This is a genomic window from Kitasatospora sp. NPDC005748 (assembly GCF_040630735.1).
Taxonomy (GTDB): domain Bacteria; phylum Actinomycetota; class Actinomycetes; order Streptomycetales; family Streptomycetaceae; genus Kitasatospora.
Map to the genome: position 1 here is coordinate 1 of NZ_JBEXYD010000058.1, position 48,552 is coordinate 48,552.

The 48,552-nt window shown below is 73.5% G+C and carries 45 protein-coding genes and 2 pseudogenes; 20 read left to right on the forward strand and 27 right to left on the reverse strand.

The window, feature by feature from the left end; genetic code table 11:
* From ABZ495_RS29770 to ABZ495_RS29785, 4 genes are all read left to right on the forward strand, one after another.
* Positions 1-209, forward strand: a 209-nt coding sequence (locus ABZ495_RS29770; protein WP_359838975.1) for a pyridoxamine 5'-phosphate oxidase family protein, incomplete at its 5' end; no start/stop codon positions are given.
* Positions 210-288: 79 nt separating this feature from the next.
* Positions 289-978, forward strand: a complete 690-nt coding sequence (locus ABZ495_RS29775) for an SUMF1/EgtB/PvdO family nonheme iron enzyme (protein ID WP_359838977.1) — start codon at positions 289-291, stop codon at positions 976-978.
* Between the two features lie 139 nt (positions 979-1,117).
* On the forward strand, positions 1,118-2,527 hold the full coding sequence (locus ABZ495_RS29780) for a solute carrier family 23 protein (protein WP_359808795.1): 1,410 nt from the start codon (positions 1,118-1,120) through the stop codon (positions 2,525-2,527).
* Positions 2,528-2,735: 208 nt separating this feature from the next.
* Positions 2,736-3,467 carry a heparin lyase I family protein gene (locus ABZ495_RS29785; protein WP_359838979.1) on the forward strand — a complete coding sequence of 244 codons (732 nt, stop codon included), beginning with the start codon at positions 2,736-2,738 and terminating at the stop codon, positions 3,465-3,467.
* 55 nt (positions 3,468-3,522) lie between these two features.
* Here ABZ495_RS29785 and ABZ495_RS29790 read toward each other — a convergent pair whose 3' ends face one another.
* The 3 genes from ABZ495_RS29790 to ABZ495_RS29800 form a co-directional block, all read right to left on the reverse strand.
* Positions 3,523-4,905, reverse strand: a complete 1,383-nt coding sequence (locus ABZ495_RS29790; protein ID WP_359808799.1) for an MFS transporter — start codon at positions 4,903-4,905, stop codon at positions 3,523-3,525.
* Entirely contained in the window at positions 4,902-5,705 is an 804-nt protein-coding gene (locus ABZ495_RS29795) for a glycerophosphodiester phosphodiesterase (RefSeq protein WP_359838981.1), read from the reverse strand. The genes ABZ495_RS29790 and ABZ495_RS29795 overlap by 4 nt, the downstream gene beginning before the upstream one ends.
* A gap of 132 nt (positions 5,706-5,837) precedes the next feature.
* Complete coding sequence (locus ABZ495_RS29800; protein ID WP_359838983.1) at positions 5,838-6,749, reverse strand: squalene/phytoene synthase family protein; 912 nt, start codon at positions 6,747-6,749, stop codon at positions 5,838-5,840.
* Between the two features lie 359 nt (positions 6,750-7,108).
* Here ABZ495_RS29800 and ABZ495_RS29805 point away from each other — a divergent pair, with 359 nt between their 5' ends.
* The 3 genes and pseudogenes from ABZ495_RS29805 to ABZ495_RS29815 all read left to right on the forward strand — a co-directional run.
* Positions 7,109-7,645 carry a GNAT family N-acetyltransferase gene (locus ABZ495_RS29805; protein WP_359838985.1) on the forward strand — a complete coding sequence of 179 codons (537 nt, stop codon included), beginning with the start codon at positions 7,109-7,111 and terminating at the stop codon, positions 7,643-7,645.
* Between the two features lie 69 nt (positions 7,646-7,714).
* Entirely contained in the window at positions 7,715-8,281 is a 567-nt protein-coding gene (locus ABZ495_RS29810; protein WP_359808803.1) for a GNAT family protein, read from the forward strand.
* A 256-nt stretch (positions 8,282-8,537) separates the two neighbouring features.
* Positions 8,538-8,666: pseudogene (locus ABZ495_RS29815) on the forward strand (histidine phosphatase family protein); the annotation flags it as partial.
* A gap of 37 nt (positions 8,667-8,703) precedes the next feature.
* On the opposite strand, the gene ABZ495_RS29820 reads toward ABZ495_RS29815, so the two are convergent.
* Both ABZ495_RS29820 and ABZ495_RS29825 read right to left on the reverse strand, forming a co-directional pair.
* Positions 8,704-9,432: a hypothetical protein gene (locus ABZ495_RS29820; protein ID WP_359838987.1), complete on the reverse strand. Its 729-nt coding sequence runs from the start codon at positions 9,430-9,432 to the stop codon at positions 8,704-8,706.
* Positions 9,433-9,779: 347 nt separating this feature from the next.
* Positions 9,780-10,253 (reverse strand): Lrp/AsnC family transcriptional regulator, encoded by a 474-nt coding sequence (locus tag ABZ495_RS29825; protein WP_329485529.1) that lies wholly within the window; start codon positions 10,251-10,253, stop codon positions 9,780-9,782.
* A 94-nt stretch (positions 10,254-10,347) separates the two neighbouring features.
* Between ABZ495_RS29825 and ABZ495_RS29830 the strand changes: the two genes are divergently transcribed.
* The 3 genes from ABZ495_RS29830 (at position 10,348) to ABZ495_RS29840 (ending at position 13,359) form a co-directional block, all read left to right on the forward strand.
* Complete coding sequence (locus ABZ495_RS29830) at positions 10,348-11,211, forward strand: LLM class flavin-dependent oxidoreductase (protein WP_359838989.1); 864 nt, start codon at positions 10,348-10,350, stop codon at positions 11,209-11,211.
* On the forward strand, positions 11,208-11,636 hold the full coding sequence (locus ABZ495_RS29835) for a nucleoside deaminase (protein ID WP_329485527.1): 429 nt from the start codon (positions 11,208-11,210) through the stop codon (positions 11,634-11,636). The genes ABZ495_RS29830 and ABZ495_RS29835 overlap by 4 nt, the downstream gene beginning before the upstream one ends.
* 247 nt (positions 11,637-11,883) lie before the next feature.
* On the forward strand, positions 11,884-13,359 hold the full coding sequence (locus ABZ495_RS29840; RefSeq protein ID WP_359838991.1) for a hypothetical protein: 1,476 nt from the start codon (positions 11,884-11,886) through the stop codon (positions 13,357-13,359).
* A 93-nt stretch (positions 13,360-13,452) separates the two neighbouring features.
* On the opposite strand, the gene ABZ495_RS29845 is transcribed toward ABZ495_RS29840, so the two are convergent.
* The 6 genes from ABZ495_RS29845 to ABZ495_RS29870 all read right to left on the reverse strand — a co-directional run bounded on the left by ABZ495_RS29845 (position 13,453) and on the right by ABZ495_RS29870 (position 21,796).
* Entirely contained in the window at positions 13,453-14,298 is an 846-nt protein-coding gene (locus ABZ495_RS29845) for a DeoR/GlpR family DNA-binding transcription regulator (RefSeq protein WP_359838993.1), read from the reverse strand.
* 126 nt (positions 14,299-14,424) lie between these two features.
* Positions 14,425-16,650: an RICIN domain-containing protein gene (locus tag ABZ495_RS29850; protein ID WP_359838994.1), complete on the reverse strand. Its 2,226-nt coding sequence runs from the start codon at positions 16,648-16,650 to the stop codon at positions 14,425-14,427.
* A gap of 126 nt (positions 16,651-16,776) precedes the next feature.
* Positions 16,777-18,666, reverse strand: coding sequence for a DUF5107 domain-containing protein (locus ABZ495_RS29855; RefSeq protein WP_359838996.1), 1,890 nt, complete (start codon positions 18,664-18,666; stop codon positions 16,777-16,779).
* Positions 18,663-19,475: a carbohydrate ABC transporter permease gene (locus ABZ495_RS29860; RefSeq protein ID WP_329485521.1), complete on the reverse strand. Its 813-nt coding sequence runs from the start codon at positions 19,473-19,475 to the stop codon at positions 18,663-18,665. Before ABZ495_RS29860 ends, ABZ495_RS29855 begins: the two co-directional genes overlap by 4 nt.
* Positions 19,476-19,530: 55 nt before the next feature.
* Positions 19,531-20,490, reverse strand: coding sequence for a sugar ABC transporter permease (locus ABZ495_RS29865; protein ID WP_359808817.1), 960 nt, complete (start codon positions 20,488-20,490; stop codon positions 19,531-19,533).
* 7 nt (positions 20,491-20,497) lie between these two features.
* On the reverse strand, positions 20,498-21,796 hold the full coding sequence (locus ABZ495_RS29870) for an extracellular solute-binding protein (RefSeq protein ID WP_359838999.1): 1,299 nt from the start codon (positions 21,794-21,796) through the stop codon (positions 20,498-20,500).
* Positions 21,797-21,988: 192 nt separating this feature from the next.
* Between ABZ495_RS29870 and ABZ495_RS29875 the strand changes: the two genes are divergently transcribed.
* Positions 21,989-23,263, forward strand: coding sequence for an ROK family transcriptional regulator (locus ABZ495_RS29875; RefSeq protein WP_359839001.1), 1,275 nt, complete (start codon positions 21,989-21,991; stop codon positions 23,261-23,263).
* A gap of 129 nt (positions 23,264-23,392) precedes the next feature.
* Here the strand turns inward: ABZ495_RS29875 and ABZ495_RS29880 are convergent, their stop codons facing one another.
* The 7 genes from ABZ495_RS29880 to ABZ495_RS29910 form a co-directional block, all read right to left on the reverse strand.
* A complete protein-coding gene (locus ABZ495_RS29880) occupies positions 23,393-24,277 on the reverse strand; it encodes a class II fructose-bisphosphate aldolase (protein ID WP_352286524.1) in 885 nt (294 codons plus the stop codon).
* Between the two features lie 31 nt (positions 24,278-24,308).
* The gene (locus tag ABZ495_RS29885; protein ID WP_359839003.1) at positions 24,309-25,226 is read right to left on the reverse strand and encodes a 1-phosphofructokinase family hexose kinase; all 918 of its coding nucleotides are present in this window, start codon (positions 25,224-25,226) and stop codon (positions 24,309-24,311) included.
* A 58-nt stretch (positions 25,227-25,284) separates the two neighbouring features.
* Entirely contained in the window at positions 25,285-26,169 is an 885-nt protein-coding gene (locus tag ABZ495_RS29890; RefSeq protein ID WP_352286528.1) for an SIS domain-containing protein, read from the reverse strand.
* 414 nt (positions 26,170-26,583) lie between these two features.
* Positions 26,584-27,549 (reverse strand): ROK family protein, encoded by a 966-nt coding sequence (locus ABZ495_RS29895; protein ID WP_359808825.1) that lies wholly within the window; start codon positions 27,547-27,549, stop codon positions 26,584-26,586.
* Positions 27,550-27,687: 138 nt separating this feature from the next.
* Complete coding sequence (locus ABZ495_RS29900) at positions 27,688-28,587, reverse strand: carbohydrate ABC transporter permease (protein WP_359808827.1); 900 nt, start codon at positions 28,585-28,587, stop codon at positions 27,688-27,690.
* On the reverse strand, positions 28,584-29,522 hold the full coding sequence (locus ABZ495_RS29905) for a sugar ABC transporter permease (RefSeq protein WP_359808829.1): 939 nt from the start codon (positions 29,520-29,522) through the stop codon (positions 28,584-28,586). Before ABZ495_RS29905 ends, ABZ495_RS29900 begins: the two co-directional genes overlap by 4 nt.
* Before the next feature lie 121 nt (positions 29,523-29,643).
* Complete coding sequence (locus ABZ495_RS29910) at positions 29,644-30,918, reverse strand: extracellular solute-binding protein (protein ID WP_359808831.1); 1,275 nt, start codon at positions 30,916-30,918, stop codon at positions 29,644-29,646.
* A 532-nt stretch (positions 30,919-31,450) separates the two neighbouring features.
* On the opposite strand from ABZ495_RS29910, the gene ABZ495_RS29915 reads away from it, so the two are divergent.
* The 3 genes from ABZ495_RS29915 (at position 31,451) to ABZ495_RS29925 (ending at position 33,218) form a co-directional block, all read left to right on the forward strand.
* Positions 31,451-32,338, forward strand: coding sequence for a LysR family transcriptional regulator (locus tag ABZ495_RS29915; protein WP_359839005.1), 888 nt, complete (start codon positions 31,451-31,453; stop codon positions 32,336-32,338).
* Between the two features lie 266 nt (positions 32,339-32,604).
* On the forward strand, positions 32,605-33,021 hold the full coding sequence (locus ABZ495_RS29920; protein ID WP_329485508.1) for a VOC family protein: 417 nt from the start codon (positions 32,605-32,607) through the stop codon (positions 33,019-33,021).
* Positions 33,018-33,218, forward strand: coding sequence for a hypothetical protein (locus tag ABZ495_RS29925; protein WP_359839007.1), 201 nt, complete (start codon positions 33,018-33,020; stop codon positions 33,216-33,218). The genes ABZ495_RS29920 and ABZ495_RS29925 overlap by 4 nt, the downstream gene beginning before the upstream one ends.
* Before the next feature lie 111 nt (positions 33,219-33,329).
* On the opposite strand, the pseudogene ABZ495_RS29930 reads toward ABZ495_RS29925, so the two are convergent.
* A pseudogene (locus ABZ495_RS29930) lies at positions 33,330-33,509 on the reverse strand (ATP-binding protein); the annotation flags it as partial.
* A gap of 509 nt (positions 33,510-34,018) precedes the next feature.
* Between ABZ495_RS29930 and nagA the strand changes: the two are divergent.
* Positions 34,019-35,191 carry an N-acetylglucosamine-6-phosphate deacetylase gene (gene nagA / locus ABZ495_RS29935; protein WP_359839009.1) on the forward strand — a complete coding sequence of 391 codons (1,173 nt, stop codon included), beginning with the start codon at positions 34,019-34,021 and terminating at the stop codon, positions 35,189-35,191.
* A gap of 65 nt (positions 35,192-35,256) precedes the next feature.
* On the opposite strand, the gene ABZ495_RS29940 is transcribed toward nagA, so the two are convergent.
* A complete protein-coding gene (locus ABZ495_RS29940; protein WP_352286541.1) occupies positions 35,257-36,042 on the reverse strand; it encodes a DeoR/GlpR family DNA-binding transcription regulator in 786 nt (261 codons plus the stop codon).
* Between the two features lie 128 nt (positions 36,043-36,170).
* Here ABZ495_RS29940 and ABZ495_RS29945 point away from each other — a divergent pair, with 128 nt between their 5' ends.
* Together ABZ495_RS29945 and ABZ495_RS29950 are read left to right on the forward strand one after the other, a co-directional pair.
* The gene (locus ABZ495_RS29945) at positions 36,171-37,151 is read left to right on the forward strand and encodes an ROK family protein (protein WP_359839011.1); all 981 of its coding nucleotides are present in this window, start codon (positions 36,171-36,173) and stop codon (positions 37,149-37,151) included.
* A 203-nt stretch (positions 37,152-37,354) separates the two neighbouring features.
* Positions 37,355-38,029: an RDD family protein gene (locus ABZ495_RS29950; RefSeq protein ID WP_359839013.1), complete on the forward strand. Its 675-nt coding sequence runs from the start codon at positions 37,355-37,357 to the stop codon at positions 38,027-38,029.
* A gap of 120 nt (positions 38,030-38,149) precedes the next feature.
* On the opposite strand, the gene glsA is transcribed toward ABZ495_RS29950, so the two are convergent.
* Positions 38,150-39,523, reverse strand: a complete 1,374-nt coding sequence (gene glsA / locus ABZ495_RS29955; protein WP_359839015.1) for a glutaminase A — start codon at positions 39,521-39,523, stop codon at positions 38,150-38,152.
* Between the two features lie 447 nt (positions 39,524-39,970).
* Between glsA and ABZ495_RS29960 the strand changes: the two genes are divergently transcribed.
* The gene (locus ABZ495_RS29960) at positions 39,971-41,272 is read left to right on the forward strand and encodes a hypothetical protein (protein ID WP_359839017.1); all 1,302 of its coding nucleotides are present in this window, start codon (positions 39,971-39,973) and stop codon (positions 41,270-41,272) included.
* A 90-nt stretch (positions 41,273-41,362) separates the two neighbouring features.
* On the opposite strand, the gene ABZ495_RS29965 is transcribed toward ABZ495_RS29960, so the two are convergent.
* From ABZ495_RS29965 to ABZ495_RS29975, 3 genes are all read right to left on the reverse strand, one after another.
* Positions 41,363-42,259: a class I SAM-dependent methyltransferase gene (locus ABZ495_RS29965; protein WP_359839019.1), complete on the reverse strand. Its 897-nt coding sequence runs from the start codon at positions 42,257-42,259 to the stop codon at positions 41,363-41,365.
* A 23-nt stretch (positions 42,260-42,282) separates the two neighbouring features.
* The gene (locus ABZ495_RS29970) at positions 42,283-43,755 is read right to left on the reverse strand and encodes an FAD-dependent oxidoreductase (RefSeq protein WP_359839021.1); all 1,473 of its coding nucleotides are present in this window, start codon (positions 43,753-43,755) and stop codon (positions 42,283-42,285) included.
* Positions 43,756-43,971: 216 nt separating this feature from the next.
* On the reverse strand, positions 43,972-44,190 hold the full coding sequence (locus tag ABZ495_RS29975) for a hypothetical protein (protein ID WP_359839023.1): 219 nt from the start codon (positions 44,188-44,190) through the stop codon (positions 43,972-43,974).
* 301 nt (positions 44,191-44,491) lie between these two features.
* Between ABZ495_RS29975 and ABZ495_RS29980 the strand changes: the two genes are divergently transcribed.
* Positions 44,492-45,235: a class I SAM-dependent methyltransferase gene (locus tag ABZ495_RS29980; protein WP_329485498.1), complete on the forward strand. Its 744-nt coding sequence runs from the start codon at positions 44,492-44,494 to the stop codon at positions 45,233-45,235.
* Positions 45,236-45,321: 86 nt separating this feature from the next.
* On the opposite strand, the gene ABZ495_RS29985 is transcribed toward ABZ495_RS29980, so the two are convergent.
* Together ABZ495_RS29985 and ABZ495_RS29990 are read right to left on the reverse strand one after the other, a co-directional pair.
* Positions 45,322-46,119: a hypothetical protein gene (locus ABZ495_RS29985; protein WP_359839024.1), complete on the reverse strand. Its 798-nt coding sequence runs from the start codon at positions 46,117-46,119 to the stop codon at positions 45,322-45,324.
* A 78-nt stretch (positions 46,120-46,197) separates the two neighbouring features.
* Positions 46,198-46,758: a TetR/AcrR family transcriptional regulator gene (locus ABZ495_RS29990; RefSeq protein ID WP_359839026.1), complete on the reverse strand. Its 561-nt coding sequence runs from the start codon at positions 46,756-46,758 to the stop codon at positions 46,198-46,200.
* Positions 46,759-46,843: 85 nt separating this feature from the next.
* Here ABZ495_RS29990 and ABZ495_RS29995 point away from each other — a divergent pair, with 85 nt between their 5' ends.
* Positions 46,844-47,692 carry a patatin-like phospholipase family protein gene (locus ABZ495_RS29995; RefSeq protein WP_359839028.1) on the forward strand — a complete coding sequence of 283 codons (849 nt, stop codon included), beginning with the start codon at positions 46,844-46,846 and terminating at the stop codon, positions 47,690-47,692.
* Positions 47,693-47,921: 229 nt separating this feature from the next.
* Here ABZ495_RS29995 and ABZ495_RS30000 read toward each other — a convergent pair whose 3' ends face one another.
* The gene (locus ABZ495_RS30000; protein WP_359808856.1) at positions 47,922-48,308 is read right to left on the reverse strand and encodes a hypothetical protein; all 387 of its coding nucleotides are present in this window, start codon (positions 48,306-48,308) and stop codon (positions 47,922-47,924) included.
* Positions 48,309-48,552 lie beyond the last annotated feature (244 nt).

The window sequence follows — 48,552 nt, forward strand, 5'->3', positions numbered from 1 at the left end:
TCTCGTTCCAGGTGGACCACATCGACGAGAGCCTCAGCCGGGGCTGGAGCGTGCTGATCCTCGGCCGGGCCCAGTACGTCGAGGACCCCGACGAGATCGCCCGGCTCAAGGAGCTGCCGGGGAGCACCCCCTGGGCCGGCGGCGGCCGCGACCTGTGGGTGCGCGTCCGCCCGGACGAGACCAACGGCCGCCGGATCACCTCCGGATAGGGCCGCCACGCCGCTGCCACCGACCGGGAGGCGATCCGGTCGTGCCCGGTCCGGGCGGCTGCGGTAGCGTCCTCGGCCCATGGGAACCCGTACAGAGCCCGAGATGATCGCCGTCCCCCCGGGCCGGGCCGTCCTGTCGGACCGGCGGACACGGCGTAGCTGGGAGGTCGGGCTCGCGCCCTACCTGCTCACGCCCCACCCGGTCACCCAGGCGCTCTACACCGAGGTCACCGGGCTGCGTCCGAGCGCCGCCCAGGGGGCCGGGTTACCCGTCGAGAGCGTCTCCTGGGGGGACGCCGTCCGGTTCTGCAACGCGCTGTCGCGGCGCGACGGGTACGCCCCGGTCTACCGGTTGCGGGCCGACGGCTTCCGGGCCGACGGCGAGGACGTCGAGTGGGACGCCGCCGCAAACGGGTACCGGCTGCCGACCGAGGCCGAGTGGGAATACGCCTGCCGCGCCGGCACCACCGGGCCGCGGTACGGCCCGCTCGACGAAGTCGCCTGGTACCGGGGGAACTCGGACGAGCGGATCCGGGAGGTGGGCGGCAGGCGGCCCAATCCGTGGGGCTTCCACGACATGCTCGGCAACGTCTGGGAGTGGTGCTGGGACGTCTACGACGCCGAGGTCTACGGCACCTACCGGGTGCTGCGCGGCGGCGGCTGGTTCGACGAGCACTGGAGCTGCCGGGCCTCCGTGCGACGCCGCAGCCACCCGACCTTCCGGGTCGACGACATAGGGTTCCGGATCGCGCGCTCGGTGCTGCGCTGACCGCCCGGTGACGCCGCCGGGGGCCGGCCGCGGGGCCGGGGACGCAGGTCGGGGGAGGGGCGGTGACGGCCGGGGCGGGCGGTGGCCGGGACAATGGGGGCGACAATCCCCCGGAAGTACAGAGAAAGCGAACCCCCACATGGATCTCGGCGTGCGCTGGAAGCTGCACGGTGACGGGCGTACGCCCGCACCGGGAGCGGTCGTCGCTCCGGACGAACGGCTCTCCTGGCCCCGGACGGCGGGGCTCGGCGCCCAGCACGTGGTGGCCATGTTCGGCGCGAGCTTCGTGGCCCCCGTGCTGATGGGGCTCGACCCCAATCTGGCGATCATGATGTCCGGCGTCTCGACCGTCATCTTCCTGCTGGCGACCCGCGGTCGGGTGCCCAGCTACCTCGGCTGCTCGCTGTCCTTCGTCGGCGTGGCCGCGGTGATCAGGGCGCAGGGCGGTACCAGCGCGACGGTCACCGGCGCGGTGTTCGTGGTGGGCGGGGCGCTGTTCCTGGTGGGCCTCGCCGTCCAGCGGTTCGGGGCGCGGATCATCCACGCCGCGATGCCGCCGATCGTCACCGGCGCCGTCGTCATGCTGATCGGCTTCAACCTCGCGCCCGTCACCGCCTCGACGTACTGGCCCCAGGACCAGTGGACGGCGCTGCTGGTGATGCTGTTCACCGGGCTGGCCGTGGTCTGCCTGCGCGGGTTCTGGTCGCGCGTGGCGATCTTCCTCGGGCTGGTCTTCGGGTACGGGATCTCCTGGCTGTTCGACCGGGTCTTCGGGCGGATCCACTCGGCGGACGCGAGCGGGCACCTGACGGACCACTGGCGCCTGGACCTCTCTGGCGTCGGCCGGGCGGACTGGGTCGGCCTGCCCGACTTCCACGGCCCGACCTTCCAGTGGTCGGCGATCCTGGTGGCGCTGCCCGTGGTGATCGCGCTGGTCGCGGAGAACGCGGGGCACGTCAAGGCGGTGGGCGAGATGACCGGCCGGAACCTGGACGACAAGCTGGGTACCGCGATCTCCGCGGACGGCGTCGGCTCGATGCTCTCCACCGTGCTCGGCGGCCCGCCGAACACCACGTACTCGGAGAACATCGGCGTCATGGCCGCCACCCGCGTCTACTCCACCGCCGCCTACTGGGCCGCGGCCGGCTTCGCGCTGCTGTTCGGCATCTGCCCGAAGTTCGGCGCCGTGGTGGCCGCGATCCCCGGTGGGGTGCTCGGCGGCATCACCGTCATCCTGTACGGCATGATCGGGCTGCTCGGCGCGCAGATCTGGACCAACGCGGGGGTGGACCTGCGCAATCCGCTGAACCTGGTGCCGGCCGCCGCGGGCATCATCATCGGCATCGGCAACGTCACCATGAAGTTCACCGACACCTTCAGCCTGAGCGGCATCGCGCTGGGCACCCTGGTCGTCATCACCGGCTACCACGTGCTGCGGGCGCTGGCCCCCGCACACCTGAAGACCCAGGAGCCGCTGCTGGACGAGGGCACCTCGTCCTACGACGCGGGCGCCGGGGATGGGGGCGGGGCTCTGCCGCACACCCGGTAGCGGGCCGGCCACTGCGGCGCGCCCGCGCGGACGGGCGCGCCGCAGTGGCCCCGGCAGGCGGCGGACCTGCCCGAAAGGGCCACGACCGGCCGGACCGCTTGGACAACGCTCCGTCAGGTGGTCAGATGGTCGGATCGCTCCATGCGTCCGGGCCGCCCCCACGGCCGGACGGCCTCCGTTCTCCGCCACTCATCCACCCGGGAGAGGCATGTCCCTTCTGTCCCAGCACCGCAAGACCGCCGTCGGCGCCGCGGCCCTCACCGTGCTCGCGCTCTCCTGCGGCTCGGCCGCCGCCAGCAGCCCGGCCGCCGCGGCGGGCAAGGTCCTCTGGACCCCGAGCACCGCCAAGGGCCCGTCCTCGTTCACCGGAGTCCAGTGCGCGGCGGGCAACTTCGGCGTCGTCAAGGACGCGGCGAAGGGCAGTGTGTGGCGGGCCTTCCAGGCCGCGGGCGAGGAGCGCTGCGAGACGCTCGGCCCCGACCTGAAGGAAAGGGACACCTTCTACCTCGGCTGGTCGTCCAAGGTGGACATCAAGGACGCGAACAGCCGGTACGTCTTCCAGCTGAAGTGCTCGCCGAGCACCGGCACCGCGAACCACCCGATCGAGATCGACGCGACGACCGGACGGATCCGCCTCCAGGAGTGGGACACCGAGCACGTCGCGCACCAGCTGTGGACCGCGCCGACCACCAACGACCAGTGGCACTCCTACGCGCTGAAGATCCGTCTCGGCCGCACCGACGGCACCATCGACTTCTGGTTCGACGGCGTGAAGCAGACGTTCACCACCGGCTCGGGCACCTTCAAGGGCACCACCTGGGACGGCACCCGCAACTACCTGAAGTGGGGCTCCTACCACCCGTCCTCGGGGGACGCCACGAACACCTTCACCAGCCCGGTCATGGCGACCACGCTGGAGGCGGCCACCGCGGGTTCGTGAGGACCCGGTGGTCCGGGCCCGGGCGGCAGCAGGCCTGCCGCCCGGGCCCGGACCGTCACAGCCGCTCGGGGACGGGGTTGCCGACCGCCTCGATGGCGCGGCGGAGCGGGACCTTCGTCAGCAGGGCGAAGCCGATCACGAAGAACACCAGCAGCGAGATGATCGCCGAGCGGTAGCTGCCGGTGATCTGGTAGGCGAGGCCGAAGACCAGCGGGCCCATCCAGCTGGTGCCGCGGTCGCTGACCTTGTAGAGGCTGAAGTACTCCGCCTCCCGGCCCGCCGGTATGAGGTGGGAGAACAGCGAGCGGGAGAGTGCCTGGCTGCCGCCGAGCACCAGGCCGATCATGCACGCCAGGACGAAGAACCAGGCGGGCTGGTGGGCGGGCATGACGTATCCGAGGGCGAGGGTGACCACCCAGCCGACCAGCGAGCCGAGGACGGTCCGCTTGGCACCGTACCGGCGGGCGATCCGGCCGAGCAGCAGCGCGCCGCCGATCGCGACGATCTGGACCAGGAGCACGGCGGCGACCAATGAGGTCTGGTCCATGCCGAGCTCCTCGCTGCCGTAGAGCGAGGCCTGGGAGACGACGGTCTGGATGCCGTCGTTGTAGCAGAGGAAGGCGCCCAGGTAGAGCAGGGTGAGCGGGTGCTCGCGCATGCCGCGCAGCGTGCGGGCGAGTTCGCGCAGGCTCCCGGCGGTGGGCCGGTCGTCGGGTGCGGCCGCGGCGCGCTCGGGCGCCGCGCCGGCCCGGGACGGCAGCCGCAGCATCGGGACGATGGTGAACAGCGCCCACCACAGGCCGGCCGAGGCCAGGCAGATCCGCACGGCGGTGCCGGAGGACAGGCCGAGCGCGTCGTGGCCCTCGAACAGCGCGAGGTTGGCGACCAGCAGCAGGCCGCCGCCGGCGTACCCGTACGCCCAGCCCTTGGAGGAGACGGTGTCGCGTTCGTCGGGGGTGGCCAGGGCCGGCAGGTAGGCGTAGGAGAGCGCGACCGACACCGCGTACGCGATGTTGGCGACCACCAGCAGCGCGCCGCCGAGCAGGTAGCGGTCGCCGTCGAGGAAGAACATCCCCATCGTGGCGACCGCGCCGACGTAGGCGGCGCCGCACATCAGCTCCTTGTGCCGCCCGGTGCGGTCCGCGACCGTCCCGGTCAGCAGCATCGCCGCCACCGAGATCAGCACGGAGAAGGAGACCGTGTAGGGGAAGAACGATCCGGCGCGGATCGAGAGGCCGAGCGGGTGCACGTCGCCGGCCGCGTCGGCGGCGTTCTTGGCCACCGAGGTCAGGTACGGCCCGAGGAACACCGTCAGGACGGTGGCCGAGAAGGCGGCGTTCGCCCAGTCGTTGATGTACCAGCCGAACTGCATCCGGCGCAGGGCCCGGTCGTCGGTGGTGACCGCCTGGCGGTCCGGAAGGTGGGCCGTGGTGCTCATGAGGCTCCTGTCACCGTGCTGGAGCCGGTGCTGCCGTCGGTCCAGCAGCCGCGCTCGCCGAGGACGTCCCGCAGGACGTCGATGCGATCGGCCATGATGCCATCCACCCCGAGGTCGAGGAGAGCCCCGATCCGTGTGGGGTCGTCCACCGTCCAGACGTGCACCGGCAGGCCGAGCCGGTGGGCGGCGCGGACGAAGGCGCGGTCGACGACCAGCACGCCCCGGTGCCGCTCCGGCACCTGCGCGCACACCCCGGCGAACGGCGCCCCGGGGCCCCGCAGCAGCGGCCCGGCCAGCGAGCGCAGCCGCAGCCGGGCCACCTCGCGGGGGCCGAGCGAGGTGGCCAGCCGGGGACCGGCGGCGGCGCGGACGGCCGAGAGGCGGCTGTCGGAGAAGCCGCCGACGCAGACCCGGTCCCAGGAGTTCGTCCGGCGGACCGCCCCGACCAGCGGTCCGACGGCCGCCATCGCCTTGACGTCGACGTTGAAGCGGGCCTCCGGGAACGCGCCGAGCAGGTCCTCCAGCAGCGGTACCGGTTCGGTGCCGCCGATCCGGGCCTGCCTGACGGTCTCCCAGGGCAGGTCGGCCACCGCGCCGGTGCGGTCGGTGACGCGGTCCAGGCGGGAGTCGTGGAAGGCCACCAGGACGCCGTCGGCGGTGGCGTGCACATCCGTTTCGAGGTAGCGGTACCCGAGGGCCACGGCGGCCTCGAAGGCCGCGAGCGAGTTCTCCGGACGGCCGAGGTCACCGCCCCGGTGTGCGAAGGCCAGCGGCCCCGGCTGGTCGAGGAAGGGGTGCATGTCGTGCTCCGAGCTCGCTGGGAGGGGCCCGTCGGTCCGGCGCCGCCGGCGCTCGGGCCCGTGCGCGTTACAGTATTACGCACCCTGTCAAGCAGTAATGCCCGCTGGCGTGGTGGGCGGGCCGGGTACCGCTCAGCCGCGCACCCGGCGGGCCCGGAGGTACTCGCGGCCGAGCAGGCGGAGGGCGGCGGGCCTGGGCGGTGCGGCCGAACGGCGCAGCAGGGCCGGGACGTCGGCGCGGGCGGCGGCGCTGGTCAGTTCGTCCAGGCCGATCATGCAGCGGACCATCGGCCGGTGGGCGGGCGGGACGAGGGCGATCAGGGCGGGGCCCTCGGCGAGGGTGCGGTCGACCAGATCGAGCTGTTCGGTGACCAGCGCCCGGACGGCCGGGAGGTTCTCGCCCCGCTCCAGATCGGCGCGGGTCACCCCGTGCCGGGCCAGGGTCAGCTCGGGGATCGTCAGACGGCCGTCGGCGAGGTCCTCGGCGAGGTCGCTGACGAAGTCCAGCCGCTGGCCGGCGTCGATGAAGGTGCGGCAGGCGCTGCGGTAGGCGGTCTGGTCACCGTCCGGGCCGAGCAGGGTGGCGACGACCATGAACGCGGGCAACGAGTAGGCGTCCAGGTAGCGCTGGTAGTCGGCCTCGGTGGCGAAGCCGGTGAAGTCGAGGTCGGCGACGGCTCCGGCGAGGTGCTCCAGCGCGCGGTCGCGCAGGGCGGGGTGCGCGGCGACGGTGTTCAGCAGCGGCCGCAGCTCGGGGTCGTCGGTCCGGCCGGCGGCGAGGCTGTCGGCGACCTCCCGTTCCCAGCGCGCGTACGCCGCCTTCCGGCCGTCCAGCGGGCCGCTGTCGAGCAGGGTGTCGGTGCGGTGCATGTAGGCGGTGGCCGCGATGACGTGCGGCACGAGCCGGGCGGGCAGCAGGAGCCGGGCGGCCAGGACGGCCTCCGGCTTGTACCGCGTCACCTGCCGGCGCTGCCGGCCGTAGTCCTCGCGCAGCCCGGGGTCGGTCACCCCGGCCGCGTCCAGTGCCCTGTCCCAGCCGCCCACGTGTCGCCCTCTTCCTTGATCGCCGACCCGCCGAGCCTAGAGGGTTCCGGCACCCGGGGCCCGCGGCAGGGAGCGGCTCGCTACGGCGCGGAAGCCGGGGTGCGCCGAAGCCGCCGGCTTCGAGGCCGGACGGGGACGCAAGATCCTGGTGAGCCCATCACGCCGAATGCCGGCCCCGTTCTGACCGCCTGGAAGCCCCGGAGGCCCCGGAGGGCCCGTCAGACCGCGTGGTCCACGGCGGTGGGGCCGCCCCGGGGGAAGGCAGGGTCAGCACGGCCTACGCCCGACCCGCCGACCGGTTCACCTGCCCGGGAAAGTGGTTTGTCGGGTGCGGCGTCCGGTGGGTAGCGTCGCCGTCCATGAGGCAGACCCCGATCCTGCGCACCGAGCGGCTGCTCCTCGACCGCTACGTCCCCGAGGACGAGGAGGCCTTCGTGGCCCTGTTCCAGGACGTGCGGGTGTCGCGGTGGATGGGCGACGGCCCCGCCTCCGAGGAGGAGGAGGACCGGGCCCTGTTCGGGCGGATCTTCACCAAGGTCTACGCGCAGGACCTCTTCGACGTCTGGGCCGTCCGCCGGGACGGCGCGTTGATCGGGCACGCCGAGATCAAGCCGACCGACGCGGTCGGGGGCCACGAGATCGTCTACGCGCTGGCTCCGGCGGCGTGGGGGTCCGGCCTGGGCACGGAGTTGGCCCGGGCCCTCGTGGGCCACGGCTTCGGCACCCTCGGGCTGCCCGAGGTGCACGCCACGGTGGCCGCGCCGAACAGCGCCTCGCTGACCCTGCTGACCAGGATCGGCTTCGCACACGTCCGGGACATCCAGGAGGACGACGGCAGCACCACCCGCGTGCTGACCGCCCGCCCGGCTGTCGGACCGGAGTCCGGCCGCCGGTGAGGCCGGACGGGCCGCTGTCCCGTCGAAAACGCCTGGGAGCCCGGCGCCTCCCGCGCGTAGGGTGCCCCGGTGGAGATCACCTACCGACGTTCCCTGCCCGACCGGCCCGCCGAGACGGACGCGCTGGTCGCCTTCCTCGGCGGCCACGAGTGGCCGTTCCACAGCACCGCCCGGGTCCACGCCGACCAGGCTCGCCGGTGGGTGGCGGACGGCCTGTTCGACGGTCCGCGGACCCGGACGTTCTGGATCACCGCCGACGGCCGGGACGTCGGCCTGATCCGCCTGGAGGACCTGGGCGACGAGACCCCGGTGTTCGACCTGAGGCTCGCCGCACCGCACCGCGGCCAGGGTCTCGGCAGCCGGGCACTGGACTGGCTGACGCGCTATCTGTTCGACGAGTTCCCGCAGGTGAACCGTGTCGAGGGAACCACCCGCCGGGACAACCTGGCCATGCGTCGCACGTTCCTGCGCTGCGGCTACGTCAAGGAGGCGCACTACCGGGAGGCCTGGCCCGCGGGCGACGGCCCGGCTCACGACAGCGTCGGGTACGCCGTCCTGCGCCGTGACTGGCTCGCGGGCACCGCCACACCGGTGCGGTGGGACGACGAACCGGACCTCACCCGCCCGCGGTCATGACCGGCCCCCCGGCTGAAGCCGTCGGAGCGTCAACTCAGTGGTGCGGTGGGCGCTTTGCCATCGAATGCGAACGCGAGGGCGGCTCGGTGGAGCACGGACGACGGGGGCGGGTCCGACTCGCCGGGGCCCGCACGTACTCCAGGCTCCGGATTCACAGTGGCGCGACCGTGCCGGCTTCTCACCGGTCTTCCACACACCGTCGTCTTCAGTTGTCGCAGGGACGGCACCGTGTCGCGGGAGCGCCGCCAAGGGCGTTGCGGGGGTGCACGCGCTCGGCCTGCCCCCGGCGGTCTTCTGGCGGCTCGACGTCCGTCCGCTGTCGGTCACCGAACTGTCCGGGCGCGCGGGGCGGTGGAACCTGCGCTGCGGCCGGGACCGCGGGTAGGGCCGGGCGCCGACGGCGGGCCGGCCCGGGGCGCCGCTCACATGTGGGCGCTGATCCGGCCGCCGGTGCTGAGCACGATGTACACGCCGTTGGCGACGGCGCCGTCGTCCTGCTGGTTGGCCTCCAGGGTGCCGACCTCCTCGTTCCCCATGCCGAGGATCTGCGCGCGGTAGTGCAGCTCGCCGACCTTGGTGACCTTCGCCGTCCAGCCGCCCGCGAGCTTGAAGGTGCCCGGCCCCTGCTGCGCGCCGCCCATCCAGGAGTGGACCTGGCCGTCCATCGAGAGCACGACGAACATGTCGTTGGCGTCCAGCCCGGTGTCGCTGTTGTTCGTCTCCAGCGTGGCCAGGACCGAGCCGCGGCTGACGATCTTGGCGCGGTAGTTCTGGTTGCCGAGGTCCTGGATCTCGGCGGTGCTGCCGTCCACCAGGGTCTGGGTGTGGCCGGGCGACGTCGCCTTGGGCGGTACGGCCGGCGGGGTGGTCGGGCGCGCGGTGGGCGTGGCGGTCGGCTTCGCGGTGCCGGGCGCGGTGCTCGGTGCGGTGCTCGGCGCGGCGGTGCCGGTCGAGCCGGGGGTACCGGTCGGTGCGGGCGTCCCGGTCGCGCCGGGCGCCCCCGTCGCGGCGGTGGTCGGCGCGGCGGTGCCGGCGGCGGTGCCGGGGGAGGAGGAGCAGGCCGTCGCGGCGGATACCAGCAGGGCGGTGGTCAGGACCGTGCCGGCCAGCGAGCGGACGGCGGACGCGCGGCGGGTCGTCTTGAGGGACATGCGGGTTCTCCCGTGCAAGTAAGGGTGAGGACGGGCACGTTGTCCGCCCCCTCCCTGGTGGGGACCGGGCTGCGGCGGTGCTGTGCATGATCGAAGGTAGTACGAACAGTCGACGGAATGGATCATTCCGTGTCACCGGACTGCTACGGGCGCCGCCCGCCCGGTGGGGCTCGGCGAGGTCGCCCTCACCGCCTACGGCAGCTACGCCTCCTCGCCCGCCGTCCGGCAGAACGACAGCCCCCGCTACGACAGCGGGCGCTACGAGCCCTGACCCGTGCCACCCGAGCCCCGCGGGCGCGGTGGACGGTGCCCGGCGCCGCCCACCGCGTCCCCTCGGCCGTGACCACTCAGAGCGGCCCGCCGTCCGCGCGCGGTACGCGCGGGCCGCGAAACGGCAGCGTCCGGCTCAGGACGAGGTTGGTGGTCGTGCTTCCCAGCTGGGCCAGCGCGTCCACGACCTCTTCCAGATGGCCCATCGACGTGGTCGCCACCTTCAGGACGTAGCAGTCGTCCCCGGTGGTGCGCAGGCACTCCAGGATCTCCGGACGCTCGCCGACCAGCCGGCGCAGCGGCTCGTGCCGCGTCCCCGGCCCCGGGTACTTCAGCCGGACGACCGCCAGCACCGGATGCCCCGTCCGCTCCAGGTCCACCTCGGCGCGGTAGCCGGTGATCACCCCGGCCGTCTCCAGTCGCCGGACCCGTTCCGTCGTCGCCGACGCGCTCAGGTTCACCCGGCGGGCCAGCTCCGTGAAGGGCAGCCGGCCGTCCTGCTGGAGCTCGGTCAGGATGGCCCAGTCCGTCGCGTCGAGAGTCTCGGTCATCCGCTCAGATTACCGGTGAATCCACGGCCGGAGCTCCCCTGAACAGGCAGGAATCCCTTCTGACGGCCGGTCCGGCCTGGCTAGCCTGTGCGGTGTGAAGATCGGAATCAACGTCCCCAACTTCGGCCCGGGCACCGACCCGGGAGTCCTGCGCGACTGGGCCCGGACGGTGGAAGACCTGGGCTTCGACCTGCTGATGGTCTCGGACCACGTGGCCATCACGCCCGATGTCGCCGAGCGCTACCCCGCCCCCTTCTACGAGCCGTTCACCACGCTGTCCTGGCTGGCCGGTGTCACCGGCCGGGTCCGGCTCGGCACGACCGTCCTCATCGCCCCGTACCGGCACCCGCTGCTCGTCGCCCGGATGGCGGCCAACCTGAACGAGCTGAGCGGCGGCCGGCTGGTCCTCGGCGTGGGGGTGGGCTGGGCCCGGCAGGAGTTCGCCGCCCTCGGGGTCCCGTTCGAGCGGCGGGGGCGGCTGACCGACGCCCACCTGGCGGACCTCAGGGCGGCCTGGGCGGACACCGCCTCCTACGGGACCGCGCGCATCCCGCTCTGGGTCGGCGGCAACAGCGAGGCGGGCCTGCGCCGCGCGGTGCGGTTCGCGGACGCCTGGCACCCGCTGCGCTGCACCCTGCCGATGCTGCGCGGATCCGTGGCCCGGCTGGGGGAGCTCGCCGCCGAAGAGCGGCGCCCCGTCCCCGCCTTCGCCCCCCGGATCGCGCTCCGGCTCACCGCGGAGCCGGTCACCGCACCGGAGCGGCTCGCCGGCGAGGGCACGATCGAGCAGGTCATGGCCGACCTCGACCGGCTCCGGCTGCTGGGCGCCGACACCGTCGTCCTCGACCCCTACCACGGCGACCCGCGCGAGACCCGCCGTCCGCAGGCGGCCTGGCAGGCACTCGCCACCGTGGCCGCGCACATCCAGCCCCCTCTCACCCCTACGGAGCAGTCATGACCGTCCCCGACGACCACACCCTCCTCCGGCGGGCGATCGCGCTCGCGGCCGAGGCCCGCGCGAGCGGCAACCCGCCGTTCGGATCGCTGCTGGCCGGCCCGGACGGCGCGGTGCTCGCGGAGGAGCGGAACACGACCCGCACCGAGCGGGACATCACCGCGCACCCCGAACTGAAGCTGGCGCGCTGGGCCGCACGGGAGTTGGACGCGGCCACGGCGGCGGCGACCACGATGTACACCAGCTGCCAGCCGTGTTCCATGTGCGAGGCGGCCGTCCAGCAGGCGGGGCTGCGGCGGGTCGTGTTCGCCCTGTCGAACGATCAGCTCCTGGGCATCCGGCCGGGCAGCGGCCGGCCGCCCGTCCCGCAGGAGGGCCCGGCCCTGTACGACGAGGTGCGGGCGGTGGTCGCGGGCTACTACCACTGACCGTCAGGACCGCGGCCCGGCGGCCCTGGTGGGCCCGGGCCGGTGTCCCAAGGCGGTGCGGGCCCGGGTGGTGCACTGGTCCCGGGACACAGGCAGGACCACGGCCTCATGCCCTCGCCCCGGCGGATTCCTACCGTGGGAGCACGCGGTGGGGCGCTCGGCCCGGGAGACCGGAGAGCGCCCCGCGCGGAGCGGGCCGGGAGCCTTCCGGTCCGTCGCTTCTCCAGCGGACTACGGGAGGTCCCAGATGAGTTGGAACCAATTCACGCTCTCCTCGGCCGGCAGCGCGTCGGTGTCGAGCAGGGTCGCCGCGGTCTCCCGGATCCCCGGGAGCATGGAGCTCTGGTGGGTCGCCCAGGACGGCTCGGTCCAGGGCGCGTACTGGTACGACGGGTCGCCGTGGCGGCGCTACGAGCTGGCGCCGGCCGGCAGCGCCTCCGTCAACGGCGGCATCGCGGCCGTCTCCCGGATCCCCGGGAGCATGGAGGTCTTCTTCGTCGGCGCCAACGGGTCGGTGCAGGACCGGTACTGGTACGAGGGCGCGGCCTGGCAGGGCTTCGAGCTGTCGGGCCCCGGCAGCGCCGCCCCCACCGGCGGGATCGCGGCGGTGTCGCGGATCCCGGGCAGCATGGAGGTCTTCTTCGTCGGCGCCAACGGCTCCGTCCAGGACCGGTACTGGTACGAGGGCGCGGCCTGGCAGGGCTTCGAGCTGTCGGGCCCCGGCAGCGCCGCCCCCACCGGCGGGATCGCGGCGGTGTCGCGGATCCCGGGCAGCATGGAGGTCTTCTTCGTCGGCGCCAACGGGTCGGTGCAGGACCGGTACTGGTACGAGGGCGCCGCTTGGCAGGGCTTCGAGCTGTCGGGCCCCGGCAGCGCCGCCCCCACCGGCGGCGTCGCGGCGGTGTCGCGGATCCCCGGGAGCATGGAGGTCTTCTTCGTCGGCGCCAACGGGTCGGTGCAGGACCGGTACTGGTACGAGGGCGCCGCCTGGCAGGGCTTCGAGCTCTCGGGCCCCGGCAGCGCCTCCACCCACACCGGCATCGCGGCGGTCTCGCGGATCCCCGGGAGCATGGAGGTGTGGTTCGTCGGCGCCAACAACTCGGTGCAGGACCGGTACTGGTACGAGGGAGCCACCTGGCAGGGCTTCGAGCCGGCCCCGGCCGGCAGCGCCTCGATCACCAGCGGGGTCGCGGCCGTCTCGCGGATCCCCGGGAGCATGGAGCTGTGGTTCGTCGGCGGCGACGCCTCCGTCCGGGACCACTTCTGGTACGACACGTCGAGCAAGAACTTCGACCAGGACGTCACGACCGACATCGCCGTCGGAGGCTCGGCGCACGTCGTGATGCGGCAGGACGGGTTCTACTCGTTCACCACGCACGCCCACGACAGCGGCTTCGACAACATCGACTACACCATCTCGGCCGCCGTCATGACGCCGGACGGCACGGTGTTCACCTTCCAGCACTCCGGCCACACCGAGGGGACCGTCGCCGGACTGCCCTTCGGCACCCCGGACCGCAACGACGACTTCACCTTCGTCGGCAACAACCCGCAGATCACCGCCAAGTGGGACGGCATCCTCAGCGGCACCTTCAAGGCCACCCTGGACGGCACCGACACCCTCGCGGCCGGCGTCACGGGAGCCCTGGGCGACCTGGTGAAGGCGATCGTCTCCGCGGCGGGCAAGGCCGCGGCCGAGGCGGTGATCAAGCTCGTCGCCTGAGTGTCCCGACCGCCCCGACCGGGCGGCGCCGGCCCGGCTCCCGAGGGGGGAGCCGGGCCCGTGCCCCGCGTTCCGCGCCCCGGTGCCTTCCGCTCAGCGCCGGACGGCGGACGCCCCTCCGGCGGCGTCGACCACGAGCAGCGTGCCCACCCGTCTGGCGGCGGCCGCCCGCTGGGCGGCGGGCAGGTCGGTGCCGGTGACCAGGACGTCGACCTGGTCCAGGGTGCCGAAGACGGCCAGCCCGCCGCCGCTCCACCTGGAGCGGTCGGCGACGAGCACCACCCGGCGGGCGGCGTGCAGGAAGGCCCGCTGGGTGGCCGCCTCGGTGAGGTCGGCGAGGGTCAGGTCGCCCCGGCGGGTGATCCCGCGGCAGTCGAGGAGGAGCAGGTCCAGCCGGGTCGAGCGGACGGCCTGGTCGGCGATCGGGCCCACCAGGGCGCCGGAGGCCGTCCGGAGGCCGCCGGTGAGCGTGACGGCGGCGGTCGGGGCCACCCCGGGCGGACCGGCGGGGTGGGTGAAGACCCGGGCGATCCGGAGGGAGTTGGTGACGACCGCCAGGTGGTCCACGGCGGTCAGGTGCCGGGCGACGGCGTAGGTCGCCGGGCCGGCGCCGAGGCCGACGACGTCGCCCGGCCGGACCAGCGCGGCGGCGGCCCGGGCGATCACGTCGAGGTTCGGCAGCGGCCCGGTGTCCGGCGGAACCCGGCGTCCGCCCCCGCCCCGGGCGGCCTCGGAGCGGACGGCTCCACCGCGGGTCCGGTGCAGCAGGCCCTGCTCGGCGAGCGCGCACAGGTCACGCCGGACGGTGGCGGCGGAGACGCCGAACTCGTGGGCGAGCTGGTCGGTGACGGCGGTGCCGTGCTCCCGCACACTGGTGTGGATCAGCCGGCGGCGCTGTTCCGCCAGGAGGGTCGCCGGCGGCCGGGTGTCCTGAATCATGTCGTGGGCCTCCTGGTGCACGCGTGGCGGTGGGCACCGCCGTCGTCCTCGCCGGTATGCGGACGCCGGTCCGGCTCCGGCCCCGCAGGCTGCCGCCCGCGCGGCCGGAGCCCCGGCGGACCAGCCCTAGTTGACGGACCAGATCTGCCGGGCCGACCCGGTGTCCGGCTGCTGGGTCACCAGGGCGCCGTTGGCGGTGCCGGCGGTGGTGAGGAGCAGGCCGCTCGCCTTCGAGGCGACGGTGTAGCCGCCGCTCACCGGGGTGAGGATCCAGCGCTGGTTGGTCGCGCCCGTGCAGGCCCACTGGATGATCGGGTTGCCGGCCGCGGTGGAGCCGCCGCTGTCGTCCAGGCAGAGCGCGGACTCGCGGTTGGTGAGCCGGTAGCTGCCGTCGGACTGCCGGGCGAAGGTCCAGCTCTGGTTGGTGCCGCCGTTGGCGGTCCAGGTGACGAGCTGGGTGCCCTGGGTCTTGGAGTGGTCGGGGACGTCGAGCGCCTTGCCTCCGGTGGTGAGCGTGTGGATCCCGTCGAGTGAGCCGCCGGTGTCACCGCTGGCGGTCAGGGTCAGCACCTGGTCGGCCGCGGTGGCGCCGCCGCCGACGGGGTTGCCGGTGGTGTCGGTCCAGCTGCGGGTGGGCGTGGTGCCGGTCAGCGCGCCTGCGGCGGACGTCATGCCGAGCACCAGTCCGCTGTAGCGGTTGACCAGCCGGAAGGCGCCGGTCGACGCGCCCGCCGCGGTCTTGCCGGGGATGACGAACCACTGCTGGCCGACGGCGGGCCCGCCCGGTCCGGCCGCGGTGACGGTCGGCGCCGTCCCCCAGGCGCGGCCGGCCTTGCCGGTGGAACCGACGCCCAGCAGGCCGCCGGTGGCGGAGTTGACGACCCGGTAGGCGCCGTCCCCGGTGGGGGCGAAGCTCCACGACTCCAGGCCCGATCCGCCGGCGGCGGCCGTCGAGGTGGTCGCCTGGCTGCCGGAGACCTGGGCGAGCACCCGGCCGGTTCCGTTGGCGATCCGGTAGGTCTTGGCCGGGTCGACGGGCGCGGGCGCGGGGGACGAGGAGGTGATGCCGAGGTTGACGTACTCGCCGGAGGCGCCCGCCGAGCAGCCGAACGCGCAGTAGGCACGGAAGTTCTTGCCGACGATCGTCGAGTTCGTCCGGTTCGCGCTGTCGACGAACCAGCGGTACCACGAGGCGGTGTGGTAACTGCCGGTGTCGCCGATCGGGAACCACTTCTGGGTCGCGAGGTCGTCGGTCGCGTAGAGGTACTGCGGTGAGGTGCCGTCCTGGTTGACCGCCTGGGGCTCACCGATGTACAGGCCGAGGTAGGCGTTGTAGGTGATGTCCATGACGAAGAGCGGCGAGGTCGGCGGCATCTTCCCGGCGGCGATCTGCTGGGCCGCGGTGCCGGTGTTCGCCGGGTCGTACTCCTTGGCGACGGGGGTGTACCCCGTGCTGCTGGCCGCGTCGACCGGGACCATGTTGCTCTCCCGGCCGCCGACGCCGGGCTGCGACCACGCGCCGTCGTACCACTTCTGCCAGGAGCCGGGCGCCATCTTGGCGGACATCGGCGCCCGGGCGACGTGTTCGTAGAACGCCTTCCAGCTGCCGCCCTTGTCGACGATCCGCGAGCCGTAGTAGACGTAGAAGTAGCCGGAGGCGGTGTCCACGAAGAGCCGCGGGTCACCGTCGCCGTAGTCGTAGGTCTGGTTCGGGAAGGCGGCGGTGTCACCGCGTACGGTGCTGTACGGCGAGGTGATGACGTGGTTCCTGATGGTCCACGTCCGGCCCTGGTCGGTCGAGACCGTGTAGTCGATCGCGTCGAAGTGCAGGCCGTCCCCGAAGGGCTGCGGGGTGAACTCGTTGTGCACCAGGCCGTACCAGTCGCCGGTGTCCGGGTCGACCCAGACCCCGGTGAGGTCGCAGTAGTTCTTCTGGGCGTAGCCGGAGCCGCTCGGCGCGAAGCTCGACTCCCGGCCGGTGGGGCTGTTGTTGCAGCGCCAGGTCGTGTTGTTGTTCGCGTCCTGCGGGTTGGCGGGGTTCACCGCGTCGCTGATCGCGGCGGACCTGGTGGCGGAGTCGAAGTCCGCGCCGGTGAAGAACTCCCACTCACGCGGGTCGGTGGCCCCGTACAGCGCCGCGGACTGCTGGAAGTAGAAGGTGCCGTCCTTGTCGGTGTACGGGGCCGCCGTGGTGTCGGTCGGGGTGGGGTAGCGGCCGGTGGAGCCGACGCTGACGGTGTAGCCGGTGACGGCGGGGGCCGCCGACGCGGGTGGGGCCGCGAGGGCGCCGCCGGCCAGGGTGAGGGTGGCGGCCGTGAGGGTGGCCACGAGGGTTCTGGGAAGGGATGGCACGAGCACTCCTTCGGGGGTGGGGGCGTACTGCGGTGCGCGGACCCGGGGTCGGTCCGCGACCGCGGCGGCCACGGAGGGAGGGCCGCCGCGGCTCCGCCCCGCCGGGGCGGGGCGGAGGTCGGGGGGTCAGGTCTGCGACATCCGGAAGTCGTAGACCGGCGGGACCGGCGTCCCGGGGTGGACGGCGAGCCAGAGGGTGTCCAGTGAGTCCTCGCCCTCGCGCATGTTGTCGACCTGGATGCCCTCGGCGAGCAGCCGGCGCACCCGGTCCTGGTCGCCCAGGGCGTGCGCCGCCCTCGCCTCGGCGAGGCGGATCCGGCCGTGCCGGCGGGCGCTCCCGGTCAGGCCCTCGACGACGGCCAGGGCCTGCCGGTGGCGGCCGGCCGCGGCCAGGGCGTCGAGGAACTCGACGGTGAGCTCCAGGAGGTCCGGGCGCAGCCGGACCGCCTGGGCCAGCAGGTCGGCCGACTCCTCGGGGGAGTCGGTGAGGAACGCCAGGGCGCGCAGCGCCCACGGGGTCGGCCGTTCGGCGACGGAGCGCTTCCAGGCGGTGCGGGCGGCGTCGTCCTCGCCCTCGGACAGGTACACGAGAGCGAGCTGGTGGAGCACGTGCCAGTCCGGTTCGGCGGCCTCCAGCCGTTCGCGCCAGTGGCCTCCGGTGACCGGGGCGGCCGGCGGGTCGCAGAGCGGCAGCCGGCCGGTGGCCAGCAGCTCGGCCCACGGTCGCTGTTCGGCCCGCGCGTCACCGAACGGCCGGGCGGCCGAGGCGGGCAGGGCGCCGGCCGCGATCTCCAGCGCTCCCCAGCCGGACCCCTCGCCGAGCAGTTCCGTCGGTTCGCCGAACTCCGCCACCCGGGACAGCGCGTCCTCCAGGCGGCCGGGCGGGACGAGGGCGGCCAGCGCGGCCGCGGCGGCCGAGCGGGCCGTCCCCCAGTCGCCGTGCGCGGCGGCCGGGTCGACTTCCAGCAGCCCGTAGGCCTCGACCCAGGACCAGCTCTCGCCGGCCGGCATCGGCAGGTGCTCCAGCTGGGTCCTGGCCAGGCCGGCCTGGATCTCCAGGTAGGGCGCGTCGGGACCGGAGAGCCACTCCTGCCAGTGCGCGCCGCCGGTGGCGGTGCCCCAGTGGAAGAGCTTGCGGCCGCGCAGCCGGTCGGTGGAGGCCTGCACCAGGCCGGCGCCGGTGCCGTCCAGGGCGGTGATCCACCGGCGCTCGGCGTCCGGGATGTCCAGGAAGTAGTCCGCCGCGCGGGGCAGCCGGCCGGGGTAGCTGCGGTCGGCCCCGTCGTACGCGGGGAACGGGACGTGCCGCAGGTCGGCGGTGTAGTCGAAGTGGAAGGCATGGTCGGCGGGGCCGACCACCCTGGTTTGCCCGGTCTCGGGGACGGCGATGTTGGACCACCAGTAGACCGGGACCTCGGCGTCGTTCGGGTTCTGGACGGAGACGTGGACGTACAGCACCGGCGAGCCGGCCGGCAGCCAGGCATCGATCTGCAGCACCAGCCGCCGCAGCCGTTCGAACTCGTACATCCGCAGCACCGGCGTGCCGTCCGCGGTGGTGGTCCGGACGGCGTGCAGCGGCTCGCAGGTGAGCGGCCAGTGCCCGGTGGTGCCGAGGTTCCACTCCACCCCGCCGGCGATCCAGGCGTCCCGCAGGGCGAGGTTGGCGGGCTGCAGGACGGGGTTGCGGTGCAGCAGTTCGCGGCCGGAGGGGCGGTGCACCAGGGACCAGAGCCGGCCGCCGTAGCCGAGCAGGAAGGTGGCGGTGAGGTGCTCGTTCTCCAGGACGACGGTGGGCAGTTCACGCGTGGTGCGGGAGCGGTCGTAGCGGTCCTGCCGGGTGTAGGGCAGCAGGGTGTGCGGGCGGCCGTAGCCGAGGTTGCGGCGCATCTCGGGGTCGGTGGCCCCGGCGTCGTCGGCGGTGCGGGCGGGCAGTCCGCGCAGGATCGGGAGGCAGCCGGCGGCCGGGTCGGCCGCGCCCTCGATCCGCAGCAGGCCGGTGCGCAGGGTGGAGGTCATTTGCCGATCCCCACCGTCATGCCCTGGATGATCCGGGTGCCCAGCCAGGAGAAGAGGGCGAGCATCGGTGCGAGGATGAGGCAGACGCCGGCGAACATGGTCCCCCAGTCCATTCCGTTGAGCTGCTCGGTGGCGACGAAGTTCGCCAGCGCGACCGGCAGCGTGATCTTGTCCTCGCCGTGGTTGAGCACCAGGGCGAAGAGGGTCTCGTTCCAGGCCCCGATGACCTGGAGCAGGAAGGCGGTGATGAGTCCGCCCCGGGCGACCGGGACGATCACCTGGAGGAAGGTCCGCAGCGGCCCGGCCCCGTCAAGGGTGGCGGCCTCCTCCAGGACGGCCGGGACCCCGCTGAAGAAGCCGGTCAGCAGGTAGACGGTGAACGGCATCGCCAGGCCCACGTAGACCAGGCCGAGGCCGAGCAGGCTGTCCGTCAGGTTCACCTGGGCCAGGCCGATGAAGAGCGGCACGACCAGGACCTGCCCGGGGACGCCGAGTCCCATGGCGAAGGTCATGGTCAGCACCGAGGAGGTGCGGGTGCGGCGCCGCGCCAGCATGTAGGCGGCGGGTGCGGCCAGGGCGACGGCCGCCACCGAGGAGAGCGCGGCGACGAGCACGCTGTTGAGCGCGGCCCGGCCGAAGCCGCCGTCGTCCAGCGCGCGCCCGTAGTTGTCCGGGTGCGGGTCGGTGGGCAGGCCGAAGGGGTGGGCGAAGATGTCGGTGCTGCCGCGCAGCGAGGTCAGGAAGACCCACAGGATGAGCAGCAGGTCGACGGCGACGACGACCCACACCACGCCTCTGGCGATCCGCATCGCAGGCCCCGCGGCTCTGTGCTTGGTACGCACGGGAGTTGCCTTTCTGAGGGGGTCAGTATTCGACGGCGGCGCGGCGCATCAGCCGGCGCAGCGCCAACGTGATCACCCCGACCATCACCAGGCTGACCAGGGCGGCGGCGGTGGCCATGCCGAGCTGCGGCGCCGAGGTCTGCGGGAACGCCTCGGCGTAGACGTACATCGCGGTGTTCCAGGTGTCGACCGGGGGCTGGCTGGAGTTGCTGCCGCCGTACATCAGGATCAGTTCGAAGATCTTCACCGAGCTGACCGTCCAGAGCACGGCGCAGACCGAGATCACGTCCCAGGCGAGCGGCAGGGTGATGTGCCGGAACCGGCGGAAGGCGCTGGCGCCGTCCAACTCGGCCGCCTCGTAGAGGTATTCGGGGATCTGGTCGACCGCCGCCATGATGATCGCGGTGTAGTAGCCGGTGGCCGTCCAGACCAGGGTGGCGACGATCATCGGGAAGAGGTTGTCGGTGGCGAGCCACTTGGGCGGGGTCGCGGTGCCGAGCCAGTGCAGCACGGTGTTGACCGGCCCGTCGGGGGAGAACAGGAAGCCGGCCGCGATGCCGAACACCATCGCGTTCACCAGGCACGGGAAGAAGAGCACCGAGCGGGCGAACAGCCGGGCCCGCATCTCGCGCAGGACCAGGGTGAGCGCCAGGCTGATCGCGAAGGTGATCGCGCCGCCGACGAAGAGGATCTCCAACGTGTTGACCAGGGAGGTCCGGAACGCCGCGTCCTCGAAGAGGATCCGGTAGTTCCGCAGGCCGCGCCAGTGCTTGGCGCCCATGCCGTCCCACTTGTAGAGGCTGGTCCAGGCGGCGTAGCCGATCGGGACCAGGAACAGCACGCCGTAGACGAGCAGCGCGGGACCGACGAACGGCCAGAAGATGCGCCGGTGCTGGCGTTCCAGCGGTGAGGTGCCGGCGTTCACCGGCTGCGCGCGCCCGCCGCCGCGCACGGCGGGCGGGTCCTGGAGTGCGGTGGCCATCGTCGCCTCAGCCCTGGCTCTTCCAGAAGGAGGCCTGGTCGGACTTCATCTTCGCGACGAACTGCTCGGCGGAGGTCTTGCCGTGCCAGAGGTCGAGGAAGTTCTGGTTGAAGACCTTGGTGGGGTAGTCGCCGGCCACGCCGTCGTAGGTGAGGCGGACGGGTGCGGCGTCCAGCGCCTTCTGGATGTCGGTGAGCGCGGCCGGGGCGGGGATGTCGGAGCGCGGCGTGATGTTCCCGGCCTCGGTGGAGATCCCGGTGAGGGTCTTCTTCTGCAGGAAGTAGGCGATGAACCTCTTGGCCGCGGCGGAGTGCTCGGCCTTCTTCGGTATCGCGAAGCCGAACATCATCGAGTCCGCGTTGACGGCGCCGGGCGGCAGCATCGCGCCCATCTTCCAGTCCGCGGGGAGCTGCTTGGCCACCTCGTCGGTGACCCAGCTGCCGTCCGGGTAGAACGCGGCCTTGCCGGCGGCCCAGTTGGTCTCCTGGGCGGGGAACTTGGTGGCGTCGTAGCCGCTGATCAGGTGGCCGCCCTTCACCAGTTGCTCGGTCTGCCTGGCGGCGGTGAGCACGGCCGGGGCGTCCCAGCTCGCGCCGGACGGGTCGGAGCTCAGCGCGTTGAAGCCGACCCCGCCGGCGGACAGCAGGTAGTCCAGGATCAGGCCGTTCTCCCAGGCGAGTTCACCGTCGGAGGCCAGACAGGCCCGGCCCCTGGCCTTGAGCGCGTCGCAGACCTTGAGGAAGTCGGCCCAGCTCGCCGGCGGGCTCGGCATGGCGGCGGCGATGTCGGGGTCGGCCGTGTTGTAGAAGAGGGCGCCCGAGGAGATCTCGTACGGGATCACGTAGTGGTTCCTGCCGTCCGGGTCCTTGGGCAGGGCGTCCAGGTACTTCGCGGGGACGACGTCGGACACCTTCCTGCCTTCGCCGGGCACCTCCATGCCGAGGACGTCGGACAGGTCGAGCGCCTGGCCGGCCTGGGCGGTCGCCCCGTAGACGCCGTCGGCGCCCTGGTCCCACAGGTCGGGGGCCTGGTTGGTGGCGATCGCCGGGCCGATCTTCTTCTTGACGTCGCGTCCGGCCCAGGTGATGTCGACCGTGATGCCGGTGTCGGTCTGGAACTGGTCGATCGCCGCCTTGATCACCTTGGCCTGGGCCTCGTCGGCCCGCCACATCGACCAGTAGGCGAAGCTGCCGGACGAGCCGCCGGCCGTGCTCTCGGAGCCGCTGCCGCAGGCGGTGGCGGTCAGGGCCAGCACCGCCACGGTGGCGGTGCCGAGGACCCGGGTGGTGGTCGAGGTTCTGCCCATCGTGTGATTCCTCTCCAGGGGACAAGCGGTGGAGGGGGCCTGGGGGGAAGGCCGCACCCTCGGGCTTGTTAGTTCGGCTAGTGTCTGAACTAAGGTGGGTATTGTCAAGGTCCAGCGCAGGCAAGGCCGTTATTCCGATCGCCGCGACAACTACCATGGGCGCCGTCGGCACCCTCGGGAACAGGAGAGACAGTGCAGGAAGCACGGGGCAGTGGCACCACCGGGGCCGCCGGCATCATGGCGGGCTACCCCGACGCCGCCGACAAGGGGTCCATGCGCCGCAACAACCTGGGCCTGGTGCTGCGCCTGCTGAGGGAGAGCGGCGAGCAGTCGCGCACCCGGATCGCCGCCGTCGCCGGGCTGCCGAAGGCCACCGTCTCGGTGCTGGTCACCGAGCTGATCCAGCGCGGCCTGGTCCGCGAGGGCGAGCTGGACCGGGCGGGCGCGGTGGGCCGCCCGCACCGCATGGTCACGCTCGACGGACGCTGGGTCTGCGGGGTCGGCGCCGAGCTGGGCGTCGATCACATCACCGTGCTGGCAGTGGATCTGAGCGGCACCGTCGTCCACGAGCGCCGGCGCGGGATCGACCTGCCGGAGCTGAGCCCGCAGGAGACGCTGCACGAGGTCGCGGGGATGGTCCGCGCCTGTCTGCGCGAGATCGGCGCCCGGGGGATGAGCGCGGCGGGCGTCACCCTGGTCACCCAGGGCGAGGTCGACGCCGGGTCGGGCACCGTCCTGGTGGCCACCAACTTCGGCTGGCGCGACGTGCCGGCCGCCGCCGAACTGCGCGCGCGGCTCGGCCCGGCCGCCCCGCCCGTTCTGCTCGCGAACGACGCCGAGTCCGGGGCGCTGGCCGAGTACCTCCGCGCGGCCGCCGACGACGTCCGCGAACTGGTCTACGTCACCGGCGGGATCGGCGTCGGCGGCGCCAGCCTCTCCGGCGGCAAGCTGCTGCGCGGCTCCGAGATCGGGCACATGCACGTCGACCGCCGGGAGCGCCCCTGCGCCTGCGGCCGGACGGGCTGCTGGGAGACCGCGGTGGGCCTGCAGGCCTTCCTGGACGCGGCTGCCGACCGCACCGACCGGGTGCACGACCGGTCGGTCGACCTCGCGCAGCGCCTGGACGAGCTGCTGGCGCGGGCGGACCGGGGCGAGCAGCGGACGCTGGCGGCGCTGGCCCTGATCGCGGACGACCTGGCCCTCGGGCTGGGCATCCTGGTGGACGTGCTGAACCCGCCGAGGATCGTCCTCGGCGGGTACTTCGCGGTCTTCGGCCGCTATCTGGTCGACGCCGTGCAGCGGGTGCTCGACGAGCGCCGGATCAGGCCCACCGCCGAGCGCGTCGTGGTGGCCGCCTCCACCCTCGGGCTCTCCAACGCGGCCCAGGGCGGGGCGTATCTGACCCTGGAGGGCATCTTCCTCGACCCGACGAGCGCGCCGGAGCGCCGGGTGGAGGCGGGCGCCTGAGGAGGCCGGGGGGGGGAAGCACGCCGAGGGGCCGCGACGGCCCGTCCGGCCGTCGCGGCCCTGTCCGGTGCGCCCTCCCGCGCCCTCCTGCCGTCCACGGGGTCCACGGGCCGGGCCGGCCGCCGTCCGTCAGCCGCTGGAGACCGGGACGCCGCCCCGGTCCGCCGCGCCGACGGTCGTCAGGAGCTGGGCGGTGGTGTCGGTGACGGCCTCGCGGCCGGCCGCGAGGTAGTGGCGCGGGTCCACGCCGTTGGGGTCGCCGCGCAGGTGGGACCGGATCGCGCCGGTCATGGCGATGCTCAGGGCGGTGCCGATGTTGACCTTGCTGATGCCGACCCGGATCGCGCGCTGGAGTTCCGGGTCGCTGACGCCGGAGGAGCCGTGCAGGACCAGGGGGAGGTCCAGGGCGTGGTGCAGCGCGGCGAGCAGGGTGTGGTCGATCGTCGCGTCGCGGGTGGTCATGGCGTGCGAGCTGCCGACGGCGACGGCGAGCGCGTCGATGCCGGTCTCGGCCACGAAGCGCCGGGCCTCGTCGGGATCGGTGCGGGCCCCGGGGGCGTGGGCGCTCAGCGGCCCGGTGCCGTCCTTGCCGCCCACCTCGCCGAGTTCGGCCTCCAGCCAGAGGCCGTTGGCGTGGGCCCAGTCGGCGGCCCGGCGGGTGGCGGCGACGTTCTCCCCGTAGGACAGGTGCGCGGCGTCGAACATGGCGGAGCTGAATCCGCAGTCCGCGGCCTCGCGGAGCAGCGCCTCGCTCTTCACATGGTCGAGGTGCAGTGCCACCCGGGCGCCGCTGCGGCGCGCGGCGCTGACGGCGGCCGCGGCTATCGGGTGCGGGCGGCCGCCGTGGAACTTCACGGCGTTCTCGCTCACCTGGAGGATGACCGGCTCCCCGGTGGCCTCGGCGGCGGCGACGACGGCCTCGATGTGTTCCAGGGTGATGACGTTGAACGCGGCGACGGCGCCGCGCCGGGCGGCGGCTTCGGCGACCAGTTCGCCCGTGGTGCTGAGAGGCATGGCGGACCCTTCTCGGGGTGAGGGTGGGCGGTCAGGCCGGGACGACCTGGACCTGGGGGAGCAGACGCCGGTAGCCGTCGCGGTCGAACATGCCGGCGTAGCGGGCCTGGACGGTGGCGGCCGACAGCGCGACGGCCCGGGTCAGCGCGACCGGCAGCGGGGCGTGCTCGGCGAGGCCGACGGCGAGGGCGGCCACCACGGAGTCCCCGGCTCCGGTGGGGTTGCCGCTGATGCCGGCGTCCGCCGGGAGGAAGGCCCGCCAGGCCCCGGCCGGGTCGACGGCCAGCAGCCCGTCCGGTCCGAGGGAGGCGACGACCGTTCCGGCGCCCGCCCGCACGAGCGCCCGGGCGGCCGTCGGCGGATCGGCCGTCCCGGTGGCGTCCCGCAGTTCGGCGGCGTTCGGTTTGATGATCGTCGGCCGGGCGTCTAGGGCTTCGGTGAGCGCCGGGCCGGCGGCGTCGAGGATCACCGGGACGCCCCGGTCGCGGGCGAGCCGCACCAACTCGGCGTAGCCGCCGGGCGGAACGCCCCGGGGCAGGCTGCCGGACAGCACCAGGGCCCGGGCGGCCGGCACCAGGCTCGCCACCCCCGCGCGGAGCGCGGTCCACTGGAGCGCGGACAGCTCCGGCCCGGGTTCGTTGAGCATCGTGGCGTCGCCGTCGTGCACGACGGCGATCGTCCGTCGGGTCGCCGCTCCGGTGAGCGGGATCGTCAGATGGACGATCCCCGACCGGTCGAGGTCGGCCTTGACGGCGCTGCCCGCGGTCCCGCCGAGCGGCAGGACCGCCGTGGTCCGCCGCCCCAGGGCGTGCAGCACCCGGGCCACGTTGACGCCCTTGCCGCCGGCCTGCTCGTGGACGGTCTCCACGCGGTGGCTCTCGTGCGGCCGCAGCGCGGCGAGGGTGTAGGTGATGTCGAGCGCCGGGTTGGGCGTGACGGTCACGATCACGACGGTTGCCTCCCTGCCGCTGCGGTACGCCCGGCCGCGGGGACCTGGACGGTGGGGGTCACGCGTCGGCGAGGATCACGGAGCGCGTCAGGTTGCGCGGCTGGTCGGGGTCGAGGCCCCTGGCCGCCGCGACGGCGACGGCGAGGCGGTGCACGCGGACCAGCTCGGCCAGCGGGTCGAGCCGGCCCTCGATCCAGTGGGCACCGGTCGAGTCGACCTGCTCGGCGAGGCCGACCGGGGCGTCGCCGAGCATCCAGGTGGCGGTGGACGGCGCGGCGATGCTGATCGGGCCGTGGCGGTACTCCATGGCCGGGTACGACTCGGTCCAGGCGAGGGCCGCCTCGCGCATCTTCAGCGCGGCCTCGTTGGCCAGGCCGACCGTCCAGCCGCGCCCCAGGAAGGTGAACTGGCCGCACTCGACCAGGCCGGCCGGCAGGGGCTCCGCCAGGGCGCGGCGGGCGTCCTCCTCCACCGCCTCGGTGTGCAGGCCCAGGTGCGCGCGCAGGAACGTCAGCGCGGTGGTGGCGAAGCGCGTCTGCACGACCGACCGCTCGTCGGCGAAGTCCAGGACGACGACGTCGTCCGCGGCCGACATGACGGGCGTGTTCGGATCCGCCGTGATCGCACTGGTCCGGACCTTTCCGCGCAGGCCGTCGAGCAGTTCCAGCACCTCGGTCGTGGTGCCGGAGCGGGTGAGTGCGATCACGCGGTCGTAGGAGCGGCCGGTCGGGAACTCGGACGCGGCGAACGCGTCGGTCACGCCCTGGCCGCCGGACTCGCGCAGGGCGGCGTACGCCTGGCCCATGAAGTACGACGTCCCGCACCCGACGACGGCGACCCGCTCGCCCGCGCCGGGCAGGGCGGGGTGGCCGGCCGCGGCCAGTGCCGCCGCGCGCGCCCAGCACTGCGGCTGGTCGGCGATCTCTGCCTCTACGTGCGTCATTGCTGACCCCTTTCAAGATCATCTGATGAAAGCTGAGCTAGATGATGCACATTTAAGCATCTTCAAGCATTTGATACCAGGGTGGTGCGGCCCGATGCCGACTTTGAAGTGCGCATGCAGAAGTTCCCTCGCGATCCGCCCCCGACCGCCCGTCCATCGGATCAACGCCGCTGCATTGCGCGTGAGCTGGGGCGATCGCCCGTGCGTGGAGCGGGGAACGATCGCCGAACGATGCCGTTCGCCGCCTCGGAAGGCGTGATCGTCCATGAGTCAAGAGTGAGAGTTTGCGACAGTATTGATCGCAGATTCACCTGAGGTCCGGGCGCGCGCCTGCGGGCCCCACGGAGCCGCGCCGGGTCCTGCCGGACGAGCGGCGCGGGCGGGGGCGGGGCGGGGGCCGGTACGGCGGCCCGGTCAGTGACGGTCGGGAGCGCCCAGCGCTGTTCCCAGCCGGTCCACCGTGTCCCAGGCGTGCAGCCCGGCGCCGAGGCAGCCCGCCTCGTCGCCCAGCGCGGCGGCCACCAGGCGGGGGCGCCGGTGGAACGTCAGTCTCCGGTCGAGGCCGGCCCGCAGCGGGTCCAGCAGCAGGCCGTCCGACTCGGCGAGCCCGCCGCCGAGGACGACGACCTCGGGGGCGAGCAGCGTCACGGCGGTGGTGAGCGCGGTCGCCAGCCCGTGGACGGCGCGCTGCCAGACGGCCAGGGCGGCCTCGTCCCCCTCGGTGAGCAGGGCGGCGACCTCGGCGGCGCCGTGGACGGGCCGGCCGGTGCGGGCGCTGTAGGCCGCGGCGATGCCCGCCGCGGAGGCGATGGTCTCCAGGCAGCCCCGGGCGCCGCAGGGGCACGGCCGGCCGTCCGGTTCGACGACGAGGTGGCCGAGCTCGCCCGCGTAGCCGCCGGCGGTCAGCAGCCGGCCGTCGTGGACGATCGCGGCCGAGATGCCGGTGCCGATCGCGACGAACAGCGCGTCCCGGGCGCCCCGCGCGGCGCCCAGCCGGACCTCCGCCAGGCCGCCGGCCCGTACGTCGTGGCCCAGCGTGACCGGCAGTCCGGTGCGTTCTTCGAGCAGGGCGGCCAGCGGCAGGTCGCGCCAGCCGAGGTTGGCGGCGTAGACGGCCACGGCCCGCTCGGCGTCGACGATGCCGGGGACGACCACCCCGGCCTGGCGGACGGTGAGGCCGAGGTCCGCGGCCTGGCCGGCGAGGGACCGCAGGGCCGCCGTGACGGCGTCGACGACGGCCTCGGGCCCGGCCGCCCGGGGCGTGCGGCGCCGCTCGGTGAGCAGGACGCCCGACCGCCGGTCGACCAGCGCCCCCTTCATCCCGGTGCCGCCCACGTCCAGGGCGATGACGCACTCGTCGGGCCGGGCGTGCTCAGCCATCGCGCGCCTCCGATGCGACGGGGTGACGGGCTCTCGTACTGCTCTCGGGCACGGTGGGCTCCCTGGTGCTCGGGGGGTGGTCACAGCGGCCTGCCGACCGCCGGTCCTCGACGGTCGGCGCGGGTGCGGGCCGGCGGGCTACTTCACGGATCCGGCGGTCAGTCCGGAGACGACCTGGCGCTCGATGAAGGCGAAGAGCACCACGACCGGGAGGATGGCGACGATCGACCCGGCGAACAGGAAGTTCCACTGCACCGTGTAGTTGCCGACGAAGCTGTTGATGCCGACGGTGAGCGGCTGGCTGTCGGGCACGGTGGACAGGGTCAGGCCCATGACGAACTCGTTCCAGGCCGCGATGAAGGTGAAGATCACGGCGGTGACGACCCCGGGCAGCGCGAGCGGGAGCGTGACGCGCAGGAGCGCCCTGAACCGGCTCAGACCGTCGATCATGGCCGCCTCCTCCAGCGCCACCGGGATGGAGCCGATGTAGGCGCTGAGGATCCAGATCGCGAACGCCAGGTTGAAGGCGGCGTTGCAGAGGATCAGCGTCCAGACCGAGTTGAGCATGTCCAGCTGGTAGAACTCGCGGTAGAGGCCCACCAGGAGCGACGTCGGCTGGAACATCTGGGTGACCAGCACGAGCAGCAGGAAGAGCTTGCGTCCGCGGAAGGTCATCCGGGCCGTGTAGTACGCGGCGGGCAGCGCCACCAGCAGGACCAGCACGGTGGACCCGCCGGCCACGAGCAGGGTGACGCGCAGGTTCGAGCCGAGGTTGGACTCGCGCCAGACGTCGACGAAGTTGGACCAGGCGAAGTGCTCCGGGAGGTAGGTGTTGTCGCGCAGCTCGTCGGCCGGGCGCAGCGCGGTGATCACCATCTGCGCGTAGGGCAGCAGGAAGACGGCGGCCAGCAGCCAGGCGGTGGCCGCGACGACCACGGTCCGGGGGCGGAGGCGCCGGCCGGCCGGCGGCACGGCCGGGGCGGCGGGCCGGCGCCGGCGCTGCGCGGTACGGGGCTCGGTGAGGGTCTGCTGGGTCATCGGTTCTCCTCCTCGTTCCAGCGGCTGACCTTGAGGAAGAGCAGCACCATGACGACGACCAGGGCGAAGTTGACGACGGACATGGCCGCGCTCTCGCCGATGTCGGTGTTCTTCAGCTGGTACATGAAGACGGTGGTGGTGGCGGTGTCGCTGCTCGGCCCGCCCTGCGTCATGCCCCAGATGATGGGGAAGGAGTTGAAGACGTTGATCAGGTTGATGACGACACCGACGAGGAAGGCCGGGCGCAGCAGCGGCAGGGTGATCAGGCGGTAGGTGCGCCAGGTGCCGGCGCCGTCGACCTCCGCCGCCTCGTAGAGCTCCGCGGGTACGGTCTGCAGACCGGCGAGCAGGGTGTAGGTGGTGAAGGGGAGCGAGACGAAGATCGCCACGAACACCATCCACGGCCAGGCGGTGGACGGGTCGCCGAGCCAGTCCTTGGGGCCGTCGATGATCCCGAGGTCGACCATCGCGGTGTTGAGGACGCCGGCGGTCTGGTTGAGCATCCACTTGAAGCCGATGGCGGTCATCAGGACGGACGCCGCCCAGGGCGCGATCAGCGCCCAGCGGGTGAGGCGGCGGCCGGGGAACTGCTGGTTGAACAGCTGGGCGAGGGCCAGTGAGGCGACCATGGTGATGCTGACGACGACCACGGTCCAGACGACGGTGGCGGTCAGGACGTGTCCGAGGTCGGTCTCGTCGAAGAGCTTGCGGTACTTGTCGAAGCCGGCCGAGCCGCGGACGAAGCCGCTGGTGCTGATCCGCTGGAACGAGGTGTGGACCATCTCGTAGACGGGCCACAGGACGACGGCGATGATCAGCAGGACGGCGGGGCCGATCCAGGGGAGCGGGCCGAGGCGGTCGAGGCCGCGTCGGCGGGAGGCCTTCGGGCCGGGGGCCGGCCCGGCCGCCTTGGTGCGGGAGGGGTTGAGGGACACCGGAGGCGCCTTCCGTGCGCGTGCGGCCTGGGTGCCGCACGGAGCGGGACGGTGGTGGTGCGGGGGCGGCGGGGTGGAGTAAGGGCGGTCCGCCGCCCCCGCGGTCGGGGGGCCGGGGCGCCTACTTGGTGTCGGCGGCCGCGGCTTCGGCCTTCTTCTGCAGGTCGCCCAGCACCTTGGCCGGGTCCTCCTTGACGGCGGTGCCGATGGTCTTCTTCATCTCGGCGGAGACGGTGTCCCAGCTGGTCTTGCCGAGCGGGTAGAACTTGGCCTGCGGGAGCAGCGCGAAGAACGGCTCCAGGTCCTTGTGCTTGCCGCTGGCCGTCATCTCGGTCAGGGTGTCCTGGGTGACGGGCATGAGGTTGTAGAGCTCGTCGAACTTCAGCGTGTTCTCCTTGGAGTACGCGAAGTCCAGGAACTGCTTGATCTGCTCCTTGTGGCCGTTCTTCTTGAAGGCCATCGTCCAGTCGGCCACGCCGAGGGTGGACTTGAGCGCGCCGTCCTTGCCGGGGATCGGCGCGACGCCGTAGTCGACCTTGCCGTCGGCGGCCATCTGGATCAGGGACGGGTGGCCGTTGAGCATGGCGGCCTTGCCCGCGGCGAAGTCCGCGAAGGCGGTCTTGCGGTCGGTGGTGGCCGGGTTGGCGTAGGTCAGGCCGGGGTCGACCAGGTTGGTCTTCAGCCACTTGAAGGTGTCCACGTTGGCCGCGCTGTTGAGCGTGTAGTTGCCCGAATCGTCGGTGATGGCACCGCCGTTGCCGAACTCCCACATCGCGCTCTCGCCCTGGGCCTCCTCCGGGCCGAGGGGGAGCGCGTACGGGGTGACGCCGGGGACCTTGGCCTTGATCAGCTCGGCGTCCTTCTTGACGTCGTCCCAGCTCTTGGGGGCCTCGGTGATGCCGGCCTGGGTGAACAGGGCCTTGTTGTAGAAGAACGCGCGGGCCGAGGAGACGAACGGTATGCCGTACTGGACGCCGTTGACCTCGCCGGCCGAGGCGAAGGTGGAGATGAGGTTGGCCTTGGTGGCCATCGAGATGACGTCGTCGGCCTTGTAGAGCAGGTCGTCCGTGACCTTGTCGGCGTACCCGCCGGTCTGCAGGATGTCGGGCTCGTTGCCGCTCTGGATCATCGTCTTGACCTGCTTGTCGATGTCGTTCCAGTTCACGACCTGGACATCGATCCTGATCTTGGGGTTGGCGGCCTGGAAGCGCTGGGCGACGTCGTCCCAGTAGGCCTTGGAGCTGTTGCTCGCCTTGTCCCCGTAGTCGGCCGCCACCAGCTTGAGGGTGACCGTGCCGTCCGCTGACGCGCTGTCGCCGCCGCTGCTGCCGCAGGCGGTGAGGGCGAGCGCGCCGACCGTACAGGCGGACAGGAGCGTGAGCGCGCGGTTCTTCATGGGAGACCTCCTCTGGCCCCGGGGGCGATGCCGGGTGCCGGACGTGTTCTTCGAGCCACGGAACGTCGCATCCGGGCTTCTGGGAGGACCGTCGTCAGACCTGCTCGACCGACGGAGAGACTGCGACTTGCTGCGCGAATATGCGCAAATCTAGCAGGAATGAATCATCTTGTGGCGTCTTCTGATGGCTCAGTGTTCATCAGCCGTTCGAGCCGGTCCAGCCCTGTTGCCGGACCGTTGTCAATGCGACACCCACTATCGACCCTTGACGTGTCCTTGCGATACACCCCGTGACGAAACAGCTGCACTGCGCGCCCATGCTCGGAAATCGGCCTGAAGAATCACAATCAATCACGCCAAGCGGCCCCGCGTCGTCGTCGCCGGGAGGGGCCGCGACGGCGCGTCCGCCCGGTGCCGGAACCGTCGGTCCGAGGCCCCCCGGCGGCGGCCGCCCGTCATACCGGCCAGGGGGCGGGCGCCGTAGACTTCGCGGCGATCGGAAGATCGGCACGGGGAACATCGGGGGACGCTGGTGGAGCTGCGGGACATCGAGATCTTTCTGGCGCTGGCCGAGGAACTGCACTTCGGCCGGACCGCCGAGCGGCTGCACATCTCCCCGGCCCGGGTCAGCCAGGCGATCAGGAAGCAGGAGCGCAGCGTCGGGGCGATGCTGTTCGAGCGCACCAGCCGGACGGTGCGGCTGACCGAGGTCGGCCGGCAGCTGCGGGACGACCTGCGGCCGTGCTACCAGGGCCTCCAGGACTCGCTGGAGCGCGCGCGGATGGCCGCCCAGGGGGTGAGCGGGCGGCTGCGGGTCCTGATGATGCCGTTCAACGTCGGCGACCTGCACGTCTACTGGAAGACGTTCCGCAAGCGCCACCCGCAGTGGGAGCTGCAGGTCCGGCTGTCGGTCCTGGACGACCCGTTCGGCAAGCTGCGCGACGGCGAATGCGACGTCTTCGTCGCCTGGCTCCCCGTCGAGGAGCCCGATCTGACCGTCGGCCCCACCCTGTTCACCGACCCGCGCATCCTCGCCGTGGCGGCGGACCACCCGCTCGGCGGCCGGTCGTCGGTCCGGCTCGAGAACCTCGCCGACTTCCCGCAGGGCAGCGGCCGGATCGGACTGGACTACTGGGAGGAGGGGTACCTGCCCTTCACCACCCCCAAGGGCCGCCCGATCGAGCGCGCGTACCAGGTGACGCACTCCTCCGAACTGATCGACCTGGTCGCCATGGGCGACATCGTCCAGCCCTTCCCGAGCCACGTCACCCGGTACTGGGGCATGCCCGACGTCCGCTGGCTGCCGATCACCGACCTCGCCCCGCTCTCCTTCGCCCTCGTGTGGCGCAACGAGGCGGAGGACGACGCGATCCGCGCCCTCGCCGCCACCGTCCGCGACCTCGGCGTGTTCGCCTTCTAGGGTCCACCCGGCGGACCGGTCGGGCGGGTGGTCCGCCGGATGCCCGGAGCGCCTCGGGGCGCCTCGGGGCGCTGAGAACCGGGCGACGTACTCGGCGAACGCCGGACGCTTTCCCGGGGTCCGCGTCACGCCGTCCGCCTCATGCCGTCCGCCTCACGCCGTCCGCAGCGGGGCCGCTCGCCCGACCGGATCGTGAAGCCGGGGGTTAACGATCGTTGCGAGAATCGCCGTTGTTCGCTCCCGGCACGGCGACCAGGCTGGACGGCATGAACATCACGTCCACCACCGTGGCGCTGGTGGTCGGTGACCCGGCCGCCTCCAGCCGTTTCTTCACCGAGCACCTCGGATTCCGTGAAGTCCTGCGCACGGACGGCTTCGTCCAGCTCGAACGGGACGACGCCGCCACGGACATCACCCTGGTCCTGTCGGACTTCGCGGTGGCACCGAACCCGCCGCTCGACGGCTACGTGTCGTTCACCGTCACCGGCATCGCGGAGGAGGCGGCCCGCCTGGTAGCGGCAGGGGTGAAGGTGACCGCGCCGCTGACCCTGCAGCCGTGGGGCGCGTGGACGTTCGGGGTGCTCGACCCCAACGGCATCGACGTCCAGCTCGCGGAGTGGAGCGAGCCCGGGGGAGCGGCCCGGTCCTCCGGCGTCCGCACGGGCGAGGGGGGCCGGCCGTGACCGACGTCCGTCCGTCGCCGGTCGTCGAAGGGCCCGCCCCCGCCCTGCTGGACCCCGCCGTCGGTCCGCGGGCGCCCGGTGGCGACCGGAAGGCCCTGGGGGGAGGCGACTTCGGGGTGGTCGCCGACACGGTGTTCGGCCTGTTCGTCCCCGCGCCGCGGACGGAGCCGCCCCGGTGCGGATCCTGCCGGCCCTGACCGCCGGACGCTGCGCGCCCCCGTCGGCCCCGTCGCCCTCGGGCCCCCCGTCGCTCCCGCGGCGACGGGGTGTGGTCCGCGGGCCCGCCGCCGTCGGGCGCGCGGGCGGCGTCAGCCCGCCGTCGGGGAGCCGTCGTCGGGGAGCGGCTGCTCGGACCAGATGACCTTGCCGCTCGGCGTGTACCGGGTGCCCCAGCGGTGGGCGAGCTGGGCGATCAGGAAGATGCCCCGGCCGCCCTCGTCGGTGGCGGCGGCCCAGCGGAGGTGCGGCGCGGTGCTGCTCCCGTCGGATGGAGCGCGCCTGCAGCACCATCGCCGTCACCGCGGCGGCGACCAGCAGCAGCACGATCACGATCTCGGTCAGGAACACCCGGCCGGCCAGGCTCCGGACGGTCAGCAGCGCCCGCACTCGGAGGGTGCGCCGCGGCCGCGACGCGTCGAGGACCAGCGGTGGCGTCTGATCACCCCCCATCCATAGCGTTCGCCGATATGTCCCGCAACTCCCGGTCCGTCCCGGACGGGAGGGCCACCCGGGACCTGCGGACGCCTCCGGGTGACCGCCGACGACTGCGCCGCCCGTCGGCGGTCCGCCCGTTCCGGCCCCCCGGGAGCCCTTGCGTGCAACTTTCGGCTCATCCACAATGATGTGATCTGATCGCAGAGCCCGCGAGTGCTGCACAAGAGTGCAGATCTGCCGCGCCCAGCGCCCTCCCGGGGCCGCCCTGCTCCTCGCCGCACGATCGCCGCAAGAGAGGCTCCATGGACCACGCGAACGCTGCCCACGGCCCGGCGGGCGCCGCATGACCGCTACCCGTACCTCCCTGTCCGGGGCTCGCCTGGTGACCGCCACCGGCACCGTCGACGGCGGACGCCTCACGGTCGAAGGAGCCCTGATCACCGGGTTCGGGGGCACTCCCGAGCCCGGTGACGTGGATCTGACCGGCTACCTGGTCGTGCCCGGCTTCGTCGACCTGCACGTCCACGGCGGCGGCGGCGCCTCGTACACCTCCGCCGACGGCGAGGAGGTGATGGCCGCCGCGCGGTTCCACCGCCTGCACGGGACCACCACCACCGTCGCCAGCACCGTCACCGCCGAGCTGGACGAGCTCTGCCACCAGGCTGCCGTGCTCGCCGAACTCACCCAGGACGGCGTACTGGCCGGTGTCCACTTCGAGGGTCCGTTCATCGCCCGCGGCCGGTGCGGCGCCCACGCCCCCGCCCTGCTGCGCGACCCCGCCCCCGAACCGCTGGGCCGACTGCTGGACGCCGCCAAGGGCCACGCCCGCATGGTCACCCTCGCGCCGGAGCTGCCCGGGGGGCTCGACGCCGTCCGGACCCTGGTGGACGCGGGGGTCGTCGCGGCGGTCGGCCACTCGGCCGCGGACTACCGCACGGTCCGCGCCGCCATCGACGCCGGGGCCACCGTGGCCACCCACCTCTTCAACGGCATGCCCGCCCTCGGCCACCGGGACCCCGGGCCGGTCGGCGCGCTGCTGGAGGACGACCGGGTCACCGTCGAGCTCATCGACGACGGCGTGCACGTGCACCCCGCGGTGGTCGGCCTCGTCCACCGCGCGGTCGGCGCCGGGCGGATCGCGCTGGTCACCGACGCGATGAGCGCCGCGGGCATGGGCGACGGCGCCTACCGGCTGGGGCCGCTGGACATCCGGGTCCGTGCCGGCGTCGCGGAACTCGCCGACAGCAGCTCCATCGCCGGCTCCACGCTGACCCTCGACCGGGCGTTCAAGCGGGCGGTGACGGTCGACGGGTTCACTCCCGAGCAGGCCTCGCGGTCGCTCTCGGCGGTGCCCGCCCGACTGCTGGGGCTGGGCGACCGCGTCGGCTCGCTGGAGACCGGCAAACAGGCCGACCTGGTGGTGCTGGACGCCGCCCACGACGTCGTCGCCGTGATGCAGAAGGGCGTCTGGGTCGCCGGGGCGGGCCATCTGCCGACGCTCCGCGCGAAGTCCTGAGGCGGTCGCACGCGAAGGGGCCCGGCGGCTGCCGGGCCCCTCGAACGTCGCGGTGCCGGGGGCGGTCAGACCGAGTGCACGTCCACGCCCTGGGCGATCAGCTGCTCGACGATCTCCTCCGGGGCGTCCTTGTCGGTGATCAGCACCGTGAACTCGTTGACCGCGCACACCTGCGCGAAGGCTCGGCGGCCGATCTTGGTGGCGTCCGCGACGATGATCACCTTGTCCGCCCGCTCGGCCATGGCGCGGTTGGCGCTGGCCTCTCCCTCGTCGTGGGTGGCGGCGCCGTTCTTGGCGTCCACGGCGTTGACGCCGAGGATGGCGTAGTCGAGCGCGAGGCCCTGGAGCACCATGGTCGCCAGCGGCCCGGTCAGCTCGTAGGAGTTCGGGCGGGCCACTCCGCCGGTGACCACCGTCTTCACGTACGGGCGCACGGCCAGCTCGTTGGCGATGTTGATCGCGTTGGTGACGACGGTCAGCGCGGTTCCGTTGCTGTGTTCGGCGAAGTCGGGCCGGGTCGCGAGCTCCCGGGCGACTTCCGACGTGGTGGTGCCGCCGTTGAGGCCGACCACCGCCCCCGGCGGGATGAGCGCGGCCGCGGCCTTGGCGATCCTGAGCTTCTCGTTCGCCTGCCGGGCGGTCTTGTAGCGCAGCGGCAGGTCGTACGCGACACCGCTCAGCACCGCGCCGCCGCGGGTGCGCACCAGCAGCTGCTGGTTCGCGAGCTCGTCCATGTCACGACGCACGGTCGCCGCGGAGACGCTCAGCAGCTCGACGGCCTCGCCGACCTCCAGCCGGCCCCGGTCGCCCAGGATCTCCAGCAGACGCGTCCACCTCTCGTGCGTCCCCATGGTCTCTCCCTTACATGTCGTGTCGGCAGGTGAAGCCTATCGCGGGCGCAGTGACCGAACCGCCAGAGATCGTGCATCTCTGTGATTGGATTGGCTAGGCAGTTATCATATTCGATCACGGAGAGCAGGTGGAGATCACGGCTGCGGAGAACCCCGTGACCCACCGCGCCGAGGTCCCGAGCGCCGTGGTGATCGGGCTGGAGGTCGGCGTCGCGCAGATCCGGGCCGTCGCGATGGCGCCGGACGGCTCGCTCGTGCACAGCGGCCGGCGGCCGACCCGTGCCGACCGCGGGCCGGACGCCGTGCTGGAGACCGTCCTGGAGTACGCCGCCGACCTCGCCCGGCACCACGCGCCGTCGGCGGCCGGCATCGCGGTGCCCGGCCTGGTCGGTGAGGCGACCGGCACCGCCGTCTTCGCCGCCCACCTCGGCTGGCGCGAGATCCCCGTCCGGCGCTGGCTGGCCGAGGAACTCGACGTTCCGGTGGCCTTCGGCCACGACGTCCGCGCCGGTGGCCTGGCCGAGGCCCGGCTCGGCGCCGGCCGCTCGTGCCGCTCCTTCCTCTACGTCCCGGTCGGCACCGGCATCGCCGCCTCGATGGTGCTCGACGGGCACGCGCCGGGCGGCGACGGCGAACTCGGCCACGTCGTGGTCCGCCCGGGCGGCGACCCCTGCCCCTGCGGCGGGAGCGGCTGCCTGGAGACGATCGCCTCGGCCGCCGCGATCGCCCGCCGCTACCGCCTCGCCACCGGCGAGGCGCGCGTGACCGCGAGAGACGTCCAGGCCCGGGCCGCGGCGGGCGACGGGACGGCCGCCGCCATCTGGCAGGAGGCCGTCGAAGGCCTCGCCGAGGTCCTGGCCGCCGCGGTCGGCGACACCGCCCCCGAACGGATCGTCATCGGCGGCCCCCTGTCCCTCGCCGGGCGGACCTACCTCGACCCGCTCTGGAAGGCCCTGTCCGAGCGCCTGACCTCTCCGGACCCACCCCGCGTCGTCGCCGCCGCCCTCGGCCGCCGGGCCGCGGCACTGGGCGCGGCCCTGCTCGCCCAGGATTTGCGCCCACCCCGTCACCCGGCCGGCGCGGAGGCCGCCGGGCACCACTGCGCGTAGCCGGGGGGTGGCGAGACGCCGAACTCCCCATCGCCCGGGACCCGGTACCGGCGGACGTGTCCGGCCGGGAACGAGGGTGCCGGGGGCGGGTGACGAGGGGGCAGGTCCGGGGTGTTCACGTAACGGTTGGCCCCAGGGTCTTCCTAAACGATCGTCGGAGCCACTAGACCCGAGGGACAAGCCGCGACGAAACGAGCAGGACGATGACGAACCCACCCCCCGGCTACGGCCACCCGTCGGACGAGAACCCGTACGGCAAGCAGCCGCCGCCGGCGCAGCCGGGCTACGGGGCCCCGCAGGGCCCCTACGACCCGCAGCCCGGCGCCGCCTACCCGCCGCCCGGCTACGCCCAGGGCGCTCCCGGCTACCCGCCGCCCGCGCAGGGTTACCCGCAGGGCGGCGGCCAGGCCCCGCCGTGGGTCGGCCAGGCGGGGCCGTACGGACCGCCGCCGCCCGGGAGCCGGACCCTGGCCACCCCGGCCGACCGCTTCCTGGCCCGTCTGATCGACCTGGGCGTGCTGCTGATCCCGTTGATCGTGCTCCAGCTGGCCTTCACGACCGTGGCGGGTTCGATCCTGGCCGCCGTCATCGGCGCGCTGATCGTCTTCGCCTACGAGGCGGCGATGATGCTCAGCCAGGGCCAGCAGACCGTCGGCAAGAAGGCGATGAAGCTGCGGGTGGTCTCGGCGACGCACGGCGGCCGCCCGAGCGACAACGAGCTGTGGACCCGCAGCGCGGTCTACGGCCTGCCCCAGGCGGTCTACTGCGTCGGCTCGGTGTTCTCGCTGGTGAACGTGTTGTCGCTGCTCTGGGACAAGCCGCTCCAGCAGTGCTTCCACGACAAAGCGGCCAAGACCGTGGTGGTCAAGGAGTCCTGACCGCGGGCCGGTCCGCCCGGCGGGCCCGATGGAGCCCGGTCGCCCCGATCGTCGTCGGCGGTGACCGGGCTCCGTGCGTTCTGGTCGCACCGGGCAGCCCGGCAGCACGCCCAGACGAGGTCAGCTCGGGGCGGACGGGGCGGACGGGGCGAGGGGCGCTTCGCCGGCCAGGAGCCGGTCCTCGCACCAGGCCACCGCGTCGTCGCGGCTGGTGAAGGCCTGCCAGTCGGGGTGCCCGTCGGCCGCGGCCAGGAACGGCTCCTGGGCGGCGACGACGATCCGGTGGCCCCGCTGGGCGATGTCCGCCAGACCGGCGGCGAGCATCGCGGCGGAGCCGGGGCGGATGCCGGTGACGGCCATCAGGTCCAGCACCAGCCAGCCGGGTGTCGCGGGGACGGCCCCCTCGACGGCGCCCAGCAGCTGCTCGGTCTCGGTGAACTCCAGCTCGCCCTGGGCGCCGACGGCGATGATGCGCTGCCGGCTGCGGTTGAGCAGCGCGGTCTGCTCCGGGCTGCGGGTGCGGGAGGAGCGCGCGCCGTGCCCGGTGTCGGTGACGGTGGCCGTCAGGTGCACCGGTGCGTGCATGAGGTGGAGGGTGAGCCGCTCGGACATCGCGGTGAGCGCGGCCACGCCCCGCACGGAGTTGCCCTCCCGGTCCAGCGGCGGGCTGTAGACCGCGACCCCGAACCGGCCCGGGCTGGCCGCGATCAGCCCGCCGGCGACCCCGCTCTTGGCCGGCAGCCCGACGTTCAGCAGCCACTCCCCGGCGCCGTCGTACATCCCGCAGGTGGCCATGACCGCCAGGGTCCGCACCGCCACGCTCCGCTCCACGACCCGCTCGCCGGTGACCGGGTTGCGGCCGCCGTTGGCCAGGGTCGCGGCCATCACCGCGAGGTCGGCCGCGGTGACCAGGACGGAGCACTGGCGGAAGTAGGTGGCCGTCACGGCGTACGCGTCGTCGGTCAACGAGCCGGCCGAGCGCATCAGGTAGGCCAGCGCGCGGTTGCGGTCGCCGCTGGCGGCCTCGGAGGCGTACACCTCCTCGTCGTAGCCCAGTCGGCGGCCGGCGAACGCGGACAGGCAGTCCAGGATCCGGGCGGACCGCGCCTCGGGGTCGGCCGCCGCGACCAGGGCGGTGGTGGCGATCGCGCCGGCGTTGACCATCGGGTTGGCCGGGCGCCCGGTGACCGGCTCCAGGCTGATGGCGTTGAAGGCCTCGCCGCTGGGCTCGGCGCCGACCCGTCGGAGCATCTCGTCGGGCCCGAGGTCGGTGAGGGCCAGTGCGTAGACGAAGGGCTTGGAGACCGACTGGATGGTGAACTCGGTGTCGGCCTTGCCCGCCTGGTAGCGGCGGCCGCCCATGCTGGTGATGGCGATCCCGAAGTCGTCGGGGTCGGCCTGGGCGAGCTTCGGGATGTAGGAGGCGACTTCGCCGTCCGTCAGCCCGCTGATCCGCCGGTGCAGTTCGTTGAGCGCCTTCGTCACCGGGTCCATGCGCGCACCCCTTCCGTTCCCGCTCCGCCGTTCCGGCCTCCCGGGCCCCAGGGCGCCCGCTGCCGCTGCCCACCGGGAGGCCCACCCGGGAGGCCCACTGGTCGGGAGGCCGGTCGGGAGGCCCACCCGGGAGGCCCGGTCGGGTGGGGCCGGACGAAGCCGCGCTCAGCAGCATGCCAGGGGCGCGGCCCGCACCCGCCCGCGACGCACCGGCGGCGGTCGCCGCCCCGCCGCCCCGCCGACCGGGGGGTCGCCGGTGCCCGGGGCGCCCGATGCACGGGGCCCGCTCGGGCGCGGCAGCCGTTCCGCGGGTGCCGGGAACGGACGCTGACCGGCCTTGGTGTGATGAGCCCTCTATTCGGGACATCTCGCGGAAGGCTGTCCGGATCCCCCCGGCAGGCCCGATCCTGGACGGACGAGTGGTCACCCACCCCGGGGGAGTGCCGAATGTGGTCCGCAGCTGTCTCCTGGCCCCTGCCCGAGGGCGCCCCGGGCCCGTGGCAGGACGTGCTCTTCCGGGCCCTGCTCACCGCCGTCGTCCTGTCGGCCGCCCAGGAGCCGCTGCGCGGGCTGGGAGTCGGTGCGACCTGGCGGCCGGGCACGCTCGGCGCGCGGGTGGGCGACCGCCTCGTCGGGCCCGCGGTCCGGACCGTCCTCGCCGCCGTGCTGGTGCTCGCCGGGTGCGCGTTCACGGCCGGTATCCTCCCGGTGACGGCGACGGTGGTCATGGCCGCGGTCTTCGTGCCGGTCACCACCGTCCACCTGTCGCAGGAGTTCGCCGGGTACGTCACCGAGGACGACGACGGCACCCGCCACTTCAAGGTGCACCACCACCTCCACCTGACCGGGCTGGCGCTGCTCGCCATGGCGGGTGCCGGGCTCGCCGCCGCTCCCGGCGCCGACCCGCACCGGGTGACCGCGTCGATGGCCGGAGGGCTGTGGGGAGCGGTGGCGGCCCACTACGTCGTCTCGGCCGTCTCCAAGGTGCGCAAGCGCGGGCTGCGCTGGCCGGACCGCCGGCTCTTCCCCTTCTACCTCACCCTGTTCGACCGGTTCCGGACCGGGGACGGCGAGCGCGTCCGGGACGCCGGCCCGGTCCGCCTCCTGGTCCGCCGGCCGGGCGCGGGCGTGCCGCTCCTGTGGGCGACGCTGCTGCTGGAGGCCGGCACCCCGCTGATGCTCGCCGGGTTCTGGCCGCGCGCGGCGATCGGTCTGGGCCTGGTGCTCTTCCACCTGGGCTCGCGGTGGCTGCTCGCGGTCGACTTCCGGGAGAACGCCATGCTGGCGGGGCTGGCCGCCCTGCCGCTGCCGGCCGGTGCGGGGCCGGGCGTCGCCCCGGACTGGACGGGCCCGGTGGCGTTCGCGGTGTGCGCGATGCTCTCGTTCGCCCTGGACGACCGGGTCTACCCCTTCTCGAACCTGCCCATGTTCGCGGACGCCTACCGCCCCTCGCCCGTGGTCACGCTCCGCTGCTCCAACGGTGCGGACATCCTGCCGGCCCCCGCGACGGCGGGCTGCTCCACGGCCGGACTGTCGCGCGAGTACGCCGCCGCGGACGGCGATCCGGACGCCTTCTGCGCACGGGTGCGCGAGCGGGTGGCCGCCACCGGAGCCGTCCTCCCGGCGGACACCGCGCTGTGGGTCGAGACCGTCGACGTCACGCCCGGCGGTACGGTCGCCGCGGCGCTGCGCCGGCTCCGGCCGCTCGCGCCGGCCGACGAGGAGCGGGAGCCGAGCCCGGGCGCGTGACCCGCCGTCGGGCCCGGTGCTCGGGTCCGGTGCTCCGGTCCGAGTACCGGACCGGAGGCCCGGGCCCGGTGCTCCGGCCCGGTCGGCAGGTCAGCGCCGGGGCTTGTGCGCGAACACCCAGCGGTTGCCCGCCAGCGCGTCGTTCTGCTCGGGCAGCGGGCCGCGGCCGTGCCGGTGGGTGAACTCGAAGGGGGTGCTGACGGAGGTGGTCCAGCCCCGGTCCGCCAGGGCGCCCGCCGAGTCGGGCCGGGGTTCGAGGTTGAACAGGGTGAGCAGGTCGATCCCGATCTGCTCCCTCGTCGCGGTGTAGAGCGGGCTGTCTCGGTACCGCAGCAGGTCCGGTTCGAGCTTGGCCTCGTACGCCAGGGCGCTGCCGCCGGTGCTCAACCGGTCCACCGCGCCGACGAGGTGCGACTCGACGGCGCTGGGCAGGTAGAACAGCAGCCCCTCGGCCAGCCAGACGCTCGGGGCGGCCGGGTCGAAGCCCGCGCCGGTCAGCGCCCCGACCCAGTCGGCGCGCAGATCGGCCGGGACGGGTACGCGCGCCGCCCTCGGGACGGCGGACAGCCCGTCGAGGACCCGGTGCTTGAACGCCAGCACCCCGGGCCGGTCGATCTCGAAGACCACGCAGCCGGGCGGCCAGCCCAGCCGGAACGCCCGTGCGTCCAACCCGGCTCCGAGCAGCACCACTTGGCGGGCGTCGGCGCGGACCGAGCGGAGCAGGAAGTCGTCGAGGACCCTCGTTCGCAGACCGAAGTAGCGGGCGAACCGCCCCCAGAGCGGGTTCGCGTCCCCGCCCGGGGCCTCCCGCCCCCGGACCGGCCAGCCCGCGGAGGCCGGGGCGGCGCGCACGAAGTGCTCCGCGAAGGCGTCCTGGGCCAGGCTGTCCCGGCGGTGGGTCTCGATCGCCCGTGCGGCGGCGACCAGCAGCGCGGTGACCCCGACGCCCCCTTCCACGCCGCTGTTCCGATCCGTGGTGTCGGTCATGCGTCCCTCCCTGGGGTGAAGCCCTACCGCGATGGCGTGGTCGAGGACGGCGCTTCCGTCGCCGGCCCGGGCACCGGGTGGCCGGCGGTGCGGGCCGTGCGGGCCGTCGGCGTGGTGGGGGCCGGCGGCGCGGCACGGCGGCGACGCAGCGCCGCGCCGACGACCTTCCGCAGGACGGAGGGCTGGAAGAGCAGGGTGGGCGGCGCGACCATGTTGGCGACCCGGACGAACCGGGACCACACCTCCGGGTCGTGCACCGCCACCGTGAAGACCTGGGAGTTGTACCAGTGGGCCACCCGGGCCGGCAGCGGCCGCCCGTCCGGGTTCCACATCAGGTCCGAGTTGCTCGACAGCGTCCAGGGCACCAGCAGTACGCGGGCCAGCCGGCGCTGGAACCGGCGGCCCAGTCCGTCCAGTCCCTCGCCCCCGGCCCGGCGGGCGGCCAGCATCCGCTGCAGGAGCCGGGCCTCCAGCGCCGCCACGGTGAGCCCCTGCCCGTACACCGGGTTGAACACGCAGACCGAGTCGCCGACGGCGAGCAGGCGCTCGGGCCAGTCCCTGACCCGGTGGTACTGGCTCCACTGGTTGTTGGGATTGACGTACCGGCGGGTCGGCTCCGGACGGGTGCGGCGCTCGATCAGCTCGGCCAGCAGGGGGTTCGCCAGGCTTCGGGCGAAGTCGAGGTACCCCTGGTCGTCGGTCGGCGGCACCTGGTCGTCGAAGCCGAACAGCGAGCACGTCCAGCGGTTCCGCTCGACGGCCAGGATGACGCCGCCGCGCGGGATGCCCGGCGCGAAGGTCATCTGGTAGGCGGCGTCGAAGTCCGGGCGGTCCCGCTCCGGCCTGGCGAAGACCATCGAGGTGTAGGTGATCTTCGCCTTCACCACACGCGGCGCGGGCACCCGCACGCCCAGGGCGTCGAGCCGGCCGTCCAGCCCGCCGGCGCGCCCCGAGGCGTCGACCACCAGGTCCGCCGCCAGGGTGGCCGGCTCCTCGGCGCCGGCCACCCGGTACACCACCCCGGTCACGGCCCCGGGACGCTCCGCGAGCAGGCCCTCGCAGCGTGCCGGGGCCAGCAGCCTCACACCGGGCAGGGCCAGCACCCGGCGCCGCAGCCGGCGTTCCAGCTCGTCCCGGGTGAACGACTGGATCAGCACGCCCGTCGGGTGCCGCGGGGCGAAGCCGGCCGGCTGCAGGAAGCTCATCCGCTCCCCGTAGTCGTAGACCGGGGCGCCGAGTTCGCGCAGTTCCTCGCGCAGGCCCGGGAAGAGCGTCTCCAGCACCTCCGCGCCCCTGGCCAGCATGGCGTGCGCGTGGTGGCCCTGCGGGGCGTGCGGGTGGACGCCGGTGTGCTCGTCCACCTCGTCCCGCTCCAGGAGGACGACCTCGCGGAAGCAGTCGGTCAGCACCCGCGCCGTGACGAGACCGGCGTACCCGCCGCCGATGACCACGGCCCTCTCCCAGCGACGGTCCGACTCGTGCGCCCGCGTTCCCATGGACCCCTCCTCCGACGGCCCGGTGCCCGTCTCCCGCACCAGGGTGCAGGCGCGTCGGGACCGCTGACCAGAGCGACGCCCGCCCACTGCTTCCACGCGCCCCCGCCGTGCCCCGTCGCACTCCGTCGGTCGTACCGCGGCCGCCGGGGTCCGTCCGGGCGGGGTGGCGGGGGTCGGCGAGCCGTCCCGCCCGAACCCCGCCGGGCGGCCGGCGGTTCAGCGGCCGCCGCAGAAGGACGCCTCCAGGAAGGCCGGCATGACGGTGACCCGGGCCGCCTGGTCCGTCCAGTCGCCCCGGTCGGTGAACGAGAGCGCGACCTGGCGGTTGGCGCCACCTCCCTCACCGGCGCCGGCCGCGACCCGGCCGAGCCACCCCGCCGGGCGACCACCACGCTGCGCCTGCACGCCGACGGTCGGATCGACCTGCACCGCCACGGCGCCCAGGACCACCCCCACGGGAGCGCCGACCGGTACCTCGAACGGGTCCGAGGCCGGCTACCGGGGCACGGCGGCCCCGAACGGCCGCCCCTGAACGAGCTGTGACGTCGTGTCGGGACGCCGGTGCCCGCGCGTCACCCGGCCGACTTCTTTGTGTCATCCGCCAGTACGGCCGTCGCACCGCGCGGAGGAGACTCGTCGCCACGGCCCCGGCGGGCCTCCACCCGCCGCGTCCGGCGAGCCGGAGTGGCCGCGTACCGGACGAAGCACGGGCGAAGGACATAAAAGGGGGCGGCACGTGAGCGTGCAGCAGTACGACGGGATCGGCGAGGCGTTCGAGGGTTTCAAGTCCCTGCCGCTGATGCGTTACGGGGAGGTGCCGAGCTTCCTCGGCATGGTCGGGGACGTGAAGGGCAGGTCGGTCCTCGACCTGGCGTGCGGCACCGGCTTCTACAGCAGGGAGTTCAAGCGGCGCGGCGCCTCCGAGGTGTTCGGCGTCGACATCTCCGTCGAGATGATCGCCGCCGCGCGGGACATGGAACGGCGTGAGCCGCTGGACGTGCGCTACGAGGTCGGCGACGTCGCCGAGCTGGCGCCGCTGGATCGGCGGTTCGACCTCGCGCTGGCCGTGCAGTGTCTCAACTACGCGGAATCCGTGGAGCAGCTGGAGCGGATGTGCCGCAACATCCACCGGAACCTGGTGCCCGGCGGCGAGTTCTTCGTGTTCGCCCAGCGGCCCGACTACGCGTTCGACTGTCCGTCCCTGGAGCGGTACGGGTTCCGCTGCGAGCCGATCGGCGAGGAGGCCGGGACCGGTCCGCGGGTGCGGGTCACGGCGCTCCTCGACCCGCGGCCGATCAGCATCGTCAGCACCGTTCCGCGTCGCGAGGTCTACGAGGAGTGCCTGCGGGCGGCCGGATTCCGTGACCTGGAGTGGGTGCCGATCCAGGTGTCCGAAGCCGGCCTCCGCGAGTTCGGCGCGGAGTTCTGGGCGGACCTCCTGGCCAAGCCGCCGCTGGTGATGCTGCGCTGTCGTGCCTGAGGTGCGTGCCTGAGGTGTGTGCCTGAGGTTGGTGTCGGGTCCGGTGCCGAAGAAGCTTCGGCACCGGACCCCGGGCAATCCGGCCCTCAGAGCGGGAGGACGGGACGGGTCGAGAAGTCCTCGCAGAGACCGTCGCCGTCCGGGCCGTGCACGAACTCGGCCATGAAGGGGTTCCGGTTGGCCGTGGCCAGCGGCAGCCACCCCAGCAGGAAGCCGTACCCGCCGCACACCGACTCGCCGCCGTCCCCGCCGTGGACGGACGCGGTGTCGCTGCTCACCTCGGTGCGGTAGGTGTCGTAGGCGATGCGCAGCCCGAAGGCGTTCGGCCGGCTCTGCGGCCCGTCCGGCTCTCCGGAGGGGAGGCGGTCGAGCGGGCAGTCGTCGCCCCAGCGGAAGAGCGTGGTGGCGCCGGCCCCGCAGGCGTGCTCCCACTCGTCCGGGCTCGGCATCCGCAGCCCGCGGGCCGCGAGGACGGCCGGCATGTCGCAGGAGGCCTCGGTCAGCTCCTCGTCCTCCACGGCCATCAGCACGGTGGCCAGGGTGACGGTCCGTCGCGGGCTGAGCACCTGGGCGAGGTGCTCCCGGAGGTCGGCGCCGTAGCCGAAGCCGTGCTCCAGGCTCGCCGCGTAGTCGGCGCTCTGCTCGGGCGTCGGCCGCCAGGCGTCGAGGTCGAACCCGAGCGTCACCCGGCCGCCGGGGATCAGCGCGAACTCCTGGTCATCCCGTTCGATCCGGACGCGGTGCAGCGGGGCGCCGAGGTGCTCGACGGTCTCCAGCGCGGTCACCCGGCCGCCCACCAGCTCCGCCGCCCCGTGGGCGACGCGGCGTGCGGTCGGCAGGTCGAACGACCGCCACTGGTCGAGGCTGAGGGCGCTGAGGGACATGTGCCGCAGTGTGCCACGGCCCTCCGACAGGGAGGCACGCTCCGACACCGGCCATGACCGAAGGCCCGCCAGGGCCGTTCAGCGGTCCAGCAGTTCCGCGAAGCGGTCCAGCGCGCGATTCGTGCGGTCGCGGTCGCCGGTGGTGGTGAGGTCGAACAGCAGGCCCCGGACGACGGCCATGATCAACGTGGGCGTCACGGTGTCGTCGGGGCCGCTGGAGACGTCGCGGAAGGTGGCGCCGAGCGTGTCGAACCAGTCCGTGATCGCCTCGCCCTGCTCGGGGTAGGCCTCGGGGTGAGCCAGCCCGTCGGCGTGCACCTCGAAGAACAGCCGGACGAACGGGGCACGTTCCTCCGCGCTGATCCACGCCCAGATGCCGCGCAGCCGCTCCTGGGCGGTGCCCGTCGTCGGCGGAACGTGCCCGGTCAGGCGCGCGGCACCTCGGCGCCGAGCCTCGGCGAGGACCGCCGCCACCAACTCCTGTTTGCTGCCGAAGTCGTAGAGCAGCATCCGCGGGCTGGTGTCGAGGGCCGCGGCCATCGGCCGCAGGCTGAGTCCGGTCAGGCCGTGCGCCAGCACGTAGTCGGTCGCCCGTGCCAGCGTGCGCTCCCGACGGACGGGGTCGGCGGGTCGCCCCACGGTGGATCTCCGCTCGGTTTCTCGAAGTTGAGACAGCATCAGCGAGTATATGGTACGACTGTTTCACTAATGAGGGGAGATCACCTTGCACACCTTCGACCGAGCACTCGTCCTGGGTCCCGGTGGCCACGTCGGCACCGCCTGGATGGCAGGGCTGGCCCACGGGTTGCGTCTGCGCGGTGTGGAACTGGGCGGAGCCGACGTGATCGTCGGGACCTCGTCCGGCGCGATCGTCGCGGCGCTGCTCGCCACCGGCCAGGACCTGGAGCGGCTCGCGACGGCGGCCCGCCGGCCGGAGCACCGGGTCACGGCGGACCCCGGGCGGACGGGCGAGGTGTTCGCCGTGCTCGGCGACCCCGGCCTGGAGCCCGACGAGGCCCGCCGCCGCGTCGGCCGCCTCGCGCTCGACGGCGCCGACTCCCACGCCGAGGAGGCGCTGATAGCGGGGCGTGCCGCGCTGATCGGCGCGGACACCTGGCCCGAGCGCCGACTGCTGATCACCGCCGTGGACACGACCTCCGGTGAGCCCGTGGTGTGGGACCGCGACAGCGGTGTGCCGCTGGCGCACGCGGTGGCGGCGAGCAGCGCCTTCCCCGGGGTCGCGCCGCCCGTCGCCGTCGATGGCCGGCGGTACATGGACGGTGCGCTGCGCGCGGGGCCCAACGCCGACCTCGCCGTGGGAGCCCGCACGCTGGTCGTGGTCGAGCCGATGGCCCACCTGTTCCCCCGGGAGCTGCTCGACCAGCAGCTGGCGGCCGTGGGAGCGGCGAGCGTCGTGACCATCGGTCCCGATCCGGCCTCGGTCAGCGCTTTCGGCCCGGACCTGGGCGACCTGGCGGCCTGGGAGCCGGCCTACCAGGCGGGCCTTCGCCAGGCGGGCGACGTCGACGAGGAAATCCGCGCCACGTCGACGCCGGAGCCCGACGCGCGCTGACCCCCGACCACGTCGGCACACCGCCGGCGGCGACAGCCCACCGGACGGTCACGGCGTGGGCCGACCCGCCCTCCCCGAGCCCCCGGCGGGCCCGCTGTCCCGCTGTCCGGCCTCTTCCGGGGTCCGCTCAACCGGCCGACGACGGTGCCGCGGTCGGCCGAGCGGGCAGCCTTCCGGCCCGTCCTGGCGGAGGTCAGTCGTCGTCGGCTACCGCTCCCACGGGGCGCAGTCAGTGGTTCGCGTCCTGGGCCTGCCAGATCAGTCCCCGCCCGGCGGCCGCACTGGCGTAGGCGTCGTCCCAGTTGTCGTAGTACAGGGTGTCGGCCGCATCGTTGAACCGCGATGCGGCCCCCCGGAGGAGGTCCTGCAGCTCCTCGGTGAAGCACGGAGCCGCGTAGGACAGCTGGGCGGCGTCCGTGAGGCCGACGGCGGCGTTGCCCTTGTCCCGGTAGCTGATGGCCTGCTCGGCCTGGGCGGCGATGTCGTCGATGGTGTTGAGCGCGCTCCCGCAGGCAGGTGTCGCGGGGCGGGCGGTGGCCGTCGTGACGACGCTGCCCAGGCCGACGGCCATCGCCGCGGTGACCACGGCGAAGCGGCCGAGAGTCTTTCGCATCATGCTGCTTCCTCCACTCATGCCGCCGGAACCGTGCGCGATCTCCGGGGCTCGTTCCCGGTCGAGGTGTCCCGCCGGGCTCTCCACCTTCGCGAGAGCTCACGTTGTCCACAACAGGAACGGGCGGAACCGCAGTTCGGCCGCGGACAATGGCCATTGTCCGCGGCCGGGGGCCGTGCCGTGCCCACGGAAGATCACAACTAAGAACTCCATGAACCAAAACCGACTACCAGTATTCAGACGTCTG

Excerpts from the sequence above, each read along its gene's own strand:
- ABZ495_RS29900 (WP_359808827.1), bottom strand. The coding sequence starts at position 28,587 with ATGACCCAGCAGACCCTCACCGAGCCCCGTACCGCGCAGCGCCGGCGC.
- ABZ495_RS29795 (WP_359838981.1), bottom strand. The coding sequence starts at position 5,705 with ATGCACCCCTTCCTCGACCAGCCGGGGCCGCTGGCCTTCGCACACCGG.
- ABZ495_RS29845 (WP_359838993.1), bottom strand. The coding sequence starts at position 14,298 with ATGATTCAGGACACCCGGCCGCCGGCGACCCTCCTGGCGGAACAGCGC.
- ABZ495_RS29855 (WP_359838996.1), bottom strand. The coding sequence starts at position 18,666 with ATGACCTCCACCCTGCGCACCGGCCTGCTGCGGATCGAGGGCGCGGCC.
- ABZ495_RS29960 (WP_359839017.1), top strand. The coding sequence starts at position 39,971 with ATGTGGTCCGCAGCTGTCTCCTGGCCCCTGCCCGAGGGCGCCCCGGGC.
- ABZ495_RS29970 (WP_359839021.1), bottom strand. The coding sequence starts at position 43,755 with ATGGGAACGCGGGCGCACGAGTCGGACCGTCGCTGGGAGAGGGCCGTG.
- ABZ495_RS29985 (WP_359839024.1), bottom strand. The coding sequence starts at position 46,119 with ATGTCCCTCAGCGCCCTCAGCCTCGACCAGTGGCGGTCGTTCGACCTG.
- ABZ495_RS29775 (WP_359838977.1), top strand. The coding sequence starts at position 289 with ATGGGAACCCGTACAGAGCCCGAGATGATCGCCGTCCCCCCGGGCCGG.
- ABZ495_RS29890 (WP_352286528.1), bottom strand. The coding sequence starts at position 26,169 with ATGACGCACGTAGAGGCAGAGATCGCCGACCAGCCGCAGTGCTGGGCG.
- ABZ495_RS29880 (WP_352286524.1), bottom strand. The coding sequence starts at position 24,277 with ATGCCTCTCAGCACCACGGGCGAACTGGTCGCCGAAGCCGCCGCCCGG.
- glsA (WP_359839015.1), bottom strand. The coding sequence starts at position 39,523 with ATGGACCCGGTGACGAAGGCGCTCAACGAACTGCACCGGCGGATCAGC.
- ABZ495_RS29860 (WP_329485521.1), bottom strand. The coding sequence starts at position 19,475 with ATGCGGATCGCCAGAGGCGTGGTGTGGGTCGTCGTCGCCGTCGACCTG.
- ABZ495_RS29940 (WP_352286541.1), bottom strand. The coding sequence starts at position 36,042 with ATGGGGACGCACGAGAGGTGGACGCGTCTGCTGGAGATCCTGGGCGAC.
- ABZ495_RS30000 (WP_359808856.1), bottom strand. The coding sequence starts at position 48,308 with ATGATGCGAAAGACTCTCGGCCGCTTCGCCGTGGTCACCGCGGCGATG.
- ABZ495_RS29920 (WP_329485508.1), top strand. The coding sequence starts at position 32,605 with ATGAACATCACGTCCACCACCGTGGCGCTGGTGGTCGGTGACCCGGCC.
- nagA (WP_359839009.1), top strand. The coding sequence starts at position 34,019 with ATGACCGCTACCCGTACCTCCCTGTCCGGGGCTCGCCTGGTGACCGCC.
- ABZ495_RS29785 (WP_359838979.1), top strand. The coding sequence starts at position 2,736 with ATGTCCCTTCTGTCCCAGCACCGCAAGACCGCCGTCGGCGCCGCGGCC.
- ABZ495_RS29965 (WP_359839019.1), bottom strand. The coding sequence starts at position 42,259 with ATGACCGACACCACGGATCGGAACAGCGGCGTGGAAGGGGGCGTCGGG.
- ABZ495_RS29865 (WP_359808817.1), bottom strand. The coding sequence starts at position 20,490 with ATGGCCACCGCACTCCAGGACCCGCCCGCCGTGCGCGGCGGCGGGCGC.
- ABZ495_RS29825 (WP_329485529.1), bottom strand. The coding sequence starts at position 10,253 with ATGACCGAGACTCTCGACGCGACGGACTGGGCCATCCTGACCGAGCTC.
- ABZ495_RS29790 (WP_359808799.1), bottom strand. The coding sequence starts at position 4,905 with ATGAGCACCACGGCCCACCTTCCGGACCGCCAGGCGGTCACCACCGAC.
- ABZ495_RS29910 (WP_359808831.1), bottom strand. The coding sequence starts at position 30,918 with ATGAAGAACCGCGCGCTCACGCTCCTGTCCGCCTGTACGGTCGGCGCG.
- ABZ495_RS29895 (WP_359808825.1), bottom strand. The coding sequence starts at position 27,549 with ATGGCTGAGCACGCCCGGCCCGACGAGTGCGTCATCGCCCTGGACGTG.
- ABZ495_RS29820 (WP_359838987.1), bottom strand. The coding sequence starts at position 9,432 with ATGTCCCTCAAGACGACCCGCCGCGCGTCCGCCGTCCGCTCGCTGGCC.
- ABZ495_RS29780 (WP_359808795.1), top strand. The coding sequence starts at position 1,118 with ATGGATCTCGGCGTGCGCTGGAAGCTGCACGGTGACGGGCGTACGCCC.
- ABZ495_RS29870 (WP_359838999.1), bottom strand. The coding sequence starts at position 21,796 with ATGGGCAGAACCTCGACCACCACCCGGGTCCTCGGCACCGCCACCGTG.
- ABZ495_RS29840 (WP_359838991.1), top strand. The coding sequence starts at position 11,884 with ATGAGTTGGAACCAATTCACGCTCTCCTCGGCCGGCAGCGCGTCGGTG.
- ABZ495_RS29950 (WP_359839013.1), top strand. The coding sequence starts at position 37,355 with ATGACGAACCCACCCCCCGGCTACGGCCACCCGTCGGACGAGAACCCG.
- ABZ495_RS29835 (WP_329485527.1), top strand. The coding sequence starts at position 11,208 with ATGACCGTCCCCGACGACCACACCCTCCTCCGGCGGGCGATCGCGCTC.
- ABZ495_RS29805 (WP_359838985.1), top strand. The coding sequence starts at position 7,109 with ATGAGGCAGACCCCGATCCTGCGCACCGAGCGGCTGCTCCTCGACCGC.